At 43.1% G+C, this 57,671-nt stretch carries 49 protein-coding genes; 16 read left to right on the forward strand and 33 right to left on the reverse strand.

The genetic code is table 11. The features are described from left to right. Positions 1-174: 174 nt before the first annotated feature. From QYT14_RS02090 to QYT14_RS02130, 9 genes are all read right to left on the reverse strand, one after another. Positions 175-1,848 carry a S41 family peptidase gene (locus tag QYT14_RS02090; RefSeq protein WP_288324297.1) on the reverse strand — a complete coding sequence of 558 codons (1,674 nt, stop codon included), beginning with the start codon at positions 1,846-1,848 and terminating at the stop codon, positions 175-177. Between the two features lie 179 nt (positions 1,849-2,027). Next, complete coding sequence (locus QYT14_RS02095; protein ID WP_237038924.1) at positions 2,028-2,636, reverse strand: epoxyqueuosine reductase QueH; 609 nt, start codon at positions 2,634-2,636, stop codon at positions 2,028-2,030. 9 nt (positions 2,637-2,645) lie between these two features. Then, entirely contained in the window at positions 2,646-4,244 is a 1,599-nt protein-coding gene (locus QYT14_RS02100) for a ClC family H(+)/Cl(-) exchange transporter (RefSeq protein WP_288324296.1), read from the reverse strand. A 51-nt stretch (positions 4,245-4,295) separates the two neighbouring features. After that, positions 4,296-5,168 carry a histidine kinase gene (locus QYT14_RS02105; RefSeq protein ID WP_288324295.1) on the reverse strand — a complete coding sequence of 291 codons (873 nt, stop codon included), beginning with the start codon at positions 5,166-5,168 and terminating at the stop codon, positions 4,296-4,298. Between the two features lie 252 nt (positions 5,169-5,420). Continuing rightward, the gene (locus tag QYT14_RS02110; RefSeq protein WP_288324294.1) at positions 5,421-6,728 is read right to left on the reverse strand and encodes a thioredoxin family protein; all 1,308 of its coding nucleotides are present in this window, start codon (positions 6,726-6,728) and stop codon (positions 5,421-5,423) included. A gap of 228 nt (positions 6,729-6,956) precedes the next feature. After that, on the reverse strand, positions 6,957-7,727 hold the full coding sequence (locus QYT14_RS02115; RefSeq protein ID WP_237039009.1) for a LytTR family DNA-binding domain-containing protein: 771 nt from the start codon (positions 7,725-7,727) through the stop codon (positions 6,957-6,959). A 14-nt stretch (positions 7,728-7,741) separates the two neighbouring features. Continuing rightward, on the reverse strand, positions 7,742-8,071 hold the full coding sequence (locus QYT14_RS02120; protein WP_237038920.1) for a MarR family transcriptional regulator: 330 nt from the start codon (positions 8,069-8,071) through the stop codon (positions 7,742-7,744). A gap of 33 nt (positions 8,072-8,104) precedes the next feature. Then, on the reverse strand, positions 8,105-10,558 hold the full coding sequence (locus QYT14_RS02125; protein WP_288324293.1) for an FAD-dependent oxidoreductase: 2,454 nt from the start codon (positions 10,556-10,558) through the stop codon (positions 8,105-8,107). 234 nt (positions 10,559-10,792) lie between these two features. After that, a complete protein-coding gene (locus tag QYT14_RS02130) occupies positions 10,793-11,116 on the reverse strand; it encodes a thioredoxin family protein (RefSeq protein WP_288324292.1) in 324 nt (107 codons plus the stop codon). A 175-nt stretch (positions 11,117-11,291) separates the two neighbouring features. On the opposite strand from QYT14_RS02130, the gene QYT14_RS02135 reads away from it, so the two are divergent. From QYT14_RS02135 to QYT14_RS02165, 7 genes are all read left to right on the forward strand, one after another. Then, complete coding sequence (locus QYT14_RS02135; RefSeq protein ID WP_288324291.1) at positions 11,292-12,635, forward strand: MATE family efflux transporter; 1,344 nt, start codon at positions 11,292-11,294, stop codon at positions 12,633-12,635. Between the two features lie 142 nt (positions 12,636-12,777). Then, positions 12,778-13,185 (forward strand): PaaI family thioesterase, encoded by a 408-nt coding sequence (locus tag QYT14_RS02140; RefSeq protein WP_237038915.1) that lies wholly within the window; start codon positions 12,778-12,780, stop codon positions 13,183-13,185. Further along, positions 13,182-14,324: an isochorismate synthase gene (locus QYT14_RS02145; RefSeq protein WP_237038914.1), complete on the forward strand. Its 1,143-nt coding sequence runs from the start codon at positions 13,182-13,184 to the stop codon at positions 14,322-14,324. The genes QYT14_RS02140 and QYT14_RS02145 overlap by 4 nt, the downstream gene beginning before the upstream one ends. 83 nt (positions 14,325-14,407) lie before the next feature. Continuing rightward, the gene (gene menD / locus QYT14_RS02150) at positions 14,408-16,075 is read left to right on the forward strand and encodes a 2-succinyl-5-enolpyruvyl-6-hydroxy-3-cyclohexene-1-carboxylic-acid synthase (protein WP_288324290.1); all 1,668 of its coding nucleotides are present in this window, start codon (positions 14,408-14,410) and stop codon (positions 16,073-16,075) included. Between the two features lie 50 nt (positions 16,076-16,125). Beyond that, positions 16,126-16,947, forward strand: a complete 822-nt coding sequence (gene menB, locus QYT14_RS02155; RefSeq protein WP_288324289.1) for a 1,4-dihydroxy-2-naphthoyl-CoA synthase — start codon at positions 16,126-16,128, stop codon at positions 16,945-16,947. A gap of 33 nt (positions 16,948-16,980) precedes the next feature. Then, positions 16,981-18,036 (forward strand): o-succinylbenzoate synthase, encoded by a 1,056-nt coding sequence (locus QYT14_RS02160; protein WP_288324288.1) that lies wholly within the window; start codon positions 16,981-16,983, stop codon positions 18,034-18,036. Beyond that, complete coding sequence (locus QYT14_RS02165) at positions 18,033-19,133, forward strand: AMP-binding protein (protein WP_288324287.1); 1,101 nt, start codon at positions 18,033-18,035, stop codon at positions 19,131-19,133. The genes QYT14_RS02160 and QYT14_RS02165 overlap by 4 nt, the downstream gene beginning before the upstream one ends. 25 nt (positions 19,134-19,158) lie before the next feature. Here the strand turns inward: QYT14_RS02165 and QYT14_RS02170 are convergent, their stop codons facing one another. The 5 genes from QYT14_RS02170 to QYT14_RS02190 form a co-directional block, all read right to left on the reverse strand. After that, on the reverse strand, positions 19,159-19,335 hold the full coding sequence (locus QYT14_RS02170; protein ID WP_005940265.1) for a DUF4250 domain-containing protein: 177 nt from the start codon (positions 19,333-19,335) through the stop codon (positions 19,159-19,161). Between the two features lie 215 nt (positions 19,336-19,550). Continuing rightward, positions 19,551-19,928, reverse strand: a complete 378-nt coding sequence (locus tag QYT14_RS02175) for a hypothetical protein (RefSeq protein WP_288324286.1) — start codon at positions 19,926-19,928, stop codon at positions 19,551-19,553. Positions 19,929-20,035: 107 nt separating this feature from the next. Next, complete coding sequence (locus tag QYT14_RS02180) at positions 20,036-21,655, reverse strand: RagB/SusD family nutrient uptake outer membrane protein (protein ID WP_288324285.1); 1,620 nt, start codon at positions 21,653-21,655, stop codon at positions 20,036-20,038. A gap of 20 nt (positions 21,656-21,675) precedes the next feature. Further along, complete coding sequence (locus QYT14_RS02185; protein ID WP_289307340.1) at positions 21,676-24,717, reverse strand: TonB-dependent receptor; 3,042 nt, start codon at positions 24,715-24,717, stop codon at positions 21,676-21,678. Between the two features lie 74 nt (positions 24,718-24,791). Next, complete coding sequence (locus QYT14_RS02190) at positions 24,792-25,568, reverse strand: glycoside hydrolase family 16 protein (protein ID WP_237038906.1); 777 nt, start codon at positions 25,566-25,568, stop codon at positions 24,792-24,794. A gap of 218 nt (positions 25,569-25,786) precedes the next feature. Here QYT14_RS02190 and QYT14_RS02195 point away from each other — a divergent pair, with 218 nt between their 5' ends. After that, a complete protein-coding gene (locus QYT14_RS02195; RefSeq protein WP_288324283.1) occupies positions 25,787-28,678 on the forward strand; it encodes an AraC family transcriptional regulator in 2,892 nt (963 codons plus the stop codon). Positions 28,679-28,728: 50 nt separating this feature from the next. On the opposite strand, the gene nadC is transcribed toward QYT14_RS02195, so the two are convergent. Then, entirely contained in the window at positions 28,729-29,580 is an 852-nt protein-coding gene (gene nadC / locus QYT14_RS02200) for a carboxylating nicotinate-nucleotide diphosphorylase (protein ID WP_288324282.1), read from the reverse strand. Between the two features lie 81 nt (positions 29,581-29,661). Here nadC and rlmH point away from each other — a divergent pair, with 81 nt between their 5' ends. Beyond that, a complete protein-coding gene (gene rlmH, locus QYT14_RS02205; protein WP_237038904.1) occupies positions 29,662-30,135 on the forward strand; it encodes a 23S rRNA (pseudouridine(1915)-N(3))-methyltransferase RlmH in 474 nt (157 codons plus the stop codon). A gap of 36 nt (positions 30,136-30,171) precedes the next feature. Next, on the forward strand, positions 30,172-34,068 hold the full coding sequence (locus tag QYT14_RS02210; RefSeq protein WP_288324281.1) for an ATP-binding protein: 3,897 nt from the start codon (positions 30,172-30,174) through the stop codon (positions 34,066-34,068). Between the two features lie 21 nt (positions 34,069-34,089). Here QYT14_RS02210 and QYT14_RS02215 read toward each other — a convergent pair whose 3' ends face one another. Together QYT14_RS02215 and QYT14_RS02220 are read right to left on the reverse strand one after the other, a co-directional pair. Continuing rightward, positions 34,090-35,100 (reverse strand): endonuclease, encoded by a 1,011-nt coding sequence (locus QYT14_RS02215; RefSeq protein WP_237038902.1) that lies wholly within the window; start codon positions 35,098-35,100, stop codon positions 34,090-34,092. 16 nt (positions 35,101-35,116) lie between these two features. After that, positions 35,117-36,571 (reverse strand): aminoacyl-histidine dipeptidase, encoded by a 1,455-nt coding sequence (locus QYT14_RS02220; RefSeq protein ID WP_288324280.1) that lies wholly within the window; start codon positions 36,569-36,571, stop codon positions 35,117-35,119. Between the two features lie 225 nt (positions 36,572-36,796). Between QYT14_RS02220 and QYT14_RS02225 the strand changes: the two genes are divergently transcribed. The 3 genes from QYT14_RS02225 (at position 36,797) to trxA (ending at position 38,105) form a co-directional block, all read left to right on the forward strand. Then, positions 36,797-37,021 carry a hypothetical protein gene (locus QYT14_RS02225; RefSeq protein ID WP_237038900.1) on the forward strand — a complete coding sequence of 75 codons (225 nt, stop codon included), beginning with the start codon at positions 36,797-36,799 and terminating at the stop codon, positions 37,019-37,021. A gap of 28 nt (positions 37,022-37,049) precedes the next feature. Beyond that, positions 37,050-37,667 (forward strand): OmpH family outer membrane protein, encoded by a 618-nt coding sequence (locus tag QYT14_RS02230; protein WP_237038899.1) that lies wholly within the window; start codon positions 37,050-37,052, stop codon positions 37,665-37,667. A gap of 141 nt (positions 37,668-37,808) precedes the next feature. Next, complete coding sequence (gene trxA / locus QYT14_RS02235) at positions 37,809-38,105, forward strand: thioredoxin (protein WP_237038898.1); 297 nt, start codon at positions 37,809-37,811, stop codon at positions 38,103-38,105. Positions 38,106-38,182: 77 nt separating this feature from the next. On the opposite strand, the gene QYT14_RS02240 is transcribed toward trxA, so the two are convergent. Both QYT14_RS02240 and QYT14_RS02245 read right to left on the reverse strand, forming a co-directional pair. Further along, complete coding sequence (locus QYT14_RS02240; protein WP_005940397.1) at positions 38,183-38,734, reverse strand: NADH peroxidase; 552 nt, start codon at positions 38,732-38,734, stop codon at positions 38,183-38,185. Positions 38,735-38,789: 55 nt separating this feature from the next. After that, entirely contained in the window at positions 38,790-39,218 is a 429-nt protein-coding gene (locus QYT14_RS02245) for a Fur family transcriptional regulator (protein WP_288324279.1), read from the reverse strand. A 170-nt stretch (positions 39,219-39,388) separates the two neighbouring features. Here QYT14_RS02245 and QYT14_RS02250 point away from each other — a divergent pair, with 170 nt between their 5' ends. After that, positions 39,389-41,314, forward strand: coding sequence for an NAD(+) synthase (locus QYT14_RS02250; protein WP_237038896.1), 1,926 nt, complete (start codon positions 39,389-39,391; stop codon positions 41,312-41,314). A gap of 187 nt (positions 41,315-41,501) precedes the next feature. On the opposite strand, the gene hisB is transcribed toward QYT14_RS02250, so the two are convergent. The 6 genes from hisB to QYT14_RS02280 all read right to left on the reverse strand — a co-directional run bounded on the left by hisB (position 41,502) and on the right by QYT14_RS02280 (position 46,899). Beyond that, positions 41,502-42,620: a bifunctional histidinol-phosphatase/imidazoleglycerol-phosphate dehydratase HisB gene (hisB, locus tag QYT14_RS02255; protein WP_288324278.1), complete on the reverse strand. Its 1,119-nt coding sequence runs from the start codon at positions 42,618-42,620 to the stop codon at positions 41,502-41,504. Between the two features lie 26 nt (positions 42,621-42,646). Beyond that, positions 42,647-43,687 (reverse strand): histidinol-phosphate transaminase, encoded by a 1,041-nt coding sequence (gene hisC, locus QYT14_RS02260; RefSeq protein ID WP_288324277.1) that lies wholly within the window; start codon positions 43,685-43,687, stop codon positions 42,647-42,649. A 12-nt stretch (positions 43,688-43,699) separates the two neighbouring features. Further along, positions 43,700-44,980: a histidinol dehydrogenase gene (gene hisD / locus QYT14_RS02265; protein ID WP_288324276.1), complete on the reverse strand. Its 1,281-nt coding sequence runs from the start codon at positions 44,978-44,980 to the stop codon at positions 43,700-43,702. Positions 44,981-45,015: 35 nt separating this feature from the next. Then, a complete protein-coding gene (gene hisG, locus QYT14_RS02270) occupies positions 45,016-45,867 on the reverse strand; it encodes an ATP phosphoribosyltransferase (RefSeq protein WP_288324275.1) in 852 nt (283 codons plus the stop codon). 231 nt (positions 45,868-46,098) lie between these two features. Next, positions 46,099-46,590: a PaaI family thioesterase gene (locus QYT14_RS02275; protein ID WP_237038891.1), complete on the reverse strand. Its 492-nt coding sequence runs from the start codon at positions 46,588-46,590 to the stop codon at positions 46,099-46,101. A gap of 9 nt (positions 46,591-46,599) precedes the next feature. Further along, positions 46,600-46,899, reverse strand: a complete 300-nt coding sequence (locus QYT14_RS02280; protein ID WP_237038890.1) for a Dabb family protein — start codon at positions 46,897-46,899, stop codon at positions 46,600-46,602. Positions 46,900-47,004: 105 nt separating this feature from the next. Between QYT14_RS02280 and udk the strand changes: the two genes are divergently transcribed. Beyond that, a complete protein-coding gene (gene udk / locus QYT14_RS02285) occupies positions 47,005-47,616 on the forward strand; it encodes a uridine kinase (RefSeq protein ID WP_237038889.1) in 612 nt (203 codons plus the stop codon). Next, positions 47,613-48,989 carry a transporter substrate-binding domain-containing protein gene (locus QYT14_RS02290; RefSeq protein WP_288324274.1) on the forward strand — a complete coding sequence of 459 codons (1,377 nt, stop codon included), beginning with the start codon at positions 47,613-47,615 and terminating at the stop codon, positions 48,987-48,989. The genes udk and QYT14_RS02290 overlap by 4 nt, the downstream gene beginning before the upstream one ends. On the opposite strand, the gene QYT14_RS02295 is transcribed toward QYT14_RS02290, so the two are convergent. From QYT14_RS02295 to QYT14_RS02330, 8 genes are all read right to left on the reverse strand, one after another. Further along, a complete protein-coding gene (locus tag QYT14_RS02295; RefSeq protein ID WP_288324273.1) occupies positions 48,979-50,280 on the reverse strand; it encodes an ATP-binding protein in 1,302 nt (433 codons plus the stop codon). The two genes, QYT14_RS02290 and QYT14_RS02295, sit on opposite strands and share 11 nt — an antisense overlap. A gap of 8 nt (positions 50,281-50,288) precedes the next feature. Beyond that, on the reverse strand, positions 50,289-51,644 hold the full coding sequence (locus tag QYT14_RS02300; protein ID WP_237038886.1) for a sigma-54 dependent transcriptional regulator: 1,356 nt from the start codon (positions 51,642-51,644) through the stop codon (positions 50,289-50,291). Positions 51,645-51,674: 30 nt separating this feature from the next. Beyond that, entirely contained in the window at positions 51,675-53,165 is a 1,491-nt protein-coding gene (locus QYT14_RS02305) for a TolC family protein (protein ID WP_237038885.1), read from the reverse strand. 160 nt (positions 53,166-53,325) lie between these two features. Further along, the gene (locus QYT14_RS02310; protein ID WP_289307041.1) at positions 53,326-53,817 is read right to left on the reverse strand and encodes a DUF2807 domain-containing protein; all 492 of its coding nucleotides are present in this window, start codon (positions 53,815-53,817) and stop codon (positions 53,326-53,328) included. Positions 53,818-54,143: 326 nt separating this feature from the next. After that, positions 54,144-55,424 (reverse strand): FtsX-like permease family protein, encoded by a 1,281-nt coding sequence (locus QYT14_RS02315; protein WP_288324271.1) that lies wholly within the window; start codon positions 55,422-55,424, stop codon positions 54,144-54,146. Positions 55,425-55,428: 4 nt separating this feature from the next. Continuing rightward, entirely contained in the window at positions 55,429-56,703 is a 1,275-nt protein-coding gene (locus QYT14_RS02320; protein WP_237038880.1) for an ABC transporter permease, read from the reverse strand. 41 nt (positions 56,704-56,744) lie between these two features. Then, on the reverse strand, positions 56,745-56,888 hold the full coding sequence (locus tag QYT14_RS02325; RefSeq protein WP_288324337.1) for a hypothetical protein: 144 nt from the start codon (positions 56,886-56,888) through the stop codon (positions 56,745-56,747). Between the two features lie 42 nt (positions 56,889-56,930). Then, positions 56,931-57,596 carry an ABC transporter ATP-binding protein gene (locus QYT14_RS02330; RefSeq protein ID WP_005940428.1) on the reverse strand — a complete coding sequence of 222 codons (666 nt, stop codon included), beginning with the start codon at positions 57,594-57,596 and terminating at the stop codon, positions 56,931-56,933. Positions 57,597-57,671: the final 75 nt, after the last annotated feature.

The raw sequence follows: 57,671 nt of genomic DNA on the forward strand, positions 1-57,671 counted from the left end.
CCGTACAGTCTGCTACAGTGGACTGTATAGTCCATTGCCGGAGTCTGTAATAATCTTCCGTTCAAAAGACCTTAACCGACCCTATGAAACGGCTTATTCGTCCCTTTGTTAGTGAATATGATATGTAAATCTCCAAAAACAAGTGACCTAGCCCGACAGCTACTTCTCTCCTTTTTATTTCTTAATCAGTTGGAAAGCTTTAGCCAAAGCATCTTCCTGTGGCACTGTATAATCAGGCAATGTACCATGTATTTTCTTTTCATCCGCACCATATTGCCAAAAACGTTTGAACGAAATAGTACATCTCAATCCCGACACCGGCAACTTATAATAGACGATATCACCGAAACTCACATTCATGCCACCGGATTCCTCCCCGATAACCGTCCCCATACCAAACTCCTTAAAAGCCCAGGCAAACGAACCGGCAGAAGAGAATGTATGATGACTTATCAACAGATATACATCACCTTCGTAATGGCCTTCTTCTTTGGTGAGCGGAGAGATAAGATTTTCTTTTGATTCATCATTATAAAAGGACCATCCGGGAACCATTTGAGTTCTTCCCGTCAAGCGTATGGTGGTGGGCGTAACACGTACCAAAGCCTTGCCCATTTGCTTAAAAGGCTTAGGAGAGATATAGCGGAAAAGAATATCTCCTACCAACGAATTACCTCCACCGTTATTGCGTAAATCAATGATTAAATTCTTAATGCCCTTGTCGCGCAGGACGACAAACATAGAATCAGCAAACATCTTCATTCGCTGTGGATTGTTAAAGCTTCTAAAATCCATAATGGCCACATTCTTCTTTTCATCCACTCTGAAAGAATAATCCTGCACCCGAGTCTGTTCTTTCTTCTTCGGCATACGGGGGAGAAGTTCCGCCCATACAGTAGGATACAAGGTAGCTTCAAGTTTCTTATCACTACCTTTCATACGATAAACTACATCGTATTTATCAGCAGCATACATCATTTCAAAAAGTGCCGAAAAATCAGTGTTAATACGTTCTATACGGAAGAAATCGCGTTCCCCGCTTGCATAATCCATCATCGATTCTATCAACTCCCTACTCCCCTTTCCGTTGATGGAAAGGACTTCAGCATCTTGGGGTATCAAGTTGTCAATGCATGCTCTTGCGCGCAGTGTATAGTCGGACATTACATTGACAAACAAAGGAAACCGGACAGTAGATGGAGTAAAATAATCATTAAAAGGGAAACGAAGCATAGTGTGTCCATCGCCTAACTTTGTAACCAACGGAGCCGCATACTTAAACAGTTCCACTGTTGTAACAGAATCGGGCAACTGCTGTTTCACCTTATTTACCGATTTAAACCATTCGCTTTGTCTGCATACGGAAAACATATCGGGATGAACTTCGCTGAGAGTATAAACTAAGGCGTCGATGTCGAACTGTGCTTGCTTCTTTGAAAGCAATCCACCGGCAGAGCGCTTCAACATATCCCGCGAAGGTTCTTCCAAAGGATTTGCCGATACCCATTTTATTCGAGTCATGGCGGAATCACCTTGATTAGTGACCACTACAAAATCATAACATCCTTCTCGGGCTACATTGAACCGGATGGTATCTATTTTGCTTCGAAATACAACTTCCTCTCCCGATGTTTCAAATATGTCGGGACGAAGAGAGGGATTAATCACCCATGGGCTTTGTTGTTCTTTACCATCAACTGTAATGCGCAGCACTTTGCCATCAGTTTTAAGTACTTGCATTTGTTCTACTTTCTTTGCTTTTTCTCCAACGACCTGTGCAGCCAATGGGCTTATCGCACCTGAAAGACATAGCAGCAACGCCCATCTGAAAAATTTTGTTTGTGTCATGTTATTTCTTATTATTTTATACATCAATCTCTCTACATTCACAGATGGCAAAAACGTCTGCAGTCCATTCCATACTTAGTCTGTGAATATAGTCAGTTTCAAAGTTATCTTTTTAAATCAATAAAACAAACGAGTCAACACTTTAATATGGGGATTTTACCATTTTTATAGCCAATGCCTCATTTATCTCTATCCACAACAGGAGCAGTCTCTTCTTTTCGCATACTAAACTCGCAACCGCAATATTTTTGGTTGTAAAAATCATATTCCTTAATAATGGCAATGCGACGCTCACTTAAACCGCCTTTACGCCAGTTCTGCTCCCAATAAGTAACGTCGGGATAACAGGCAGTAGCATAGCGTCCCGCCTCTTCTATCTGTTCCAGGCTTTTCCATCGGCTGGATGCCAGTGTGGTGGTTATCACCGAGAGACCATGCTCGTGAGCATAACGCGCCGTATCCAACAAACGCATCTTAAAACAACGGAGACAACGCCCTCCACGCTCAGGTTCCTGCTCCATTCCCGACATTTGACAGCGCCAAGCGTCATGGTCATAATCGGCATCTATAATCTCCAATCCCAAGGAGCGGGCATAACGGGTACATTCATCTTTCCTTATGTTATACTCTTCAAGCGGATAGATATTCGGATTACAATAATAGATGACAGGAGTAATGCTGTGTTGCATCAAACACTCAATGATGGCTGACGAACAAGGGGCACAGCAAGTATGGAGCAACACTTTGTCGGCTCCTCCCGGAACTTGAAGTTGGAATTTCTTTTTCATACGGCAAATTTAATAGATATTTGCCATACTGACCAGCGGTTCGTACAATTTTTCAATATCCCTGGCATCTATTTCTATCTCCACTTGGTCGCCGGGAACAAGTGTCTCACCTGCAGCAGGCAGAGTTTTGCGATCACGGCGAATGCTAAGAATAACACAGTTGTTGGGCAAAGTCAGTTTATCCACTTCTTTTCCATCAAAATAAGAGCCATCCATTATTTCTACGTACAGTTGATAACGTGCCCCCTCGACTTCGGGGAACTCCGGATTGTGGCTGCGAAACATCCTGTCATAAAGCAATACATTGTAAGGCTTAATCTGAAGAAGTTCCGTAAAATAATAAGTTAGTCCACCCACTACGATAGAAGGATAAAACACCTCAAAATGACCTGTTATTTCTGTTATCAGCACAATGGCGGTCAACGGAGTACGCACCACTGCTACTAAAAAAGCCACCATCCCGACAAGCATCATATAACTGACATTTTCATATCCTATCACTCCGTGCTGTACCAATATGAGTCCGAATAATTGTCCCAACAAACCTCCTGTCACCAGGGTCGGAATAAAACTTCCTCCCGGTAAGCCTGAAGACAATGAAAGCAAAGTGAATACAAAATGAATCAATATCATGAGGCCAAGCCACTGGATGTCATGCGTCCCATCCATTCCCTGCATCATCAAAAACTGTTCTCCACCTCCCGTCAAGTTTGTCTCGGTCAGAGAAATAGCGTATGCCACAATCAGCAAATACAACATTTTAGTGTAAACAGAGAGTTTCAACGCCGGCAACCACCGCTGAAAAAAGGGAACAATAAGCGAATAGAACTTTGCTATGGCGGCAACCACGGCAGCAAAAAGAATATAAAGCTCTGCCTGTTGCTGAAAGGACCAAGCGGGAGACACGGCATTTATCAGATGATAAGGCGTAGTGGGAAACATCCAACTCGCCACACCGCCCGCCACCACGCCTGCCAATAAAGTGGTAATGGCGGTTTTGGGAGCATCAAACCGTTCAATGGATTCAATGACCAACAAAGAGGAAGACAAGGGAGCGGCAAAAGCTGCAGAAAGTCCGGCACCAGCTCCGGCAGCCAGCAACTGCTTTCTTTCACCCCGCAGAATATGTCCCCAGCGAGATACCAACGTGCCGATATATGAACCAATCTGGACGGAAGGCCCTTCACGTCCCAACGACAACCCTGCACTCAAAGCTAATATTCCCCCAAAAAACTTTGCAATCAATTCCTTGAAAGGATGGTCATAATGAATACGTCCGTTAATGACAGCCCTCGTTTGAGGAATACCGCCTCCGGCTATTAAAGGCATCTTCTTTACCATCAGGGCAACTCCGACAAGAATGCCCCACAGGAAAAAGAATAAGACAACATGACAGTACCACGGATAATGGGCTGTGAAGAATGCTTTTCGGATATCAAAGAATTCCCATAACAAATAATGATAGGGCACAGCAATCAGCCCCGTAAGCAAACCTACAAATATACTTACGAAGTAAAGGCGGGCATCAATCAGCTTCAACCTCCAGACACGCCATTTCCGCAGATTGCTCAACTGCTTCCATTTCTGTTTCCACTTGTCCAGTTCCATTGCGAGGAATAAACAAATGAAAAAGAAGAAGGTTTGAAACTATTGATAACCTTAGTCTACCGGAGAGGAAAAATAGAGATAAATCCTGAAATCTTTTCCTGTATCCGTATCCAGTTCTACCTTATAACGTTGTGGATATAATAATTCCAGTTTTTCATATACGCTCTGTATTCCATATCCTGGAATAAAATTTTCCGGGAAAGGCTTTCCATCATCCTTTACAGACAAAAGAAGTGTTTCATTAAATATAGAACAAGATACGTTTATTGTTAAAGTTGTCATATCAGGTTTCATACCATGTTTCACACAATTCTCCACTATGGGTTGAAGCAACATTCTAGGTATCTTATAATGCTCTGCTTCAACCGGAAGCACAATCGTATAATTCAAAAGTTCACCAAAACGAATCTTTTCAATTTCCAAATATGTTTTCATCATTTCCACTTCCTCTTTCAAAGAAACCATAACTTGTTGCTCACGATTCATACTATACCGAAAAAAACACGAGAGTGCCAATGCCATTTGCCTGGTCTTTTCACCATCGACCGTAGCTAATCCGGCAATAGAATTGAGAGAATTATATAAAAAGTGAGGATTAACTTTGGCTTGCAATGCTTCAAACTGTGTTTTAATATTCTGCTTCTGATATTGAAGATCCTTATATTTACGATTTTGCCGTTCTTCCCATTTACTTAAAAGATAAATATACAGATACTTGTAATTCACTATAAGCAGTGATAAGATTATACTTAATACAATCATCTCATCCAAGTATCCCGGAGAGAAAGTATAACTACCGTCCGGAAATCGCTGATGAACAATTTGTTTAATGGGAATATCATCCAGTTCTGCCACAATACAAGCAGATAAGAACAATGTAAGCGAACACACTATAAAATCGATGACAGCATAATATACTTTCAAATGATTTCCTCTTTTATCCGTGTAAAACAAATAAAGATTGAAAATCAAAAAAATGAAGCTGACTGCCCACAAATAAGAAAGCATAAGTCTGTTGACAAACTGTAGGACCAAACCAACAGAAACTAAAAATAATAGATTTCTTTTATAAATGGCTTTCACCTTTAACATTCCCGGCAAATAAACCAAGGTATACCCCACAGCAAAAACAAGCATGAATGCGACCAAGAATTCAGTATACAGATTCATAAAGAATTATTTTAAGAGCGTTTGTAATTGTTTTCTTACTTCAATAGGATTTGAAGGCGAAGCTGCATTCATAAATGCAATTTTTCCATTCTTGTCAACGATAACATAACGTGGAATAGTCAATATCCCTTTAGAATCCTTAAAAGCAGAATATATGATTTGGGAGGTATTCTTATTCACCCGATAATGATATCCTTCTAAATTATAATAATTTATCATCCGGTTCCACTTCTCGTGCCTTTCATCTCTATCTATAGATAGATACAAAAGTACAATATCTTTTGAATCAGGAAAATGTTGTTTCATAGCTGCTACATTAGAAAATGACTGGATGCAAGGAGAACAGGTGGTTGCCCATATATCTATATAAACTATCTTTCCGGCAAATGGACGCATCATATCAGTAAAATCTTCGGGTTCTGTTTCATAACAAACTATCTGTATTTTATCATTACCGGTTTTCTGATGATAAAGAGCCGAAATCTTAGTCACTCCAGGAAGCAATATTTCGATATAGGGATTATCGGGAAATAAAGCAATATATTTATCGTATAACAAAGGAATATCCTTACTGTATCTTTTTTGAAAAATATCATCGTACAATAAATGGGCGGCTACATACTCCAGATTCTTATCTGAAAGCAGATGGCAATAATTTTCAAACAAAAAGGTATTCACAGATTCTTCGTCTACTGTTTTCGGATCTATTCCATCCAATACAAAACTCTTAATAAAAACATAATCCTTCAATATTTTAGGAAAGAATCCTGATTGTCTAGATATAGAATCTGAAAAACAAAAATCCATAGCTTTGAATTCATTCATCCAATCATCCGAAAAACTAGAAGACGCATACAAAGAAATGGCTTTTTTCAGAAACAATGCCTTATATCTTAAATCAATAAAATGCTGTTGTTGCAACATAAATCTTCCAGCCGGTATTGCTTTTTTAAGCAGGGCTTCCTCTTTGGCCTTTCGGTCGGCTATATTTTTTTTAAACATTGCCAATGATTGTACCTTTGCAAGAGGGTGGTTACGGGTATAGGAATAACTACGGCAATACTCATCTGCTCTTTCTGCCTCTTTCAGATATAAATTACAGGCCTGGTTATGACCACTAAAACAGATACTATCCCGATAGAAGAAAACTGTATCTACAGAGCCGGCAGTTGCGTAAACCAATGCTGTCTTACCCTTCCCTAATGAGAGTTTATATATAGTGTCACTACATGGGAGCTCAATCTCTGTCATCTGTCCGCAAACAGCAGTAACAGATGAATATAAACTATAAAAAGGTAGTTGTTTTCCGTCCAAAGGCCAATAACGCAATTCGGCAGATTCCTTGTCTGTTTTAATAACAAGTTTTTGTGACCGACCGTAGACAAGTGCGGTTACTGATAACAATAAAAAGAATGCAAAGTACTTTTTCATGATTATTTTGTTTTAATTATTTCAGATACAAAGATATGCTTCGGCAACCGCCATGAGAAGCTATTTTCCTTGTACCTGAACAATACTACAATAAACCTGAAAAAAGAAAGATTATCCCAGCATAAGTTCCTCTCTAATCTTATCAATATAACTTGTACCAGACGTTATTTTCGTATGATTATAATCCCTCATTTTTAGTATAAGCCGATTATTAAAGTATTTCTGTATCTCTTCTATTTTTTCTTTGTGGACTATATAAGACTTTTGTACACGAATAAAGTCGTCAGATAACCGTTCTTCTAATTGCTTCAAAGTAAGATTACAAACATACTCTTTTCCTTCATCGGTGATTAAAGAAACATATCCATCTTTTGCCACGCAATAAGTAATTATGCTGCACTGAACAAATACTATTTTTGAACCGATATTCACAGGTATTGCAAATGCTTTTTTAGGGGGATTAAGAAGTTTACCGAGTTCTTGCAGTTGACAAATATCCATTTTCCGCTCTTTGGGAAATAACCTTTCTATTTTCGCCATACATTGGGCAAAACGTTTTTCATCAACCGGTTTAAGTAAATAGTCAATAGAGTTTTGATTAAAAGCATCTATTGCATATTGTTCGTATGCCGTACAAAAAACAATGTAAGGCTGATAATCTAAATGATGCAATACATCAAAACCATTCATATCAGGCATTTGAATATCCAAAAACAATAAATCAGGACGCAACCTGTTTATCATTTCAATAGCTTGTTTGCCATTATAAGCCTGTCCGACAAGACTTATGTTGTCATACTCCTTTAGTAAAACTTGAATGGCATAATGGGCAGCTTGTTCATCATCTACCAATATTGCAGAATAAGCAGATATACTCTTCATCACCAAATATAACTCTATTTAAATAACGGTTTCAACATCTTGGGAACTTCTATTTCGTTCTCCTTCAACTGATTCAGACAAATCTTTCCCTTATCCGATAAAGTAAAATACATCTGCCGCTTGTCTTTATCGCCCAAACTGCGAACTATCAACTCTTTATCTTCTATCGAGCGAATCACCTTCGAAGCATGTGAAGCCGATAAACCCGTATTCTCTGATATAGCACTCGCCGTCAATCTGTCACCACCGATACAGCAAAGTGCCATTGCTTCATTCAATGACACCCCATGTTGCTCTATCAAATTTGTTTCCAATTCAGAGAGAGCTTTAAAAAGCTCTCTCATGACACATATTGATTTTATTTTCTCCATACATTCTTAAATAAACAAATTCACGTTTGCCTGCTCTGCGCGATTCATATAAGTAGCCACACCGCCAATGGTCACATTATCCAACAACTCCTCGCGCTTTACGCCCATCACATCCATCGACATCTGACAGGCTATGAACTCAACACCATTCTGAATGGCCTGTTCGCGTAACGATTCCAATGACTCAATATTCTTCTTATTCATTATATAACGCATCATTTTACTACCCATACCACCCATATTCATCTTTGAAAGTTTCAGTTTTAATGAACTGGAAGGAAGCATCATACCAAACATTTTGCCAAAGAAATCTTTCTTCACTGCAGGTTTATTCATCTTTTTGATGGCATTCAGTCCCCAGAATGTGAAAAAGATAGTCACCTTCTCCCCTGTTGCCACCGCACCGTTTGCAAGTACAAAAGTAGCCAAAACTTTATCCAAATCATCACTGAACAGAATAAAAGTTTTCCCTTTGTCTGCTTTACAAGTCTCTGTAGTACACATTTGAGGAGTATTCTTTTCCACTATTACCTGATATTTTCCTCCTCCTGAATGAACAGAGACAAAACGATTGCCGGTGGTCTGACACCATGCCTCAGCATCGCGAGGGAAGCCGGCATCTGTCGCCACAATCTCAAGACGTTCCCCGTCTGCCAGTTCTTCCATACTCTTCTTTAGCTTCATGATAGGGCCGGGACAAGATATGCCACAAGCATCTACTTTTATTGCTTTTATAGAAGGAATAACGGTGGATGGCACAACTTGTTTCCCTCCATCCGAGAGAGTTGCTGTAAAAATCTTCGGTTCCGGCAGAGGAGCTGTTGCTGCTTTATAAAGTTTCAGACCACCTATTAAATTCTTTACTTCCTTATATCCGTTCATCAGCAATATATTGGAAGCCAGATAACCTCTCAAACCTACTCCGCAATACAAATAAATCGGCTTATCCTGAGGAATCTCTTGCATCCGCTCACGCATATCATCCAAAGGAATATTGACAGCTCCCTTCAAAGAGCCAAGCGCAAATTCATCAGGAGTACGAACGTCAACCAATGTAATCTTACTCAAGTCGGCAACCTGTAACTCACGCCAATAAAGAGGATGCATCTTTCCATTCAATATATTCCCGGCTACATATCCGGCTACTGCCACAGGGTCCTTGGCCGAAGAGAAAGGAGGAGCGTATGCCTGCTCCAAAGCCATCAAATCATAAACAGTCCCGTTATGCTTAATCACTTGCGAAAATTCATCTATGCGCTTATCCACTCCGTTATAGCCCACAATCTGTGCCCCCAGCAGCTTGCCGTCGGTAGGAGAGAATGTTATTTTGATGGACATTTGTAAAGCATCAGGATAATATCCGGCATGTGAACCTGAATGGATGGTTGCCGACAGGTAATCAATGCCCGCTTGCTTCAACCGCTTGGCCGGAAGGCCTGAAGCAGCGACAGTCATATCAAAAACTTTGGCTATAGAAGTACCAATGGCTCCTTCATACGTAACTTCATTCCCAAAGACCATGTTATCTGCAACAATGCGCGCCTGACGGTTGGCCGGCCCTGCCAGATAGTTCAACCAGGGTTTATCGGTCAGCGGATGGCGGAACTCAATAGCATCGCCCACCGCATAAATATGTTCATCGGAAGTCTGCAAGTAATCGTTCACCTTGATGCCGCGCATCTCCCCTATCTCTAGTCCGGCCTCTGTTGCCAATGAGGTATTGGGACGCACACCGATAGACAACAATACCATATCCGCCGACAGTCTTTCGCCCGATTTAAAAATAACCTCCAGTCCATTGGCTGTACGCTCGAAAGCGTCTACCGCCTTTTCCAAATAAAGGCGCACTCCTTTCTGCAACAAATGCTCGTGCACCAACGATGCCATAGAGAAATCAATCGGTGCCATGACTTGATTTGCCATCTCGACCACCGCTACTTCTGCACCGGCTTCCTGCAAATTCTCCGCCATTTCCAGTCCGATAAATCCGGCACCGATTATCACTGCCCGTTTTACCTTATGCTGCTGCAGATAACCTTTGATGGCATCAGTATCATTTACATTACGAAGTGTAAAGATACCTTCATTGTCAATGCCCGGCAAGGGAGGACGGACAGGTGACGCACCCGGAGAAAGCAATAACTTGTCATAATGTTCCGTATAAGTTTTTCCGTCTGAAGTACGAATATCCACTGTCTTTTCAGCAGGATGAACGGCCACAACTTCAGACTGTGTACGCACGTCGATGTTGAACCGCTTGCCGAAAGCCTGCGGAGTCTGCACAAACAATTTCTCACGCTCTGCAATCACACCACCTATATAATAAGGTAAACCACAATTGGCATACGAGATATATTCTCCTTTTTCAAACAGAATGATTTCGGCATCTTCTGTATTTCTCCTGATACGTGCGGCAGCGGTTGCACCTCCTGCTACGCCTCCTACTATTACATACTTCATAAGCTTAACTATTTTAATTCAATTAATATTTTCCCCTGGAAACTTTATGCAAACATACATGATATTTTTCACAAACAAAAGTTTCTTATGGAAAATATTATCCGGTTAACTCTTTTTAAAAGAAAGGGCGTGTAGAAACTCTCATAAACTAAAAATCACCCTCGTCACAGTAGTTGTAGCGAGGGCGATTTCGATAAAAGGGAAGTTTTGATACATCCCCCTCTTTTACATGATTCAGACCATAAATTCCTTCACTGCTTTTTCCAGTCTGTCCAACCCCAACTCGCCGGTCTGCCGCCATAACTGCTCTCCTTTCCTTAAGAATATATAAGTAGGAATATGCACGATGGTATAAAATTCGGCAAGCGGTTTCTCTTCGTCCACATTCACCTGTACGACTTCTACCTTCCCTTCCATCTGTTTTTTAAACTCCTCAATCACGGAATGCATACGGCTACTCTTCAATGAATTGATAGAATAAAATTCAGCCATCACCCAGTCTCCTGTAGTCAGTTTCTCTTTGTTCCGTTCTTTACGGGCTACTTTCTTTTCTTTCATCTTGATTCGTTTTTAAAAGTTATGTTTTGCCTATCAACAAGATTACCGGAAGAAAGTTTGCCGTAACAGGAATCGTTAGCAAAGGTTTATCCTCTAATTCTTCTACAAAGAAGCGAACATTCAGAAAAGTGTTTATTACCTTTGGGGCAAAATTCAAATTGAACAAACACGTATCATGTTATCCAAAGTAGACTTGACACAAGGAAACATCACAGGCACCCTGCTACGTTTCACCTTACCTATGATTATAGGCTCACTGCTGCAACAGTGTTACAATATAGCCGATACACTGATTGTGGGACAATATATCGGCTCCGGCGCATTGGCTGCTGTCGGATCTGCTTACACACTAATGGTTTTTCTTATTTCCATCCTGCTGGGATTGTCCATGGGAAGCGGTACTGTTTTTTCCCTGCAATATGGTGCAGGACAGATGAAGGCTTTACGACGAAGCATTTATGTATCGGCCGTGCTCATCGGAACAGTGACAATCGCACTAAACATAGTAGCTCTGTCTTTCATTCATCCTATTCTCAAACTATTACAGATTCCCAATGATATTTATCAGATGATGTATGATTATTTGTGGATTATCTTTTGGGGAATCGGCTTTACTTTTATCTATAATTTCTATGCCGCACTTCTGCGTGCCATCGGTGATGCGGTCACCCCTCTTTGGTTTCTGGCAGTTTCTGTTGTGCTGAATATAAGCTTGGATTTGTTTTTTATCTTACAGTTGGATTGGGGAATCAAGGGAGCCGCCATTGCTACGATTGTTGCACAAGGAGTATCTGCACTGGGAATTATGGGATATACCTATATTAAATGTCCTGAGCTGAGATTGCACCGCAGCGACCTGCATTTTGACCGCCGCTGCCTGAAAGAAATCACTTCGTTCTCTGCACTGACCTGTGTGCAACAGTCAGTGATGAACTTGGGGATTCTGATGGTACAAGGGCTGGTCAACAGCTTTGGCACTATGGTTATGGCGGCTTTTGCGGCAGCAATAAAAATTGACTCTTTTGCTTATATGCCGGTACAGGAGTTCGGAAATGCTTTTTCCACCTTTATCGCTCAAAACTTCGGAGCAAAGAAATATGAACGAATCCGCAAAGGAGTAAAGAGTGCACTGATTACGACAGTCGTTTTCTCTCTGTTCATCTCGGTTCTGGTCTTTTTATTTGCCAAACCATTGATGTTGATTTTTGTACGTCCACATGAAATAGAGATTCTGAATGTAGGTATCGGTTATCTGCGCATCGAGGGCGCATTCTATTGCGGCATCGGGATTCTATTCCTTTTATACGGATATTATCGGGCTATCCGTATGCCGGGAATGTCTGTAGTACTGACCGTTGTATCGCTGGGAACCCGAGTCGCTCTTTCGTATGGGCTTGCCGCCATCCCCTCTATTGGAGTAACCGGAATTTGGTGGTCTATCCCCATCGGATGGTTTATAGCGGATATGATTGGAATTATTTATTATAAATATAAGAAAAGGCTATTGTATTTTGTATAAGTACCGTTTGCAAAATTAAAAATATCTTCCAAAAACAGAAACAAAAAATAAAATGTTTTTGTTGCTAAAAGACATCCTTTCCAAGCAGTTGCATCCAAATTTTATGTATTTTTGTAGCCCTATAGAAAGAACAGACATGCAAATGAAAGAAGAAACAACTTGCAAACCCGATTATTCAAACTCAATGGCAGAACACTTGGGTATCCGGTTCCTGCCGTCTGCCACCAATGAGGTACGTGCCGAAATGCCTGTCGACCACCGTACCTCACAACCCTTTGGCATGCTGAACGGAGGTGCATCATTGGCACTTGCCGAAATTGCGGCCGGACATGGGTCAATGTCTTTATGCCACGAGAGAGAATATGCATGCGGTGTACAAGTAAGCGGAAATCATATATCATCGGTTCCTCTGGGTGGAAAAGTGATTGCCAACGGCCAATTAATTCATCGCGGCAATTCCTCACATATATGGAACATAGATATCACCACTCCAGAAGGAAAACTTGTTTCTACCGTTCGTGTCGTTAATTTCATACTTAAAAAGAAATGAATCTACCTAATAGACATACACAGAATTTATTGGATTGCCTTACACGCAGCCGACTCAGCTTCGCTCTCTACCGGTTGCCCTGGACAGACGAATGCTATTTTGTGCTACAAACATCGGACGATGTGGAACAGCTAGCCGAGATTCAGGAGTTAAATGGAAAGAAAGGGTTTGTCATGGCTCCTTTCCTTCAGTCCGACCACCATCCATTGGTAGTGGTCCGTCCTGATATCACAGCCTATGACTGGAATGAAATCAGCGAAGCTATTTCCTCTTTAGAGTGTGCCGATGCCTTGTTGACATGCAAAAACCAGGCCAATGAACTGTCTCCTTTTATTTCGGAAGAAACAGATAAGGAACGATACGCCCAAGCTTTTGAACGCTTCATTACTCCCCTTCGGGAGAAACGTTTCCAAAAGCTTGTCTTGTCACGTTCTTCCGCCAGGCATATCAATGATGACTTCTCGCCATTGGCCGCATTTGTACGTGCCTGCAACAATTATCCGCGTATGATGATTTATTTGTGTCATACTCCCGTTTCCGGCACATGGTTGGGCAGTACACCCGAAATCCTACTAAGCGGACATGGCAAAGAATGGCACACCGTAGCCTTGGCAGGCACCATGCCGATGCAAAATGAAGTAATGCCGACAGACTGGGACAAGAAGAATCAAGAAGAGCAAGGCTATGTGGCTGATTATATCCGCCGTATTGTCAAAAAGTTCGGTAATAAGATGAATGAAAAAGGTCCTTATACGGCTCGTGCCGGACAATTGGTACACCTCAAGACCGACTTTTATTTTTTATTAAAGAACACGGATAATATAGGAAATTTACTTCAGGAACTTCATCCTACCCCTGCCGTTTGCGGATTGCCGAAAGAAGATGCTTTCCGGTTTATTCTGGAAAATGAAGGATATGACCGCAGCTATTATTCCGGTTTTACTGGCTGGCTGGACACCGAAGGGCACACAGATTTATATGTCAACTTACGCTGCATGAAGATAGAGCCGGGAGAAACCACTTTATATGCAGGCGGAGGAATTCTTGCCTCTTCTGAAGTAGAGTCGGAATGGACAGAAACAGGAGACAAGATGAACACGATGAAGAGCATACTTCATCCTGAATTTATAAACAGATAGCCTGTTATCGTAGGGAATTCAATTCCTCCCTACAGAGCAAGAACAATAAAAGAGAAATACATTTATATTAAAGTAAAAGAATTATGTATTCAGACAAAAAGAACATACTTCAGCTGGCAGCACTTCTCAAGGCACACGGTGTGCGGAAAATAGTGCTTTGTCCCGGCAGTCGTAATGCTGCCATCGTACATACACTGGCCAATATAGAAGATTTCACCTGTTACTCCGTAACTGATGAACGCAGTGCAGGATTCTTTGCTATCGGGCTGTCGCTACAGGGAGGGGGACCTGCTGCCGTATGTTGCACTTCCGGTTCGGCACTGCTGAATCTGCATCCGGCCGTAGCCGAAGCCTTTTACCAACAAGTACCTTTAATCGTCATTTCCGCCGACCGTCCTGCTGCCTGGATAGGACAAATGGACGGACAGACTTTGCCTCAGCCCGGTGTGTTCGGTTCGTTGGTCAAGATGTCGGTCAACTTGCCCGAAGTACAAAGCGATGAAGACGAATGGTTCTGCAACCGTCTGATTAACGAAGCCATACTGGAGACAACCCACCACGGCAAAGGCCCGGTACATATCAATGTGCCCATCTCCGAACCCATCTATCGTTTCACCGCCAAAACGCTTCCCGAGGTGCGCGTCATCACCCGCTACCAAGGATTGAGTGTGTACGACCGCGACTACAAAGTACTGATTGAACGTCTGAATAAATATAACAAACGCATGATAGTGGTGGGGCAGATGAATCTGATTTATCTGTTCGAAAAGAAATATGTAAAACCCCTCTACAAGCATTTCCTTTGGCTGACGGAACACCTGGGCAATCAGACCATTCCCGGCATTCCCATCAGGAACTTCGATGCAGCCATCTATTCCATGAGTTCCGAACGTCAGGACGATATGGCCCCCGAACTATTGATTACTTACGGTGGCCACATTGTATCCAAGGAACTAAAGAAGTACCTTCGGAAGCATCCTCCGCGTGAACACTGGCATATTTCCACCGATGGAAAGATAGCCGACTTATACGGTTGCCTGACGACCGTCATCGAGATGGACCCGTTTGAGTTTCTGGAAAAGATTGCTTTCCTTTTGGACAACAAACCGACCAACTATCCATTGATGTGGGAGAACTACTGCAAGACTGTTCCGATGCCGGAACTGCCCTATTCGGAAATCTCAGCTATCGGAAAACTCATTCAGTCATTGCCGGAGCCCTGTGCGCTGCATCTGGCAAACAGCTCTACGATACGTTATGCCCAGTTATTCACCATACCGCCAAGAGTAGAAATTTGCTGTAACCGAGGTGTGAACGGCATAGAAGGTTCACTTTCCACCGCCATCGGATATGCCGCAGCGTCCAGTAAACTAAACTTCATCATCATAGGTGACTTGAGTTTCTTTTATGACATGAACGCACTGTGGAATCAAAATTACGGTGCAAACATCCGTATTCTGCTACTGAATAATGAAGGCGGAGAGATATTCCACACTCTGCCGGGCATGGACAAATCAAGCCGCTCACGAGAATTCATCACAGCCGAACATTACACCACCGCCAAAGGGTGGGCGGAAGAGCGCGGTTTCATCTATATAAAGGTGAGCGACGATGAGGAACTGGAAGAAGCGATGAAGCAATTCGCCACACCGGAAACACTCATGCAACCCATGCTAATGGAAGTCTTTACAGACAAAGAAAAAGATACAACCCTATTAAGAGAATATTATCACAAGCTTAAAAATAAATAATTCCCCTACGGTAGACCATAAGCCCTACAATAAATAAAAAATAAGAATATATGGAAACAAGAGAATGGAAAACCATCAAAGAGTATCAGGACATACTTTTCGATTTTTATAACGGCATAGCCAAAATCACTATCAATCGTCCGCGTTACCGCAACGCATTCACCCCCACCACCACTTCCGAAATCAGTGATGCCTTATATTACTGCCGCGAGTGTCAGGACATTAATGTAGTGGTACTGACCGGAGCAGGCGACAAAGCCTTCTGCAGCGGAGGAGACATGCACGTAAAAGGTCATGGCGGCTACATCGGAACAGACGGTGTTCCCCGACTGAATGTGCTGGACGTACAAAAACAAATCCGTTCCCTCCCGAAACCTGTCATCGCCATGGTCAATGGCTACGCTATCGGTGGCGGACACGTGCTCCATGTGGTTTGTGACTTGACCATCGCTTCCGACAATGCCATCTTCGGACAAACAGGTCCCAAAGTGGGCAGCTTTGACGCCGGCTTTGGTTCATCATATCTGGCACGAATCGTAGGACAAAAAAAGGCACGGGAAATATGGTTCCTTTGCCGCCAGTACTCGGCACAAGAAGCACTGGAAATGGGATTGGTAAATACCGTTGTTCCCTTTGAACGTCTGGAAGACGAGACAGTGGCATGGGCAGAGAAGATGATGGAGCACAGTCCGTTAGCCCTCCGTATGATTAAAGCCGGACTCAATGCCGAACTGGACGGACAAGCCGGAATCCAAGAGCTTGCCGGAGATGCCACCATGCTTTATTATATGACAGAGGAGGCACAGGAAGGAGGAAAGGCATTTCTGGAAAAGCGCAAGCCACGGTTCCAGGATTATCCCAAATTTCCGTAATCACCCAGCTTTCCATTTAAACCACCAACAGCCATGTTCCAAACCCGAATTATAAAGAAACAATTACACTTTAAACAACCTGCAGGCACATCGAGAGGAGTATATACCACCCGAAACGTGTCTTATATCGTTCTCACCGACACCAACAGCCGGCACTATGGTGTGGGCGAATGTGCTCCTCTCCCCGCCCTGAGTTGTGACGATGTTCCCAACTACGATGAACAGTTGGCTACCGCCTGCCAGAACTTCGAAAAGACCGGAGAAATAGACCGGGAAGCCTTGCTTCACTATCCGTCCATCCTGTTCGGTCTGGAAACTGCCCTGCTGCATTTCCGGGCACGCAGCCTTCAATTCTGGCACACTCCATTCAGTAAAGGAAAGGCAGGTATCCCTATTAACGGACTTATCTGGATGGGGAATTTTGACGAAATGTATCGGCGCATCGAAGAAAAGATGCAAAAAGGATTCCGCTGTATCAAACTCAAAATCGGTGCTATCGACTTTGAAAAGGAACTGGAACTATTGGCGCATATCCGCCGACACTTTACCCCCGAACAGATAGAGTTGCGTGTGGATGCCAACGGCGCTTTCACCCCCGCCGATGCTCTCGATAAATTACAACGCCTCTCCGAGTTCCACCTTCATTCCATCGAGCAGCCTGTCCGCGCCGGGCAATGGCAAGAGATGAGTGCACTTTGTGCCTCCTCACCTGTTCCCATCGCTCTGGATGAAGAACTAATCGGTATCAACCAACGTGAGCGCAAGATTGAGCTTCTTGAAACCATCCAGCCGCAATATATCATTCTGAAGCCCTCCCTTCACGGTGGAATCAGCGGTTCGGAAGAATGGATAGAACTGGCTGCAGAAAGAGGTATAGGCTCGTGGATTACCTCTGCCCTAGAGTCAAATATCGGACTAAATGCCATAGCCCAATGGTGCGCCACCCTGCACCCTACCCTCCCGCAAGGCCTTGGGACAGGATTGCTGTTTACAGACAACATAGACTATCCGCTACACATCGAAGGTGACTGTTTATGGTTTCATCCCGAAGAGCAAGAACCTGATTTATTACAATGGCTGTCACAATGAATACTTACTATACAGACATAACCACCCAGCGTATCCAAATAGAAGGAATCTTTTATACCCATTGGGAAATAGCGATGATACGCATGAATGTTCCTGCCAACAAGCAAAGCTTCCGGCAAGAACTTTTTACTTTCCTCGCCGAATGGTTCAACCATCAATCCACCGTCCTTGTCCACACCTCCGGTTCGACAGGCCAACCTAAACCGATGCGTGTAGAGAAAGAAAACATGATGGAAAGTGCCTGCCTCACCTGTTCATTCCTCGGTCTGAAAGAAAATGACACAGCACTACTGTGTATGCCTCTGCAATATATTGCGGGAAAGATGGTGGTGGTACGCTCACTGGTTGCAGGGCTGAACCTTCTCCCGGTCACCCCTTCAGGCCATCCATTGAAAGGACTGAAGGAAGCACCCGTATTTGTTGCCATGATTCCGATGCAGGTATATAATTCCCTCCAAGTTCCCGAAGAAAGAGAATTATTGAAACAAGTCAAACATCTTATCATCGGCGGAGGTGCGGTTGACAATGCATTGGCACACGCTCTAAAGGATTTTCCAAATCATGTATGGTCTACCTATGGTATGACAGAAACTCTTTCACACATTGCCTTGCGCCGAGTAAACGGAGCGGAAGCCTCCGAATGGTACACTCCCTTTGAAAGCGTCTCCATCCGGTTGAGTAAAGAAAATACACTGATTATCAATGCTCCCAAAGTGTGTGACAAGATATTACATACTAACGACATTGCAGAACTGAACGACAAAGGGCAATTCCGCATATTAGGAAGAAAAGACAATACGATAAACAGTGGTGGTGTGAAAATACAAATAGAACAGGTGGAAGCCGCACTGAAAGAACATTTCCACATCCCATTTATGATTACATCAGCTCCCGATGCGAAATTCGGTGAGATAGTGGTTCTACTCATTGAGAACAAGCTCGGAAATGAAGAAAGCTATGAAAGAATTCAAAAAATTTGTGAGGATGTATTGCCTGCCTACTGGTGTCCCAAACGTATCATACCAGTCGAGAACCTGCCTCTTACAGAAACAGGAAAGCCCAATAGGGCAACAGCTAAATTATTGGCACAAACATAATCAATAAAGAGAAAATGCAGATAAATCACCAAAACTTATTGTTCTCTTGGCTATATTCAAACCCCACGGAGTTCAGTTTTCGTATCAAAGAATCCTTATCTACATTCATATCTTCACAAAGCTCATCAAGCGAAGAATAACAATCGCGAAGTTTCATATTCACCATGCTGAACAGCATCATCGGGTCTTCCGGTAGTTCCATAACTTACAATCTTTTATTCATTTTCTAAAACCGGATGCAAAGGTACAAAACTTTTGCTTTCCGGTTATAGTTATGACTGAAAAAAAGATATAGAATCAAGTCAAAAAGTGTGTGGGCATCCTATTTTGAGAAAATTCGGGTCATTTATTATTCTTGGGGGGAGTAGATATCATATTCACTAACAAAGGGAAGAATAAGCCGTTTCATAGGGTCGGTTAAGGTCTTTTGAATGGAAGATTATTACAGACTTCGGCAATGGACTGTACAGTCCACTGTAGCAGACTGTACGGTCCACTGTAACGGACTATACAGTCCGCTGCCGGAGACTGTAGTAATCCGACGGACACACAGGCATAACCGAAAGGACGAAAACGCTTAGGCTGCCTAATGAAACGACTTAGGGAGTTCAAAAACGTATGCAGGGGTTGAAAACCGGAGGAGACGACATCAGGAGACAGGTGTTTGATTAATATGTTAAATCCCCCAAGAATAATGACTGCCCCCTTATCACCTACAGGGTTTTCGGATGAATCTGTTACTTTCTCTTTATTGAAATCGGGATAAGGCTGCTGTGCGGTCATGGTGTGCCCCATGCCGATGCATAAAAAAATAGAAGAAGAAAGCGAACTTTCCTCTTCTATTTATCAATAAACATTCACAGATATTATACTTGCTCACAAGTATACCTCATCAATCACCGCTATTTCCACTCAGGATGCTGTTCCAACATCGGATTGGTATCAATTTCACTTTGCGGAATAGGCCATACCAAGTCTTGTCCACCACGTAAGTTGCCACGTGTCACAGCGCCGAAGCCATAGAATGACAAATCATGCTGCATACGTTTCTGAGCATTCTCAAACTCATTCCAACGATACAAATCGGCAAAGCGCAAGTCTTCAAAAGCCAGTTCTACGCGACGTTCGTGACGCACGATGGCACGCAACTCTTCCTGTGTCAGATTGGTTCCTTCCACATCTTCCACTGCAGGCATACCTACACGTGCACGCACCTCATTGATATATCGTGTAACTTCGGACTGCGGGTAACCGCCTTTCTCAATCATTGCCTCAGAAAGAGACAACAACACTTCCGCATAACGAATAATGTAGAAGTCAAGGCTTCCGTCATATTCGTTGGCCGTATCTTCAGGAGTATACCATTTGCGGATGCAGGCAGTAGAACTAGCCGGCAAATTATTGGTATAAAGTTTGCCGTTCCATTCCATACCGGGCAACATCAATGTGCCTTTCATACGAGGGTCACGGTTCTCATAACGTCCCATATCAGGATTTTCCTTTGTATGTGCACCTGCCTCCAAGCTGCCTTTAAACAGAGGCGACTTATCTATCGGCAGTCCGTCTATGCAATAAAAGTCATCACAAAGATTCATTGTACCTTCAATGGCATTCATCGGACCCGACCAGCAAACACCGAAGCAGCTACCCTCGCCCAGTCCGGGACCTTTATAGTGAACACTCAACAAGACTTCCGCTGCTGTCTCATTTTTCTCTTTAAACAAATCGGCAAAATTGGCAGCATAATCAGAACCATCTCCCGACTTAAATAACTGTACCTTACCTATCACATTCTGATAAGCAGCTATCGCATCATCCCAGCGCTGGTTAAAGAGAGCGATACGTCCCATAATGGCATACGCCGCTTCTTGAGTCATACGTCCTGTTTTGGCTTTGCCAATCACCGGAATTTTAGGAATCCATGTTTTCAAATCTTCCAATACAGACGAAACAATCTGTGCACGTTCCGTTTTCGGAGCCTGAGCCTCGGCCAGAGTAAGCGGTTTTGTCAAATAAGGAACATCGCGGAACACTGAGGTCAAGTTGCAGTACATCAATGCCCGCAGAGCAATGGCTTCTGCTTTATAAGCATCTATCTTGTCCTCTTCCATCGGAACACGGTCTATGTTATCAATCAACATATTGCAACGCTTAATCACTTCATAATTAGCATTCCAGTACATTGAAAAGCATTCGTCTGTTGTAGATGACGTACATTTGGAAATAGTACTTCCCAACATCCAGTCTCCCCACGTATGGTCTCCATTATCCGTACAAGTCTCACGACAGAGGAAACCATAATTCCAACCGTCGATATTATCGTCATACAGATTTCTGCTCTGCATGGCATCATAGCAGGCAGTCAGAGCCATCAAAGCGTCGGACTCAGTTTGCCAATAGGTACTCTGTGAAGGTTGGTTCGGAGAATCCGTCTGCAAAAAACTGTCCGAACAGGCACCGGTAGCCAATAAAGTACCGGACAATAATAAAATCTTGAATATATTTTTTGTATTCTTTACCATAATCTGTGTCCTCCCTATTATTAGAATTGAACATTTAAACCAAATGAATAAGTGCGCATATTGGGGTGCACGTCATTTCGAGCATCACCTGATGTCTTTTCAGGGTCCCAGTTCTTCAATGAAGTAAACGTCAGAAGATTAGTTCCTGCAAAATAAACACGGATACTGGAAACACCAAGTTTTGTCAGTCCGGGCTGGCGGAAAGTATAGCCGAACTCAAGATTCTTCAAGCGTAAATAACTGGAGTTCTCCAACCAGAATGATGAGTATTGGTCATTGATTGTATTACCCAGAGCAGGCATTGAACCATTTATATTGTCGGCTGAGTAACGATCCAACCAACGGTCGGTGAAGTTACCGCGAATATCCGTGGTTGTCTCCCAACTATAACGATAGATTCCTGCAACTCCCTGCCAGAAAGTAGATAAATCAAAGTTCTTCCAAGAAGCGCCCAGATTGAAACTGTAAGAGTACTTGGGGAATGGGTTACCGATAATGTCACGGTCTTCGGCTGTTATATTACCGTCGTCGTTCAGGTCAGCATACATGATATCGCCCAGTTTTGGAGCTACACCGTTTTGCTTTATCACTTCACCTTTTGAATTAGTGCGCTGCAAGTCAGCTTCCGTACGGTAGATGCCGATAGATTTATATCCAAAATAAGCTCCGATAGGCTCACCTACCCGATTGATTGAATTACCGCTGATGGTTTCTTTCAAACCGCCCATTTCAAGAATTTCATTGTTTACATGAGAGATATTAAAACCTGCATTCCAAGCCCAGTCACCTTTACTGTCCGAGTAGTTCAGGTTCCATTCCCAACCACGGTTACGTACGGCTCCTACATTCTGATAAGGAGCAGAAAGAGAACCGAGGAAAATGCCCGGCATGGACAAACGCATCAAGATATCGGATGTCTTTTTATCGAACCATTCGAACGTGGTCTGCACTCTGTTATTAAAGAAACCGAGGTCAATGGCAACATTGACTGAACGGGTTGTTTCCCATTTGATATTTTCATTGGGAACAGAGGTCTGCACCATACCCGCCTGCTTGTCTGCATTCTGATCGAAAAAGTAATTGCCACTGGCACCCAATGTAGCTGCATACGCATAGTTACCTATTTCCTGATTTCCCAATTTACCCCAAGACAAGCGCAACTTTCCGAGTGACAACTCTCTGAAGTCTTCCATAAATTTTTCGTTTGAGAATACCCAACCTGCCGATACAGACGGGAATGTGGCATAACGATTGGCTTTAGGCATACGTGAGGAACCATCGTGACGGATATTGAATTCAAACAAGTAACGTTCTCCGTAGCTGTAATTCAAACGGCCGAAGAAAGATTGCAGTTTATATTCTTCCGAATTTCCTTTGGCACTCGGATTAATTGTACCACCATTTAGTTCATAGATGTTTTCGGTGGGGAATCCTTGGATAGCTGCTGTTGTCGTATAATAACGTGAACCGATAATTGAATGTCCCAGTAATACACTGATATTATGTTCATTGAATTGCTTATTATAAGTAAGCAGGTTTTCATTTGTCCACGTTGCATTTCTATACCAATAGTCGCTTGATTGATTAGTGGCGCCTTCCACCTTCTTCACATTGCCTTCGGCATCATAACGGGCTGGAGACTTGGGATTGTATGATTTCGTTGCATTCAGGTCGAACGCATAAGCGAAATTTGTCTGGAACTTTAATCCGTCTATCAAATCAATTCCTGCAAATGCCTTACCGTTAAAACGCCAATATTCGTTAGAACGATACCCCAAAGACATCAGTTCCACCGGGTTTTTCACATCCTCTGCATTAGTCATCGAACCGTCTACATATCCATAATGTCCGTTAGAGTACATCACCGGAACCGTGGGACGGGTAAACCACGAAACAAAGCGCATGATACCACCTTCACCCGATGGAGCCACGGCAGGAGCAGTCACATCGTTCTTATTACCAGACAGGTTCAAACCAAAAGTAAAACGTTTGTAACGAGTATCCACGTTTGAACGGAAAGATACACGTTCCACGCCCGTCTTCATCATAATACCATCTTGATTAGAGTAAGATACAGAAGTCATGAAATGTGTATTCTCACTACCGCCCGATACCGACAGATGGTGTTGATGCATACTGGCATTGCGCAATACGGCATCCAGCCAGTTGGTGTTTGCATAATGGTCAGGGTCAGAGCAGTCCCGCAATTTTTGCAAAGCCTCTTCCGAAAAAGTTCCCGCTTTTACTTCATTTCTCATCAAGGCCCAATTATAGCTGTCAATATAGTCGGGAACGATACCCGGAGTCTGCAAGGTATAACTACCTGAATAAGAAACCTTCACCTTACTTGATGCTTGTCCGCGTTTAGTAGTTATCAAAATAACACCATTGGCTGCACGAACACCGTAAATAGCAGCCGAAGCCGCATCCTTCAACACAGAAATACTTTCGATATCAGCAGATGGAATTTCCGCGATTTGAGAAATAGAACCTTCTATTCCGTCTATCAATACCATCGGATTGTTATTGCCGAATGTACCGATACCACGAATACGTATTTCGGGATTGTCATTACCGGCCTGTGCACCGTTCTGGGTCAATACCAATCCAGGCAAGCGGCCCTGCAACAAAGTGGTGGTATTGGCCACCGGAATATCCTGAATATCCTTGGCTGATACAGAAGAAACAGAACCCGTCAGATTGACTTTCTTCTGGGTAGCATAACCGACCACCACTACTTCGTCTAGTTTTTCCGAATCTTCTTCTAGTACGACTTTAAAGTTTGTCTTATTGCCAATGGAAAGAATCATATCCTTATAGCCCAAAAAGCTGATAACCAAAGACTGAGAAGGGTCAGCCTTTAGCTGAAACGCACCTTCCATATCAGTTATCACACCTTGTGTTGTGCCTTGTATGAGCACACTAGCACCTATGATAGGTTCACCTGCCACATCATACACCTTACCTGTTATTGTCCGTTCCTGTGCATTTACTGTAAATGTGAACAGCATTAGAACGCCCGCCAAAAACATACGGAATAATTTTTGCATTTGTCCATTCATAATATTAAAATTAATGATTATAGGTTTTTATATTAGATTTTGAGAGATTCAAATAGATTGAGTTTCAGACGGTTTTACTCCCACTGATAGTGCCGCACCCAGTCAACTTCCATTTCTACCGGTAAGTCAGCCGGTTCTACCGCTCCTACCCAAGTACCGCCCAACTGCATGTCAATCAACAGATATTGTGCAATATCGAAAGGGAACTGGCCTTCTTGTTCCGTTTCTATTCTCGGATAAGCAAAATGACGTTTGCCATTGATATGAAAAACCAGACTGTCCGGCCAGAAGTCCACACCGTACACATTGAAGTCGTCACGGTTAATGGGAGCAATACCTCCATGAGGCGGATTATTCTCAATGCCCAATGTATATGTATAATGTGAATGCACCGTCTGATAGGCAATAGAATCATTGTTCAGACGTTCCATTATATCCACCTCGCCCCCTGTAGGCCAATGATACTTATCCGTCTCATAAGGCAAAGTCCAAATAGCGGGCCATGCTCCACGCGCTCCATGCAGCTTGGCACATACCTCAATGCGTCCGCGATGAAAGGCATGTTTGCCTTTCGTCCATACACCTCCGGTCAGATAAGCGGCTGTATCCGCCTCCCGGTTATCATTTACAATACCTTTTAGGATGAGAAGTCCGTTACGCATTTCATAGCAACGGTCATCAAAAGATTGTGTGTTCTGCCAGTCTGCCCTGCCCCGAGGGATACGGCTCCATACTGTGGTATCCAGTTCCGTACCGTCAAAGTTCTCTTCCCACACCAATTTCCATCCGGGCTTATGGCTGCAAGAGAGCATAACGAAGACTGTAAACAATAAAAGCATAATTTTTTTCATAATACTTTAATTTAGATTCACAAATTATCACTTCATAAATTATGGAGCAAACGTAGCTGTTTTGTATCAAAAAGGACTCAAAAATCGTATTAAACGAGTCAAATCTTGTCCAAACCTTCCATTATTCACCTCTAAGACACCCTTTTTTGTAAAAAATCAGAAGAGGATGATTGCACAACTGAAAGAAAAATGTATTTTTGCCTAAAAATACAGTGACCATGTATCGGACCTTAATTATTATACTATTCCTGTTTTTGGGAAAAACCGTTTCTGCAACCAACCACAACACCGGTTATTCATTTACCCAACTTTCCATACAGCAAGGACTCTCCCAACCGACCGTGCAATCAATCTTATTGGATGAAAGGGGAACGTTATGGATAGGAACTAAAAATGGATTGAACATTTATACTCAAGAAGGATTAAAAACGTATCTTCACCATTCAGAAAACCCATATTCTCTGCCCGGCAACTATATCAATCATATTGCCGAAGACTCTATCGGCAACATTTGGGTAGCTACCCAAAAAGGATTGAGTATGTATAATTATGAACAGGACAATTTCACAACTGTTACCCCCGACGCAATGTATTCTTCCATTTGTGTAAAAGGGGGCATCTGGTTTGGCGGCGATAACACCATCTGCTATTACGATTATAAAGACAAAACGCTGAAAAATATCCCGATAAAGAAAGAGGATAAAGACGCCAACCCGGTAGACTACAGAGTGCAAAAAATGCTCTACCTCGAAAAAGACAAGATACTGATAGGCACACGGAAAAAAGGAATGTACCTATACGATTGCCGCACACAACAGCTAACCGGCTTCATTTCGGACAAGCAGTATCTGCTTACGTCACTCTACATCACTGCAGACAAACACATCTATGCCGCCTTTTACGGACACGGTTTATACTATTATGACTCCAATGGAAATATGCAGGGGCATTACGATCAAAGCAATTCACAGTTACAAAACAATTATATCCTCGACATAACGGAACATAACGGATACTTATGGTTGGCAACAGACGGAAGCGGAATATTCATGCTTGACCCCCAATCCCGCCAATTTTCCCAATTATATCACATTGTCGGTGACTACTCCTCTCTGCCTGTCAATTCCATTACTGTATTATATAAGGATAAAGAAGACGAACTATGGGCAGGAAGCGTACGCGGAGGCATATTCAGTATCAAAGAAACTTATATAAAGACTTATAAAGATGTAGCTTTGGGAAATACCAATGGACTGAGTGAAAAATCGGTCATCAGCCTCTATGAAGAAAAAAACGGTAATCTATGGATAGGAACCGACGGAGGAGGAATCAATCTGTATGATGCGCGAACCGACAAGTTTACCCATTTTCCATCTACCTATGGAGATAAGGTCGTTTCCATTTCAGGATTTTCCGAAAACGAACTATTAGTGTCCCTCTACACGAAAGGAGTATTTACATTCAATAAACAGACAGGAACCTACCGTCCTTTCATTATTGTAGATCAAGCTACAAACTATAAAGAATGCTTTTACGGTTATCTTCCCCTGGCCAATCAGGTGGCAAACGACAAAATCTATATCATCAGCAATAACGCTTATGCTTATCACACCCCTACCCGCACATTTACCCGAATGTGGATGGATAAGGAATACGACTTGTCAAATGACGCTCTGTGCCTCTCCTACTCCAACGACAAATTCTCGCTGTTGAAGTGCGCCAACCAAGCTTTCATCGTCAACCAGAAAAACGACAGTATCAAACTCCTGTTTGAATTGGACAAAAAAGAAACAATCACGTCAATGTCTTATGACGGTGACCGCATGATATGGACGGGCACAGACAAGGGGCTAGGCTGTTTCGACATGGAAAGAAAAGAGTACCACATTATCCATACCAAATTATTCAATAACATATCTTTTCTGACGGCCGATGGCAAAGGACGTTTATGGATTTGCGCCCAGAACATGCTGTTTTCATACATCATCAAAGAAAACAAGTTCACCTTGTGGAACGCTTCCGACGGTTTTCCGTCCAATGAAATTCTATTTGCCTATCAAAAGCCTTTCAACCGTGATTTCATCTATCTGGGAGGAGCTGAAGGATTAGTCAAAATCAATACAAATATCCCTTATTCCGAAGTAAAGACACCGGAAATATATCTATCCGATATTCTCTTCAATGGCAGCCCTTATATAAAAGAGCTCCAAAACAATACAATCGAGATTCCCTGGAATTACAATTCACTCTCGGTCCATTTTCGAATAAAAAAGAAAGATATTTTCCAAAAGAATCTGTTGCGATATACGATTTCAGGCCGGGGAAATCAAGAAATAGAATCATACAACCCATTCTTGAATCTGTCTTCCCTATCGCCAGGGAAATATGCGATATGGGTGTCATGCAATATGAAAAACGGAAACTATACCACTCCTAAACGCCTGGTTGACATCATCGTTACACCTCCATGGTATAAGACCGGATGGTTTATAAGTATAATTATCCTCATTTTCATATCTGTAACCGCAAGTATAGGATATATCATATTCCGATGGAGAGAGCAAAGCATGAAAGGCAGCATGAACCATTTTCTACAAGCTGTCCTAAATGATATTCTAAAAAATAAAGAAGAAAAGTTTCAAGCAACAGTAGTAGAAGAAGAAGAAGAACTTCAAAACACTACTGTTCCATTAAATGTCTTATCGGAAAAAGTAAAAGAAGATAATAACGAACCGATGCAACAGAAGCAGACTTTTACCAAAGAGGATGAAGATTTTATTGAGAAACTAAACAAACTCATCAATGACAATATGGCGGGCGAAGAACTCTCCATTAAATTCCTGACCGATACTATGGCTATGAGTCGGGCTTCTCTTTATCATAAGGTGAAAACACTGACCGGACTGGGTGTGAATGACTACATAAACCGATTACGTATCGAGAAATCAGTATACCTACTCACAAATACCAATCTCAATATCAATGAAATATCCTATGAAGTCGGTTTTACCTATCCCCGTTATTTCAGTACCTCTTTCAAGCAAATAAAAGGGATGACTCCCACCCAGTTTAAGGAAGAAAAGAAAAAGAACAATGCTGACTCAAAATAAAAAAGAGCGATTTCCGGTCGCTCTTTACATATATTATATACAATCGTTGATTAACAAGCCTTGAAACTCATATCCAATCCTTTTACAGAATGTGTCAATGCTCCGAATGATATAAAGTCTACCCCTGCCTGTGCATAAGGTAGCATCGTATCATAAGTGATGCCGCCGGAAGACTCAGTTTCACAACGTCCACCCACAATCTCTACTGCCTTACGTGTATCTTCAGGAGTAAAGTTGTCAAACATAATACGGTCTACCCCTTCTGCCAATGCCTGATTCAGTTCATCAAAATTGCGAACTTCCAATTCTATCTTCAAATTCTTGCCTTTGGCTTTACAATATTCTTTAGCACGGGTAACCGCATTGTGTATGCCTCCTGCAAAATCCACATGATTGTCTTTCAACAGAATCATATCGAACAGACCGATACGATGATTACATCCTCCACCTATCTTTACAGCCATTTTCTCCATGATACGCATCCCCGGAGTAGTCTTACGAGTATCAAGAACCCGAGTTTTGGTACCTTCCAACTTCTTCACATATTTATGGGTCATAGTAGCAATACCACTCATACGCTGCATGATATTCAGCATCAAACGTTCTGTCTGAAGCAGAGACTGGACTTTACCTTCAACCACCATCGCCACATCACCCGGCTTCACATGACTGCCATCCTGAATAAATACCTCCACTTTCATGGTAGGGTCAAAACGGTGGAATACTTCCTTAGCCACATCAATACCTGCCAATATACCTTCTTCCTTAATCAATAATTTTGATTTACCCATAGCATCCGCAGGGATACATGACAAGGTAGTATGATCTCCATCACCTATATCTTCGGCGAAAGACAAATCTATCAGTCTGTCTATCAAATCTTTTACTACTAATTCATCCATTGTGTTATTGTTTTTTTATGAATTGATAGGCAAAGGTACAGATTTTCCGTACTTTTGCAAAGTAAACAAGAGAAAGAACGTATGAAATTTACATTATTAGTCGTAGGACGCACGGTTGAAAAACACTATATCGCTGCCATCAATGATTATGTGGAACGTACCAAACATTTTATTTCCTTTGATATGGAGGTCATTCCCGAACTAAAAAACACGAAGAGTCTGAGCATGGAACAGCAAAAGGAGAAAGAAGGAGAACTTATCTTGAAAGCATTGCAACCGGGTGATGTAGTGGTTCTGCTGGACGAACACGGCAAAGAATTCCGTTCTGTCGAGTTTGCCGAGTGGGTAGAAAGGAAAATGCATACGGTGAATAAAAGGCTGGTCTTTATCATAGGGGGCCCTTATGGGTTCGCTCCGAAAGTATATGATATAGCACAAGAAAAAATTTCACTGTCCAAGATGACTTTCTCTCACCAGATGATACGACTCATTTTTGTGGAACAGCTCTATCGAGCTATGACCATTCTGAATAACGGCCCTTATCATCATGAATAAAAACATTAATGTGTCACACCTTAAAATATAATATCTATGACTGAAAGTAACACCCCATTAAATATAGAAAAAGTTATTTCTTTTATAAAAGAAGACATTTTCTCCAAAGATTACCATTGCCCTTATGCAGAAGCAGAAAGCATTTTGAAAAATCTCAAGAAGTTACATGAAGAACATGATTTAAAATGGATTGAGCAAGCGGCCCGATATTATGCTTTATACAGCCACCATCTCCTTCAAGACGAAGCAGAAGACCCCGGATATCATCAAACAGCCTATCGGCTATACACTTGGATAAGTGAAGGGTCACGCTACCTGCAAACAGTCTATCCCGAACAGTTGACCGCCAAACGGGAGGAGATGGAACAGTATATAGAAAGTTTACGCGCCAGACGCAATGCATTGAACCTTATCGGAGACCAGCAGTCAGACTCTTTTATCCGTACGATGCTTTATAAATTGCAGGCAAGTGATTATCTGCTATACGCTTCTCATAAAATAGAAATGTTTCTCTATTTTATGGCCTATGACAAATCCTTGTTGAGAAAGCAATTGCCCATGATTGCCGAAACGATTTATCTGATGAAAAAGAATGGGATGATAAACGACTATCACAACGCTACCCTGCAAAACATATTAAAGCTGGAAATAGAACAATATGAAATCATTATTTCGGAACTTTGGTACACAAATGCACAATGTGTATTGCAAACAAAGATAGAAGAAGCAATCCATCTCATTGTTTTGTCATTGCTCAGCAATAAGGTGCCTTTCGAAGAAACCGATAACACCAGAATCCTGTCTGCACGCATATACAGATACTTGTCAAGACTGGACACTCCCTTTAGTTCTCAGCTGAAAAACAAAGCATACACGATGCTCACCGGTGAAAGTTCTTTGGAAAAAAGACTTGACTGGGAACATCTGTTGAACTTCGAACTGAACCGATTTATAGCTCAAATAGTAAACATACGCATTGACGAGCTTAATATGACTGCCGAACCTCAAGATAACAGATGGCAACAATATAGCAACGGACATAATACACTGACGCTCGATAAGGATGGATTTACGCTCAGTACCCTATTTCCACATACCGCACATACATGGAAAGGCAGAAAAGAAAGAGCGGCACTGATGGAGAACAGGGTTTTTATTGCCTTATTCAGTAAACCTACTTACCTATTCAATAATTGTAAAAGCATTGCTGAGCTGCAACTTTATTGGCATCAGTTGACGGAAGACTATCCTTTATATGAACGCAACCAGTCGGAATGCCCTCAAAACAGTTCTATTTCGGGAACTTCTTCCATCGAGACCAAAGCTATCGATACAAAATATCCTTCCGCAAATGAAGAAATCACCATTGGAATTATCGGGCCGGACCGTACCCGGCAATATATAGAAGGAGTCATACTCGATGAACAATACCGAGGTCTGAAAGCTATTCTTCCATTGACACAAATCAATGCCTGTTACTTTTGCATCGAGAACTTTGAAAACTACTTCTCGAGTAATGATACTTATAAAGTAAAGGTATTAAGCAGCAGTAATGAAGGGGTCAGGGTCTCATTGGCATCGTGCTACAATGAATTTGTATATGCAGAAAATGTAAAAAGGAAAAAGATGCCGGCTATGATTGCCGACAGTGAAGGGAATAAAATAAAATGGCTTCTTATTACAGGAGCTACTGCCACCACCTCTGTCAATAGATGGATTAAGCCCCAGACTGGAGATATATACCAAGTAGAATTTCCGGATAACAACACTTCTCTAAACAATAACATCAACATAGGAAAAGTAAAAGCAGATATCTCTGTGGAAGCGTTCTACCAAGAAGTACACGCTCACTTACAGGAGTTTTTCACCCATCTGCGCGAATATCAAAACAACAATCTTGAACGGCAAATAAAAGAGCAGACACTGAAACTAAAAAACAACCCTTTTGTTAATGCTCTGCAAAAAATAGATATACAGTCTTTCCTCGGTTCGGACGTACCGGAAACCCATACAATGGAAGAGGCGGGAGAAATGGAAGAAAAAACAGAGAAGTCTGGAAAAGCAGAAAATAAAACATGGCTGATAAACGAAAAAGTTGCCACAGAGTTGATTTTCTGTCTTGACCAACTATCCAAAGACTTGAATGAGCCCGATGAGCAATTTAATGCTTATAACTTTCTGCGACTGCTGTGTCTCTTCTCCGGTGAAAAAGAAAAAGCCACTTATTATGAACTGTGTGCCGAATATATTTATGATATCAACCAAATCGCCGTCCTGCCATCCGGTGAACGTTTTTCGCATGACAACATTCAGCGATTCAATATTCTCTTGGCACGCATGGAGCAATTAGGCATCAAACAGTACGGAATTACGTTTGAATTCTGTCAAAAGATTACCCATATCCTCTCTCTAATGGCAGACAATAACACCGACCGTCTGAAACAGCTTATGCAAAGTGAAGACCTGACCATTGCCGAGCTAGCCCGCTATTTTTGCATGAGCACACTCCTTTCCAAAGAAGATGCCGAGCTGCAACATATCATCTACAAAAACATTAACTCCCTGCTTGGCATCAAAGAACAGAAAAAAGAAGAAGCCCCTTCCATCCCTGTTTATTTCGGACACGAAGGAGTAGAACGCGAATTTAAATCATCAGCATTCAGTCACGCCAAAAAAGACGCTCACGAAGATCAAAGTATGGTGTTGGCCCGTGTCATCGCTTCATTTATGAACACCGACGGAGGTACTCTTTATATCGGTGTGAACGATAAAGGATATCTGACAGGAATCCAAGAAGACATGAAGTTGGTACACAACGACTGTGATATTTATCTGCGCACTGTGAATCATAATATAATCTGCCTGCTGGGTGAAGGAAAAGAAGATTATAACCGCTATCAGGAATACATACGTTGCAACTTTCAAGAATACGGCAAAGGACGCATCGTACTGGCTTTCCGCGTAGCCCCCATCAATGAGGCAGTAAAAGTGAACGGTAAGATTTATACTCGTTCGGGAAGTTCGTGTATCTGCAAGCCGGAACAAAATATCCAGGAGTTCATAGCAACACGACGTAATCTGAAATTAGACTCTGTGCCTCGAAAACCGGAATTTCCAACCTTGTTCTCTGTCGAAAGAAACGAATATATCTTTGATGAGTCCACTCCGGTAGCAGCCACTCCCGATGCCCCCGAAAGCAATTCTCATGAGAGTATTTCACTTTCTCTTTTTGACAATCCGCAAGAAGAGGATGTAAATGCGCCTGCCCCAGTCCTTGCAGCACCCACTCCAAAAAAGAAAAAAGCTACTTTCAATATTCAAACATCTGCATTACGCCCCAATCCCCTACAAAAGAAAGCGGAACTGGGCTATAACAGTAATTTCCAATTCATATCATTTTTCAACAATGGTAAAATAGCCGGCTCCGCCAGTCCCAAAATCGGAATATGGGGAGAAGATAGTGGAAAAGTAATCTGTTCGTATGATACAGAAGGAGATGAAGAACTGCTGGTCAGCGTTTTTAAAACAGGAGAAATCGGTATTTCCAACTTGAAAAAAGGTTTTTCACAGCTTAATTCTCCTATTGCCTTTATCGATAATATCAATGAATTGTTCTTTTGCAGTCCGGCGTCAAAAGACAAGTTCTTGCTTTTGATAGCCGAAAAAGACGGAGTCAAACGCTATCGCATTATCCGCCTAAGTGATTTTGACAAGCCTTTGGGGATACAACCCAAACTGTATACCCTTTTGGTTCCGGATAAAGGAGAATACATATTTGCTGAGATATTGGACAAAAATATAATGGAAAAAATAGAAGATGACAAAATAGCACTTAATAGTTTTGACCAATACAATGCCGGACACTACTGGGAACATACCTCTTATAAAAATGGCTTAGACACCATTAGCAAATTATGCAACCTTCCCTACTAAAAGGGAAAGGTTGCATAACCTTTATTTTCCTATTTCAAAATCTACACTTACCGGCAAGTGGTCGCTAAAACCGCCATGATATTTCCTTCCCCAATAAGTACGGAAAGGAATATCACCGCCATATTTTTCGTCTTCTTCCAACAAGAATGGGAATCTCACTATCTGTGCTTTGTCGTAAGAAGTCCGAATGCCGTCATGTCCCTGCAACAGGAAACCGGACACAATCAACTGGTCAAGTACTCCCCACTCGCCACGGTAACGGTAAGTTCCGTCTTTACGGCCGTCCATCAGGTTGTATAACTGTGTAGCTTGCACCTCTCCTTTCGGAGCAACGGCCCCCAAGACTTTGGCTATCGAATTATTGGTAGGATAATCATTGAAATCACCCATAATCAAAATATTGGGATGCCGACGGACGTTCATCAAAGAATCGACCGAAGCATGCAGTATCTGTGCAGTAAACAAACGATAAGGCTCGCTCTTTTCCTCGCCTCCGGAACGTGAAGGCATGTGACAGACAAACACATCCAACGTATCGCCCGACAATACCTGCCCTGCCACATGAAGAATATCACGGGTAGGAGTTCTGTCAATTTCTTCGTGCGGAATACGAATGGAGTTCTTATCCAACAATTTAAAGCTTCCGCGCTGATAAAGCAATGCCACATCAATGCCGCGCTGATCAGGAGAGTCAGTCATGACATATCGGTAACCGGCTTCACGTAACAGTGAATGCTCGGTCAGGTCTTTCATGCAACGGTCGTTTTCCACTTCACACAGACCAACCAAATCCGGTACATCCTTCACGCCTGTCGCCACAATTACTTTGGCTATCTTTTTCAGTTTATCATAGTATCTTGCCTGAGTCCATCCTTTGGCAGCATCAGGCAAGAACTCATAGTCGTTTTTCAATGTATCATGCTGACAGTCGAACAAGTTTTCCACATTATAAAACATGACTCTGAAAGGTTCTTGAGCATAAGCAACCCCGACCCAACAACATACACATAGAAATAGGATGATTTTCCTCATGTCTTATTTATTAGAGTTATTTTTCGGGTACATGCACCAGTACATCCAACAAATGACGCCAGAATTTGTCTACCGTAGGTATCAGCATACGTTCATCCGGCGAATGGACGCCACGCAAAGTCGGTCCAAAAGAAACCATATCCAACGAAGGGTATTTCTCAAGGAACAAACCACATTCCAGTCCGGCATGAATAGCTTTTACTTTCGGCTCCACACCAAATAATTTCTTATAGCTGTTTACGGCAACTTTCAGAATGGGTGAAGACGGATTCGGTTTCCAACCCGGATAACCTTCACCGGTAGTTACTTCAGCACCACCCAGCATAAAAGCAGAACGAATCATTTCGGACATATCCTTGCGGGAAGACAAAATAGAACTACGCTGACTTGTCACAATCTTTATCTTTCCGTCTGCCTGTTTGATAGAAGCCAGATTGGAAGATGTTTCCACCAGTCCGGGGATATCCTGACTCATCGCATACACACCGTTATGAACAGCATAAACCGCTTTCAGCAGACGACCGACGGTTACCATATCAATAGCCTCCTTACAGGGAGCTTCGGAAGACAGCTCGGTTTTCAGATTAGGTTCGGTCACTGCAAATTCATTCTCTATCTCAGCCGTATAGATGTTTAAATCCACACGCACCGACTCTTTATCCTTCATCGGAACCGCACAAAGTGCGCGTGCTTCACGCGGAATGGCATTGTGAAGATTTCCTCCGTCTATTTCACACAAATACATCGGATACTTAGCAGCCAACTGAGTCAGGAAGCGAACCAATAATTTATTGGCATTAGCTCTTCCTTTATTTATATCATCACCGGAATGCCCACCGGTCAAGCCCTTTACTGATACACTAAAATAAAAATAATCCTGTGGTGCAGGAACCGGCTGATAAACAAATTCAGCCGTCGTATTAGCTCCTCCGGCACAACCGATAAACAGTTCACCTTCGTCTTCCGAATCAAGATTAATGAGAATATCTCCACTCATAAAGCCTCCCTTTAATGCAAATGCACCTGTCAATCCGGTTTCTTCGTCTACAGTGAAAAGACATTCCAACGGCCCATGTTCAATATCGGCAGATGCCAATATAGCCAACTCGGTAGCCACGCCTATTCCGTTATCAGCACCCAAAGTTGTACCTTTCGCCTTCAACCATTCTCCATCAATCACAGTCTCGATTGGATCAGTCAGAAAGTCGTGCTCCACATCGCTGTTCTTTTCACAGACCATATCTATATGTGATTGCAGAATCACCGTCTTCAGATTCTCCCTACCCGGAGTTGCCGGCTTCTTAATCAATACGTTTCCGGCTTCATCTGTCTTAGTTTCCAAGCCGTGTTTCTCACCAAATGCTTTTAGATAAGCAATTATTTTCTCTTCCCTTTTTGAGGGACGGGGTACCTGGCATATTTCTTCAAAATAATGAAAAACAGAGGCCGGTTTCAAATCCTTTTTATCCATGTCTATAATTGGTATTAGTGCAAAATCCAATTGTGTTTTTGCAAAAATTAGTTAAATCAGTATCTTTAACTGACTCCTTCCTCTTTTTTAATGGAAAAAGAGAAAGCTAAGTCACTGCAAAAGTCTATATTTGCTCCGCGAATTTAGAGTACGGTTCGGAAATGCTCAAATAAATTTGGCATTTAGCTCACCTTACACTAACTTTGCACCACAAAAATAATAGAAATGCTTGATACTCTCTTTATAACAGTGTTAATAGTTGCTATATGCATAGCATTATTATGTATAGGAATCTTCATAAAAGGAAAATTCCCCAATACACATGTCAGTGGTAACAAAGCACTTCGGAAGAAAGGAATCGGATGTGTGCAGTCGCAGGACCGTGAGGCACAGAAAATAAACAAAAGAGCGATTCCCGAAGTAGAGAAACAAGACAAAGAAGAAGAATAACTAATAAAAAACATACGTAAAAAAGATTATGAAAAGAACAAATTTCATCCTGAATGGATTTTTAGCGTTGGCTACCGTGCTGGTATTTGCACAATGTACCGACAAAAACAACAATGCTTCCACTACTTCTACTGTTGCTCCCGTTGCGGGTGTTGCCGGTTCTTCCAACATGAAGATTGCTTACGTAGAAATCGATTCATTGCTCACCAAATATAGCTTTTGGAACGACTTGAATGAAGCCATGATAAGCAAGGAAGAAAACATCCGTACCACCTTGAATGAAAAAGGCAAAAAACTGGAAGTTGAATTCAGAGAATTTGAACGCAAACTTCAGAACGGAGGTTTCGCAAGCCGTGAACGTGCAGAACAAGAACAGATGCGTTTAATGAAACAACAGCAAGATTTGCAGGCTTTGCAACAGAAGTTAAGTGCAGAACTTGCCGACGAGAACCAAAAGAACAGTTTACAATTGCGTGACTCTATCAACTCATTCCTGAAAATCTATAATCAAAACAAAGGTTATGATTTGATTATCAGCAATACCGGTTTCGACAACTTGTTATATGCAAACCCTGCATACAACATCACTCAGGAAATCATCGACGGACTGAACGCACGTTACACCTCGCCTACAACAAAAAAATAAATCGGGAGTATCCCTATTAAAATAATAAGAATCCGAAATGGCCAAGCTGTTTCGGATTCTTGTTTTTTAGCCTGTCGCTCAACAAAAAGCTTTCTACAGGCGTTTATTATAAAGAATGAATTAATAATGAAAGGAGATAATATGGAAAAATTCGACGATTTAATCACTTCAAATATTCCTGTGCTGGTAGATTTTTATGCAGAATGGTGCGGCCCGTGCAAAATGATGAAACCAATCTTGGAAGATGTAAAAGCAATGAAAGGCGAAAAAGTAAGAGTAGTTAAAGTAGATGTAGATAAACACCAAGAGTTGGCTGCCTACTACCAAATACAATCAGTTCCCACACTCATGATTTTTAAAGATGGCAAGCAGTTGTGGAGACAAAGTGGTGTGCTACAAGCCAGAGAGCTAAGTGAACTGTTAGCACAATACGAATAACCTATGAAGAAGAACAAATAAAAAAGCCGTGCAAAACAAATCTGCACGGCCTTCTTTATTTATAATATAACAACTTGTTATTTCTTGAAATATCTGTTGTACAAGCCTTCGAAACCTTTGCCATGACGAGCTTCGTCTTTAGCCATTTCGTGAACAGTATCGTGGATAGCATCCAAGTTCAGAGCTTTTGCACGAGTAGCAATACGCTTCTTGTCAGCGCAAGCACCTGACTCTGCATTCATTCTCTTTTCCAGGTTAGTCTTAGTATCCCATACACAGTCACCCAGCAATTCAGCAAATTTAGAAGCGTGTTCTGCTTCTTCCCAAGCATATCTCTTGAAAGCTTCAGCAATTTCAGGATAACCTTCGCGGTCAGCCTGGCGACTCATTGCCAAGTACATACCAACTTCTGTACATTCACCCATAAAGTGGTTGTTCAAGTCTTTAATCATTTCTTCATCACAACCTTTAGCAACACCGATTACGTGTTGGTCAGCAAATTCCAAACCACCTTCAGTTTCTACCATTTCGTTAAACTTAGAAGCGGGTGCTTTACACAATGGGCACTTTTCGGGAGCTGCATCACCTTCATGGATATAACCACAAACTGTACAAATAAACTTTTTCATAATTTCTTTTTTATTAGTTAGTCAATATTTTATTTATTAGTCAATCTCAATGTTGTCAACTTACTTCTTTTCCCTGCTCTTTTGCAGCACAAGCCGGACATATTCCTTTGTAGTATTGATGTATTTCTTCAATAAAGAAACCATTCATATCAATACGTTCCACCTGTTTCATTTCGCCACTAAAAGGCAAATCATATATTTTGCCACATTTCTTACATAAAAAGTGAGCGTGCAAAGAGGTTTCCGCATCAAAACACGCATTCTTTTCATCAATTGTAAGCATTAAAGCTGCGCCATGTTCCACAAAGAGCTTCAACGTATTATAAACCGTAGTTTTCGATAAGGTAGGGATATCGTCACACAAAGCCATGTAAATTTCATCGATACACGGATGAGTTTTATGAGTTAGCAAATAGTCCATAATAGCTATTCTCTGCACAGACGGCTTTATATTATAACTGAGTAAATAATCATAAGTCTTCATAGGAGCTTTCTTTCATATTTGTAATTGTTACAACTTTATTTCACGTGCAAAGATATGTACTTTCTAGTAACTAACAAATAATTTCCTTACTTTTTTTTATTTTTTTTCTTTCATGCAATAAATCAATCAGGAATGATTATTTTTGCACCTATATATAATAAGGTATAATTATGAAATATGGTTTTGTAAGAGTAGCGGCGGCTGTTCCGACAGTGAAAGTAGCCGACTGTAAGTTTAACGCACAACAAATTGAAACCCAAATTGCTATTGCTGATGGAAAAGGTGTCCAAATCATTATTTTTCCCGAACTTAGCATTACCGGATATACTTGTGCCGACCTGTTTGGCCAAACATTGTTATTGGAAGAAGCAGAAATAGCTTTAATGCAGATTATGAATAATACCCGACAAATGGATATTATTTCTATCATAGGTATGCCGGTCATCATGAACTCCACATTGCTTAATTGTGCCGTAGTCTGCCAAAAAGGAAAGATTCTGGGTATCGTTCCCAAGACTTATTTACCTAATTATAAAGAATTCTATGAACAACGCTGGTTTACCTCCGCATTGAATCATCCTGATACCAACATACGCCTTTGCGGACAAAACGTACCGGTCAGCGCCAATCTGCTTTTCGATACTCCCGACACTTGTTTCGGCATTGAAATATGCGAAGACATGTGGGCACCTATTCCGCCTAGCTCTTCATTGGCGTTGAAAGGAGCGGAAATCATTTTCAATATGTCGGCCGACAATGAAGGGATAGGAAAACATGCTTATGTACGTTCACTTATCAGCCAGCAATCTGCACGCTGTCTGGCAGGATATGTATTCAGTTCCAGCGGGTTTGGGGAATCTACCACCGATGTGGTTTTTGCCGGCAATGGACTTATCTACGAAAACGGTACCCTATTGGCTGAGTCTGAACGTTTCTCATTCAAAGAGCAACTGGTAATCAGCGAAATAGATGTAGAACGTATTCGTGGCGAACGCTTGACCAATACCACTTTTGCAGCCAACATCGGCAACTGTCCCGGGCGTCCTGCCATCCATATCGGTACCGAATTTGTCAATGCACGCGATTTAACGCTGACACGCGCCATCGAGCCGCATCCATTCGTACCTCAAGGAAGTGAATTAGACCAGCGATGCGAAGAAATATTCGCTATCCAAATAGCAGGTTTGGCCAAACGGCTTGTACATACCAACTGCAAAACCGTAGTAGTGGGTATCTCGGGAGGGCTGGATTCCACTTTGGCATTACTGGTATGTGTCAAGACTTTTGACAAGCTGGAACTTCCGCGCAAAGATATCATCGGCATCACGATGCCCGGTTTCGGCACAACCGACCGCACCTATAATAATGCGCTTCACCTAATGGCTTCATTGGGCGTCACCATCAAAGAAATAAGTATAAAGGAAGCCTGCATCCAGCACTTTAAAGATATCGACCACGATATGACTGTTCATGACGTGACTTACGAAAACGGACAGGCACGCGAACGTACACAAATTCTGATGGATGTGGCAAACCAGCTGGGCGGTTTGGTTATCGGCACAGGCGACCTTTCCGAACTTGCTTTGGGATGGGCTACTTATAATGGTGACCACATGTCCATGTATGGCGTCAATGCCAGCATCCCCAAGACATTGGTGAAATATTTAGTGAATTGGATTGCCTTGAATGGTGTGGACAATGAATCACGCATTACACTGCTGGACATTGTAGACACCCCCATCAGTCCCGAATTGATTCCGGCAGACGAACAAGGCAATATCAAGCAAAAGACAGAAGATTTAGTCGGTCCCTACGAACTGCATGATTTCTTCCTTTACCAATTTCTGCGTTTCGGCTTCCGCCCCGGCAAGATATTCTATCTGGCAAGCCTCGCCTTCCGCGACACATACAACGAAGAAGTCATCAAAAAATGGCTGACCACCTTTTGCCGCCGCTTCTTCCAGCAACAGTTCAAGCGTTCTTGCCTGCCCGATGGTCCGAAAGTAGGTTCCGTCTCTCTCAGTCCACGGGGAGATTGGCGTATGCCCAGCGATGCCAGTGCTGCCATGTGGTTGAAAGAATGCGAGGAGTTATAACTTTTTATCCTTCTACCGACTCATTCGCCAAGCTCTGTCGATGCGTATATCCGCGCAGGCTCACACATACGTTCACGCAGGGCCACACATATATACGCGTAGGCTTACACGAACGTACGTGTAAGCCTATACGTATATACGTGTGGACGCCTGCATATTATCAGTATTTCCGGTACACTCGTCATCGTTAAATGCACCCTTTGCTGGACGGTACCTCAAAATGATAGATATCTCTTCGGACCGCCATCTTCATGGCACGCGCCAGAGCCTTAAAGATGCCTTCTATCTTATGATGTTCATTCTGACCTTCCGCCTTGATATTCAGGTTCATACGCGCTGCATCGCTCAGTGACTTAAAGAAATGGAGAAACATCTCGGTAGGCATCTCTCCTATCTTTTCACGATGAAACTCGGCATCCCATACCAGCCACGCCCGACCGCCGAAGTCCAAAGCCACCTGACAAAGACAATCGTCCATGGGCAGACAATAGCCATAACGTTCAATTCCCCGCTTACTGCCCAATGCCTGATAAATACACTCTCCCAATGCAATGGCCGTATCTTCGATGGTATGATGTTCATCCACCTCCAAATCACCCTTCACGCGGACAGTAAGGTCAATGCCGCCGTGCTTACCAATCTGCTCCAACATGTGGTCAAAGAAACCGAGCCCGGTAGAGATATCGCATTGGCCGCTACCATCCAGATTAAGACGAACCCATATATCTGTTTCTTTCGTTGTACGGCGGACTTCGGCAATACGCTCTCCGGCAAACAGAAATTCTGCTATCTTGTCCCAATCCGTCGTGGCCAACACACAATATGCTTCCAGATTCTTTTCCTTCAGAATCTCTTTATCGTCTTGAAGCAAAATAGCCTTGCAGCCCAAATTCTTGGCCAGTTCCACATCTGTAGCACGGTCGCCGATAACAAAACTGTTCGCAAGGTCATATTCTCCCATCATGTATTTGCCCATCATCCCGGTACGCGGTTTGCGGGTTGGAGCATTGTCTTCGGGAAAGCTGCGGTCTATCAGGATATCATCGAATGTGATACCCTCCCCTTCCAATGTCTTCAGCACCAGATTATGCACCGGCCAGAAGGTGTCTTCCGGGAAAGAATCTGTTCCCAACCCATCTTGGTTGGTAACCATAACAAACTCATAATCCAACTTACTCCGAATGAAGCCCAGATTGCGGAATACTTTAGGACAAAACTCCAGTTTCTCGAACGAATCGAGCTGATAGTCTACCGGCGGTTCCACCACCAATGTACCATCACGGTCTATAAATAATGCTTTCTTCATCTGTTACAATCTTTTTGTTTACCAAGCTACACGGCAAAGGCATTCAGTGCTTCCAGCAACGTATCATTTTCGGGACGAGTACCGATAGTAATGCGTAGGCAGTCACGGCACAAAGAAACGTTGGTGCGGTTGCGTACAATGATTCCTTTGCTTACCAAGTAAGCATATATTTTCTTTGCATCCGTTACTTTTGCCAAGAAGAAATTGGCATCCGTCGGATAAATCTTCTCACAGCACGGCAATTGAATAAACTCATTGATGAGGCGTGCACGCTCTTCCAACAGTGATTTCACCCAACGGTCTACCTCATAATGGCGGTGCATCATGGCAATAGCTTCTTTTTGTGTCAGCAGGTTCACATTATAAGGATACTTTATCTTGCTGAAAATCGAGATAATTTCGGGAGAAGCAAACGCCATGCCCAACCGGATAGCAGCACAGCCCCATGCTTTGGAGAAGGTCTGAAAAACGATAAGATTGGGATACTTCTCCAAAGCAGGCAGGAAAGAAGGTACATCCGAAAAATCGGAATAAGCTTCGTCAATGATAACCAAACCCTGAAAAGCGGATAATGTTTTTTCAATTTCTTCACGGTCCAATGCATTCCCGGTCGGGTTATTGGGCGAACAGAGAAATATTAATTTAGTATCATCATCCGTCGCCGCCAACAGTTTGTCTGCGCTGAACTGATAATTCTCGTCCAGCAAGACTTTACGATACTCCACATCATTCACTTCGGCACACACCTGATACATGCCGTAGGTAGGGTCGATAGCCACCACATTATCCACTCCCGGGCGACAGAAAGCACGATACACCAAATCAATCGCCTCATCGCTGCCATTCCCTAAAAAGATATTCTCCGGTTTGACTTTCTTGACAGGTGCTATCATATTCTTCAGTTCACGCTGCATCGGGTCAGGGTAGCGATTGTTCGGAGTATTGTAGGGATTTTCGTTCGCATCCAAAAAGACAGACGCTTCCGCCCCATTATATTCGTCACGTGCCGATGAATAAGGTTTTAAAGCCCGGATATTGGGGCGCGTCAATTCATTCAACTCTTTCATATAGTCTCTTTTTTACTTTGCTTTTAATCTGACAGTAACAGCATTTTTATGCGCATCCAGCTGCTCGTTGGCCGCCATAACTTCGATGGCGGGACCGATAATCTGAATACCTTCAGGAGTAATTTCCTGAAACGTTATCTTCCGTATAAAACTATCCAGACTCACTCCGCTGTAAGCCTTGGCATAACCGTTTGTGGGGAGCGTATGATTAGTGCCCGACGCATAATCGCCCGCACTCTCGGGAGACAGAGCTCCCAGAAACACAGAACCGGCATTGACGATGCGTTCGGCTTGCTCCGCATAATCCTTGGTTTCGATTATCAGGTGTTCGGGAGCATATTCATTGGTCAAAGCAATTGCCTCATCCATATCTCTGACTAATATCAGTTTGCTGTTGGCCAAAGATTTCTCCGCGATTTCCCAACGGGAAAGCAAAGCCAACTGCCGTTGTACTTCGTATTCCACTTCTTTCATCAGTTTTTCGGAAGTAGTCACCAGTATCGCCTGACTATCCACTCCGTGTTCTGCTTGCGAAAGCAAATCAGCGGCAACAAAGGTGGGATTGGCCGTCTCGTCTGCCAGTACTTCCACTTCTGAAGGACCGGCAGGCATATCGATGGCCACATCACGCAGAGAAACCTGCTGTTTGGCAGCCATCACGTATTGATTGCCGGGGCCAAATATTTTATAGACTTTCGGCACACTCTCCGTCCCGTATGCCATTGCACCGATAGCCTGCACTCCGCCTGCCTTGAATATCTTATTGACTCCCGCCAACTTTGCCGCATAGAGGATGGCAGGATGAATCTTGCTCGCTTTATCGGGAGGAGTACAAAGAACTATTTCTTTGCAACCGGCTATTTGTGCAGGAGTAGCCAACATCAACACGGTAGAGAACAACGGAGCCGTGCCACCGGGAATGTACAACCCGACTTTCTGAATGGCAACCGCCTTTTGCCAGCAAGTGACTCCCGGAACAGTCTGTACTTTCTTTCCTTCAAAACGCTGCGCAGCGTGGAAGGCATGAATATTCTTCTGTGCAAGCATGATAGCAGCTTTCAGTTCGATAGGAACTTCTTTTTCCGCCTCCGCCATCTCCGCTTCAGTCACAGCCAACGAGTCAAGTTTCACTTTGTCAAATCGTTCCTCGTATTCAATGACGGCTTTATCTCCTTCTGCTTTTACGCGGTCCAGCACTTCCTTCACGGTGTCGCGAAGCGTTTCGGTATTGAGGGCAGGACGGCGGAGTATGTCCGCCCATTCTGCTTTATCGGGATATATAATTTTCTTCATAGTCTTTCTTTTTAAAGATGGAATACCTTCTCGTTCTACACTATCATCTTCTCTATGGGCAATACCAGGATACCTTCCGCTCCCAATGCTTTCAGTTTTCCGATAATCTCCCAAAAACGTTTCTCATCCAACACCGTATGTACAGAGCACCAACCTTCTTGTGCCAAAGGCATCACCGTGGGGCTCTTCATGCCGGGCAATACTGCAATAATCTCTTTCAGCCGGTCGGCAGGCGCATTCATCAATACATACTTCTTATCTTCCGCCGCTTTCACCGCTTCAATGCGGAACAATAATTCATTCAATATCTCCTTCTTATCTTCGGACATATTCTTGTTTCCAATCAGTAATGCCTCGCTCTTCATCACCACTTCCACTTCCTTCAGACTGTTGCTGACCAATGTAGAACCCGAACTCACAATATCAAAGATAGCATCTGCCAAACTGATTCCCGGAGCAATCTCCACCGAACCGGTGATGACATGAATATCTGCATTGATGCCATTCTTCTGCATAAATTCCTTCAAGATACCCGGATAGGAAGTGGCAATCTTACGGCCTTCAAACCAAGACAAGCCCTGATAATCCACATCCTTGGGGATGGCCAAAGACAAACGGCACTTACTGAACCCCAGCCGTTTAATAACGGCTGCATCTTCTTTGCGTTCCAAAAACTCATTCTCCCCCACAATGCCCAAGTCGGCCACACCGCTAGCCACGGATTGGGGAATATCATCATCACGAAGAAAAAGCACCTCGATGGGAAAATTAGAGGATTGTACCAATAAGATTCTTTTGGAAGAGGAAATCTTGATATCCGCTTCCTGTAGCAATGCCATTGTCTCTTCAAACAAACGGCCTTTGGATTGTACTGCAATTCTAAGCATATTTTCTATCTTTTGATTATTATTGTTCAAGTGAATAAAAAAGGGCTTACCGCATCGGCAAGCCCTTATATCATCATACTACAATATCATCACAGCCCACCGCGTTATTCGTTAGGAAAATGATGATGATGTGTAGCTGTTCTAACCATAGTTTTTCTTTTTATTTGCGACAAAAATAAAGTATTAAAATGAATACAGCAAATAATTATCATAAAAACTTCGGTTTTTCTTTCAAATTAAAGGAAGCTGTTCGTCGTTCTCCACATCGCAATGCAAGAAGTGCATCTCTTCTTTTGCCTTCTCCTGCGAGAAAGTAAAGTAAGTGCAAAGCGCTTTGGTACACAATTCCTCCTTATTGTTATAGATAGCCGCATCCACCAAAATGATATTGCGCTTCACTTCCCTGATAGAAGCACGCAGCACGATATGTGAATCATTCGTACTGATAGGTTTCATATAGCGGGTTTCCATCTTCGAAGTCACACCGGTGGTCTGCATCTTGCGCAGAATCACCCACGCACAAATCTCGTCCAGCAACACAGCCTGTATGCCGCCATGCAGCGTGTCAATCCATCCCTGGAACTGTGGCTGAGGTTTCCAAATGCTGATTACCTCGTCGCCATCTTCATAAAATTCCATCTTCACTCCGGCTTCGTTATTGGGTGCGCAGCCAAAGCAATTATATCCTTCCATCCCCTTCCAGGGATTGATTATCTTTTTCATAAGCTACATTTAGAATTCGTAATCCACGCATGCGCGTCCTTCTTTCGCATCTTTCAGGATGCCGGCAGCCGCCACATGATTGGGATGAGTTGCATACGCATTGACGTCTGCCAATGTATCAAACTCACTCTCCAAACAAATATCCCACGCTTCGGCAGAATTGATATTCAGACCGACAAATATCTTGCGAATGAAATTAATCTTTGCGGGCAATGCTTCGATAGCAACCTTAAAATCATTCATCACTTTCTGTTTTTCTTCCTGCGGAAGTGTTTCTTTCAATTTAAATAAAACTATATGCTTTACCATACTTGATATTTTAATTAATTATTCTACTTTTGTAACTAAACACCGGCTAACGCAAGTAGCCTGATGCAAAAATAACAGTTTTGTTTTAAAATACATCCTATTATTATGATAATTATTGGTATAGCCGGAGGAACCGGTTCAGGAAAGACCACCGTAGTCAAGAAAATAATAGAGAGCCTGCCCGAAGGTTCCGTTGCTGTTATTCCACAAGATTCTTACTACAACGACCAATCTTCCCTTCCTTTGGAAAGGCGTAAACAGACTAACTTCGACCATCCCGACGCTTTTGACTGGCCGCTTTTTGAGCAACAGATAGCCGAGCTGCGCAAAGGACACTCCATCGAGCAGCCCACCTATTCCTATATTGTATGTACACGTCTTTCCGAAACCATTCATATAGAGCCAAAGGAAGTCATTATCGTAGAAGGGATTATGAGTTTGTACGACAAGGAATTGCGTGACCTGATGGACTTGAAGATTTTTGTAGATGCAGAACCCGACGAACGTCTGTTGCGTGTCATTACCCGTGACATGGTGGAAAGAGGGCATCCTCTGGAAATGCTGATAGACAAATACCGCAATGTCCTGAAGCCGATGCATGATGAATTCATCGAGCCGACCAAGCAGTATGCCGACATTATTATCCCCAATGGAGGCAACAATCAGAAGGCGATTGAAATCCTTAAGTTATATATCGAAAAGATTCTGGGCAAATGAAACAAGTCTGGCTACTTCTTCTCGCCTGTATCTGCATGATGGCGTGCCGCCCGAAGCCGCAGAGCAATGAAGTGACAAATTATGATTTGCCGCAAATAAAAGACAGCGGGGAATTAGTAGTGCTGACCCTCAACAGTTCGACTTCTTATTTCAACTACCGGGGCGAACCGATGGGGTTTCAATATGAACTGGCCGAACAGTTCGCCCGTTCACTCGGTGTGAAACTAAAGGTGGAAGTTGCCAAGAATACACACGACCTGGTACATAAATTACTGGCCGGCGAAGGCGATTTAATAGCTTATAACCTTCCCATCACGAAGGAGTTTAAAGACAGCGTAGAGTTTTGCGGTGAAGACATCATCACCCACCAAGTGCTGGTGCAACGAAACGGCAACAAGGTGCCCCCCCTGAAGAATGTGACCGAACTGATAGGTAAAGAAGTGTATGTGAAACCCGGCAAGTACCTCGACCGCCTGATAAACCTGGACAAGGAACTGGGCGGCGGCATCCTGATTCATAAAGTAGAGAACGACAGTGTTACCACCGAAGACCTCATCATGCAGGTGTCCAACGGCAGCATCGATTATGCCGTCTGCGACAACGACCTGGCCAAACTCAACAAAACATATTATCCGAATCTGAACATTTCCCTTGCCATCAGTTTCGACCAACGTGCTTCGTGGGCGGTAAGAAAAACCTCTCCCCTGCTGGCAGCTGCAGCTACCCGATGGCATCAGGAGAACATGACTTCTCCGTCTTACCGGGCAAGCAGTAAACGTTACTTTGAAATCAGCAAGCGGATGCCTCACGGCTCTATCCTATCCGTACAGAAAGGAAAGATATCCCACTATGACCCGTTATTCAAGAAATATGCCAAAGAGATTGACTGGGACTGGCGGTTGCTGGCTTCGCTGGCCTATACGGAATCGAACTTCGACACTACCGCTGTCTCATGGGCAGGTGCCAAAGGATTAATGCAACTGATGCCCCGCACCGCACGGGCCATGGGTGTTCCCGCCGGAATGGAACAGAACCCGGAAGAAAGCATTAAAGCAGCCGTGAAATATATTGCCGCCACTGCCAACTCTTTCAGCCGTATTCCCGACCCCGACGAACGGATTAAGTTTATTCTGGCAGCCTACAATGCCGGTATCGGACATGTCACAGACGCCATGGCACTGGCCGAGAAATACGGAAAGAACAAGTACATTTGGGACAACAATGTGGCCGACTATATCCTTCTGAAAAGCAATGAAGAATACTTCAACGATCCTGTTTGCAAGAATGGCTATTTCCGTGGAGTGGAAACTTTCAATTTTGTAAAGGAAGTAATAGGACGGGGTGAAGTCTACAAGAGCAAGATTAAGCATTGAAACGGATACGGAAGCGGGTCAATCCGTCAGAATAAGTGCGCAAAGAGAACGTACATCCATGCTTCATCAGCACTTCACGAATAAATATCAAGCCGATACCCTGTCCATTGGGCTTGGTGGAAAAGAAAGGACTGAACAATTTCGCCTCCACCTCTTTACTGATGCCGGCCCCTGTATCGGCAATTTCAAGCATGGTGGGAAAGACAGAGGTGCGGATAAAGATATTGCCTTCTCCACCGATACTCTCGGCGGCATTCTTTATAATATTCACCAGCACCTGTTCAAATAGGGATGTATCCATATTGACACGCGGATTTTCATCACATAAAGTCATGTGCAGCGTAATATTACGATTGCGGCAAACAGTCTCCATAAACATTTTACAGGCTGCCACACGCTCATTCAGACAAACCGATTGTAACTGTGGTTCGGGGATTTTCACCACATTGGCAAAGTTTGTGATGAAACGGCTCATACTATAACAACGATCCACACATACCTTCATCACTTCGCGCAAATCTTCGGTATCGTCCATACATTCCAAAGCACCATCCACCGTATCAAGGGTAGAAGTAATGCCCGCCACCGTATTGTTGACTTCGTGCGCAATCATGCGGATTACCTTCTCATAAGCCTTCTTCTCCGCCTTTACCACCTCGGAAGTCAGGCTCTCTATCAAGATAAACGGATGGGCAAATCCCCTGTCGACAAACGAAAGCCGCGAACAACGGTAAATCATGGAGTCACTCAGGCGAACCGTCTCACTGGCATCTTTCGGTATGCGTTCTATCTCTTCCGCCAAAGGTGAGGTAAGCTCACAAAGCAAACGCCCCTTCACTTCATCACCTGCCGCATAGTCCAAATAACGGAGCGCAGCAGCATTAATCATTGAAATATGTCCGTCAAGAGTGAGGATAATCAGTCCCATTGGAGATACGCTGACCAGCAAATCAAGAAAATGATTCTGCTCGCGCAAGCGCAGTCGTTCATCTTTCAATTGCTCCATCATGCGGTTGAAGACGAGAACAATGCGATCCGCCTCTTTCTGTCCCACCAGAGTGAGCCGGCTACTGAAATCCTGTTCGCGAAGCAAATCCATACCATTGCCGATAGTATCCAACGGTTTAACCACCTTACGGTAAAAAAAGACAAGAAAGATGAGGCTGAAAGTAATAAGTCCCTCCACCATATAAAAAAGCATGCCACGTTCCTTAAGGGAAAGCACCAGCAAGACTCCCCAGACAGCCAGCAACAGTAATGAAAGTATGAAGAAAAAGAACTTCAGCTTCATGTTCCAATTTAATCGTTTACCACAATATTATACTTCTCCAATCTACGATAAAGGGCAGCGCGGCTGATACCGAGTGCCGTTGCTACCTGAGACATATTGTTACCATACTTCTCCAATGTCTGCAAAATGGTTTGCTTTTCAATCTCTTCCAGCGTCATACCCTGTAAGTTGGCAGTCACTTTCGGCTCCAACGGACATTGGTATTGCGCTTTAAAGTCTTCGGACATCAGCACCTGTTTACCGCTCACCAGCAACGTGCGCTCCACCAGATTCTTCAATTCGCGGATATTCCCCGGATAAGGCAATCGGCTGAGGTAGTCCATCGCTTCTACCGTAAAGTCCACTTTAGGCAAGCCGTTTGCCTCACATTGCTTATCGGCAAAATGACGCACCAACAAGGGAATGTCTTCACGGCGTTCGCGCAAGGCAGGAAGATGTACCGTTATCAGATTAATGCGATAGAACAAATCTTCACGGAAAGTATGCTCCTGAACCATTTGGGCGAGGTCGGCATTGGTAGCGCTCACCACACGGATATCCACCTTACGGGGACGACTGTCACCCAAAACCTCAAAGGTCTGCTCCTGCAACACCCGAAGCAATTTCACTTGGCAACTCAAGTCCAAGTCTCCTATCTCATCCAAAAAGATAGTTCCTTTGTCTGCCAGTTCAAAACGTCCCATACGGTCGGAAGTGGCATCCGTAAACGCTCCTTTCTTATGGCCGAACATCTCACTCTCAAACAATGTATGCGAAATGCCTCCCAAATTTACTTTTACGAACGGTTTCTTGCCACGGGGACTATTGATATGCACCGCTTCGGCTATCAACTCCTTGCCGGTTCCACTTTCGCCCGTAATCAGCACAGACGCATTGGTGCGGGCTATCCTCTTGATGGTAGCCAGCACATCCATCAACGGCTTACTCTTTCCGATGATATGGCTACGGTCAAAACCGTCATTGTCCACTACCGGCACTTCAGGCTTCTGCTTATCGGCAGTCAGTTCGAGAGCCGTTTCTATACGTTGCATCAAAGCGACATTGTTCCACGGCTTCGTGATAAAATCGAAAGCTCCTGCCTGCATACCCTGCACGGCCAACTGAATACTTCCCCATGCGGTCATCAATATCACAGGAACATCGGGTTGGAATATCTTTACTTGCCTTAAAAGCGTCAATCCTTCTTCTCCGGTGGTGGACAAAGTAAAATTCATATCCATCAAAATCAATTGAGGAGCCACAGAACGGACAATTTCTATCGCTTCCCGCGGACCTGCAACCGCCTGAACCTCATACTTTGCTCTCTTCAGCATAAAGCTGAGAGAAGAACGGATGGCACTATCATCGTCTATAATCAATATCATAATGATGCAAAAATAGAAATTATTATTCAATTACTGCTTGATAATCTTCTCAAAATCCGCATCAATGCCTGTATTGTCCGTAAAGTCCCATAAAGTAAGGCTGCGAATCTGATAGTAATAAGACCAATAGGCATACAATTCATTGATATGCTTTTGCCGCGCCTCGTCCTTCTTCAACTGAGAATCGTTCAGGTCGAGTGTGGAAATCTTTCCAATCATAAAAGTCTCCACATTGGTATTATAACGCTTCTCGGCAATCTTATCCGCTTCATTGGCTATCTGAAGCTGCATCTGCTGATTGTTAAACTGCTCTACAAGGATGAAAAGATCCTGGTTGAAGTTCATTGTTTCCTGACGTAATCTGCTTTCCACCACATCGCGGTTGCTCTTTGCAATCTTTACTTTCCCCCTGCGCTTGCCCCAGTCCAGAATAGGAATCTTGAAGCCGACTTCCACTATCTGATTATCTTTCAGATTACGGTATGCGGTGTTCAGCTCATTATTCGTTCCCGTAAAACCGACCTGAGCGTAAAGAGTAATCTCGCGAAGGTCGCCCTTTGCCTTTGCCACTTCATAATCAGCCTCCAACTGACGGCGACGGATATTCTGAGCAAAAGAGTTATTAGTCAGTGCCTTGTCGAGCACATCATCGTAATTAAGCAAAACCGAAGGGATACTTCCCGGAACGACCGGTTCCAAGTCTTCATCCTCGCTCAACGCCAAAAAAGAGCGAAGTTGGAACATACGGCTTTTCAAGGTACTCTCGTTATCGGTCAAGGTAGAACGGGCATCCAGCACATTCAATTCCAATTGCAATAAATCATTTTCACTAATTTGCCCCATACTGCGCTTAGCCTTTGCCACTTCGTGCAACTTCTTGGCATTCTCCAAGTTCTGTCGGGCTATATTTACATTTTCTTTTGCCAACAAAAGATTGAAGAAATAATTGATGGTCGTTCTTGTCACATTCTCGGTAGCACTGAGGAATGAGGCTTTTGCTTCGGCATATCTCACAGGCTCTATACGGCGATCCCATTTGATGTTATTAACGCCGAAGATAGGCTGGTTCAGCGTCAAGGCGATAGGCACGGACATGTAGCGTTTAGACTTGTCACCATCCAATTGTTTCAGGAAATCAAGAGAAGAGTTCAACGAAAGCGTACCGCCTGTGAACCAAATATTTTGGTCAATGGACAATTCGCCACTCATCTGCAAGTTATTATTACGGACATAGGTATAAGTACCGTCCTCCTGCTGATATGAATTATATTTTTTGTTATAGCTGGGCAGTGTAGCCTTCAGATTCATTTCCGGCAACAGATTGGCACGAAAAGTACGATATTCCCAATAAGCGGTTTTCAATTCATTCAATGCCACGGCTGCATCCACACTCTGAGTGCGGGCTATCACAATTGCCTCGTCAAGCGTAATGGGACGTTGATGTTCTTCAGTCTGTGTCTGCGCTCCGACGGTCATTGAAAGGCCGATGGACATAAACAGAGATATTACTTTTTTCTTCATTGTCTTATGATTCTTTTTTGCAAGAGAACAGACAAATGGCATGCCAAAAGTTTATATCATTGAATAATAAGGAGTTAATATAAAAATAGAGTGTCCGAAATCGAACACTCTATTCATATACGAACAGCTGATTATTTATCTTTGTCATTGCCTCTTAACACTACTCTCTTGATTCGACAAGAAAGGAATCCAAGTTAAGCGCATTACCTTTACCATTAGTCCGGGTTCTTAATTTCTTGCATTTTCCCGCTACAACCAAATTACTTGCGGCATTCAAGCTGATATTTAAAAAATTGGCATCGACTGCAATTGCTCCATGCGAAGAACCCAAAGTTATATTCAGTGAATCAACCGTGAATGCCTTCTCCATGGCCAACACCGAATAGTCCATCCTTATCTCTCGAATAGCATTGGTATACACGATGACAGTATCCTTGGGCATTTTTCCTTCCGCATCTATCAACTTCAGACTCAATGTATTTCCCTTTATCTTCTTTTCTCCCAATTCCGGGTGTTTGATATCGATACGGAATTCTTCAGATGGTATAACCACAACCCTATAGCCGGCAAAATAAAATCTAGTAATATCTTGAGCCATACCTACGATACACACTAAAGATAGGAGACAAATAAAAAATAGTTTTCTTTTCATTACATATTTATATAAAATGATTAATAATATACCATCAGTACATCATTGTGTTTGTCTTTTAGAAAAAAGACCTAGGCCTTTTTAAAAAAGACCTTGAAGCTTTCAAAAAAGACCTTGAAGTTTTTCGAAAAGAACAAGGTCTTTTTAGGAAAGAGAAACTGATGAAATCTCCTTTCACACATAACGGTGCTCAAACCTCCTATTCATGGGGATTCCCGTGTGAAAGCAACCTTCACCGCTTCCTTTCACATCAAACACCGATAAACAAAGGGATTCAATGGGTGCAATGCGTGAAAGCAACTTTTATCAACTTTCCTTTCATACTCTTATTCCCCATGCAACGCCTCGGCCGGCTGAATCTGCATAGCCTGACGAGCCGGGAACCAAATACTGAACACCACTACCAACAACAAAAGCAGATAAGTGAGTATTCCTCCGATAACAAAACGCCCGATACTCCATTCCACCGGCCACGTGTTTACCAAATCGGAAACACCCAGATTATAGGCAACGAACAATGCCGGAATATAAGCAAAGGTAACCAACAAGATGCCCTCTCCCATCAATAGCCCCATAAGACTACGAGGTGTAGCTCCCGAAGTGAGTCGGATGGCAAGTTCCTCCCGACGGTGTTGGGTACGGAACCAGAAAGTGCCAAGTACCGCCAAGAATGCATTAATCAAGAAGAAACCGGCAATAGCCAGATAAGTATAAAGTTCGCTGCGGTAATCCGACAATTGTTCATTGCGGAACTGGCTCATCGGACGCATATCCGCCAAATAGAGATTGCCCACCCGAAGCTGCTTCTTCATCTCCTTGCGGAAAGACTCTACAAAGCCGGGGCGGTCGGCATCCGCCTTTACGCGAATGAACAAGTCCTGATAAGGAATACTGGCATACGTACATTTAAATCCATCATTACGGACATAATAAAATGCCGCTTGTTGCGAAGTATATTCGTTGTATTTCTGATTTTCGCAAACAGCAGATACCCGGACAGAATCGCTTCCATCCTTATTGAAGCTCACGAGCTTGCCTACCATTTCCACACCTTTGCGGGGCGTATATTCCTTTCTTCCTTTTCCACTTATCAGGTAACGTGCAAGATTGTCCGTCATCACCATTTCTTCGGGGCGGGCACGTTTCGAAAGTTCTTCGGGAGAGCATCCGTCTGCCCCCTTCACCCCGAACACGGCGAAATAACCGGGACTGACCATGCGCGTATAAGCACTTGCCTGCAAAGTATCACGAAAGACAGTCTGAGTCCCATTCTTCCACACATAATGGAAATGCATACGGGTATAGCACAAATCCTTCATTGCAGGATGGCGCCGCAAGCGACTGCAGAATTCCAGATATTCACCGGTCATCGTCTCGGGAGAACGGCTGGCCGTATCACGTTCCAAACTTTCTTGAGGCAACACACCCACTTGTATATAATAAACATTCTCCCATTCAAAGCCGAGAGATTTCTGTCCGTTGACCGCCACAGCATATACATAGTCTACGGCATACCACAAAGAAGTGGCAATCACAAATATTCCAGCCACCAAAAGCAAATTGGCGCGAAGGTTGTTCTTTATAATCTTTAATATATGTATCAGCATGGTTTCAGAGTTTTTCGTTCAACGAATCTACAATTGGAGTATGCGCCACTCTCCATGCAGGCACATAGGCCGAAAACATATTGAGTATCAAGCAAAAGCCAAATGCAACAAGAAATATCAGGGGGCTTATCATGGAAACGTTCATCGTAGCGGTGGCTCCCCATACCGTCTGTAGCAACCAGTCACTCATCAGCCACAAGAACAGATAGGATAATGCCAATCCTAACAGTCCGCCCATAACGGTCAGTACCAGATTTTCGTTCAATACTTGCCATACCAGTTCATTGCGAGTCGCACCAAAAGCCTTGCGGATGCCCAGTTCTTCCAAACGGCGACGCATACGGGTATTGGTCAGCCCACTCAAATTGATGGCAGGAACCAAAAGAATAATCAGTATCATAATACCATACTTCCAGAAATTGGCATTCAGGTTCTCGTATTGATTGGCAAACTTACGATTGAGCTGCATACGGAAATTATCGGGCTGCCCCATCAATTGCAATTCCATATCACCCAAGGTCGTGTTTATCTGCGCCACGCTACGAGCCACTTCATTGCGGATAGCATCAAAGTCGTCGGTGGAACGGGCAAGGATGGTAATGACATTATTGCCGCTGGTCTGCCCCGCCTCCGCCTCGTTAGCCACAGCATTAGAGGTGTAGGGCGCATATACTTCGCTCCAGGTAAACTCACAAAAACGATTCACGTCATCCACCACACCACATACTGTATAGGTGGCAAAGTTAACCAGAATATCTTTTCCTATGGCATTCTCCACCCCTCCGAAAAGCCGGCGTGCCACACTCTTGGCAATGACTGCCTGCTTCAATCCCGATTGGAAATCGGCTTCGGTAAAAGGCTTGCCCGCCAAGAAACGGAATTGATATACTTTCCAGAAAGCGGCATCGGTCAACATAAGCGGAGTATTCATTTCTTCATCGGAACCGATGGTACCCACAAGAACCTCTCCTCCCTCGTAAGTGGCGGTAACCGCTTCCGGAGTAGTCAAGGGATAGAATATCTCCTTTACCAGCCACAATGAAGGACGGGAGTGCCCCGCACTGTTGGGGTCTTTTTTATCATAGACAGTACGTTCCCACTTGACGTAAAGCGAACGGGAACGGTTCACTTCAGGGGCATAATCTGCCGTCTTTGCCTGATATACTATCAGTATCACCATAATCAAGGCGATGGCAAGTGCGGTACCCAAAATGGTTATCACACTAAGCAAGGGCTGATTACGCAACTGAAAAAAGGCTTGTTGTATTATCTTCTTCATTTACACTAAAATTTATTTCATCATTGTATCTATATATATTCTTATTCCTCATGCAACGCTTCGGCAGGCTGAATCTTCATAGCTTGTGTAGCAGGCATCCAAATGCCGAAAACAATCATTAGCGCCATCAATAACCAGGTAACGCTAATGGCAAAGAACAGACCCGGTATGCCGATAATACTCATCAATATATCATAGCGCAACAATCCTATCTACCAAAACAGGTTTTACATCACCTGACGTCCGTCAAAGAAGCGAATCGTGCGTGAAGTCTGTTTGGCTTGTTCTTCATTGTGAGTTACCATTACAATGGTGCGTCCGTCTTCTTTATTCAGTTTATGCAATAGTTCCATCACTTCCGCACCCATCTTTGAATCCAAGTTACCGGTGGGCTCATCGGCAAGGATTATTTCAGGATTACCGACAATGGCACGCGCAATGGCTACACGCTGGCATTGACCACCCGACAATTGAGTGGGCATGTGGCGCATACGATGGCTCAGCCCTACACGCTCCAACACTTCCTTTGCCAAACGTGTACGTTCTTTGGCCGGCATTTTTCTATAGAGCAAAGGAAGTTCCACGTTGTCAATCACATTCAATGAGTTAATCAGATGGAAAGACTGGAAAACAAAACCAAGCGTCTTGTTACGGAAAGCCGCCAGTTCTTTGTCTTTCATGTTTTCCACCGACGTACCGTTTATCTCAATCTTACCGCTACTGGGCGCATCCAGCAGGCCCATGATATTCAGAAGGGTAGATTTTCCACATCCTGAGGGCCCCATGATACTTACAAACTCACCTTTTTCCACGTCCAGATTTACATTCTCAAGTGCCAAGGTCTCAATTTCATTTGTACGGTAAATCTTGTTGATACCGGTTAATTTAATCATTGCCATAATCGTTTTTATTTTTAATTGTTATTATTATCTTTATCTAATCCATTATCTTTTAATGTTCAAAAGCTA

Source organism: uncultured Phocaeicola sp. (genome assembly GCF_948499155.1).
Lineage (GTDB): Bacteria > Bacteroidota > Bacteroidia > Bacteroidales > Bacteroidaceae > Phocaeicola > Phocaeicola faecalis.

Bases quoted from the DNA above. Each gene is read 5' to 3' on its own strand.
- QYT14_RS02090 (WP_288324297.1), bottom strand. From the start codon at position 1,848: ATGACACAAACAAAATTTTTCAGATGGGCGTTGCTGCTATGTCTTTCA.
- QYT14_RS02095 (WP_237038924.1), bottom strand. From the start codon at position 2,636: ATGAAAAAGAAATTCCAACTTCAAGTTCCGGGAGGAGCCGACAAAGTG.
- QYT14_RS02100 (WP_288324296.1), bottom strand. From the start codon at position 4,244: ATGGAACTGGACAAGTGGAAACAGAAATGGAAGCAGTTGAGCAATCTG.
- QYT14_RS02115 (WP_237039009.1), bottom strand. From the start codon at position 7,727: ATGAAGAGTATATCTGCTTATTCTGCAATATTGGTAGATGATGAACAA.
- QYT14_RS02120 (WP_237038920.1), bottom strand. From the start codon at position 8,071: ATGAGAGAGCTTTTTAAAGCTCTCTCTGAATTGGAAACAAATTTGATA.
- QYT14_RS02125 (WP_288324293.1), bottom strand. From the start codon at position 10,558: ATGAAGTATGTAATAGTAGGAGGCGTAGCAGGAGGTGCAACCGCTGCC.
- QYT14_RS02130 (WP_288324292.1), bottom strand. From the start codon at position 11,116: ATGAAAGAAAAGAAAGTAGCCCGTAAAGAACGGAACAAAGAGAAACTG.
- QYT14_RS02135 (WP_288324291.1), top strand. From the start codon at position 11,292: ATGTTATCCAAAGTAGACTTGACACAAGGAAACATCACAGGCACCCTG.
- QYT14_RS02140 (WP_237038915.1), top strand. From the start codon at position 12,778: ATGAAAGAAGAAACAACTTGCAAACCCGATTATTCAAACTCAATGGCA.
- QYT14_RS02145 (WP_237038914.1), top strand. From the start codon at position 13,182: ATGAATCTACCTAATAGACATACACAGAATTTATTGGATTGCCTTACA.
- menD (WP_288324290.1), top strand. From the start codon at position 14,408: ATGTATTCAGACAAAAAGAACATACTTCAGCTGGCAGCACTTCTCAAG.
- menB (WP_288324289.1), top strand. From the start codon at position 16,126: ATGGAAACAAGAGAATGGAAAACCATCAAAGAGTATCAGGACATACTT.
- QYT14_RS02160 (WP_288324288.1), top strand. From the start codon at position 16,981: ATGTTCCAAACCCGAATTATAAAGAAACAATTACACTTTAAACAACCT.
- QYT14_RS02165 (WP_288324287.1), top strand. From the start codon at position 18,033: ATGAATACTTACTATACAGACATAACCACCCAGCGTATCCAAATAGAA.
- QYT14_RS02170 (WP_005940265.1), bottom strand. From the start codon at position 19,335: ATGGAACTACCGGAAGACCCGATGATGCTGTTCAGCATGGTGAATATG.
- QYT14_RS02175 (WP_288324286.1), bottom strand. From the start codon at position 19,928: ATGGGGCACACCATGACCGCACAGCAGCCTTATCCCGATTTCAATAAA.
- QYT14_RS02180 (WP_288324285.1), bottom strand. From the start codon at position 21,655: ATGGTAAAGAATACAAAAAATATATTCAAGATTTTATTATTGTCCGGT.
- QYT14_RS02185 (WP_289307340.1), bottom strand. From the start codon at position 24,717: ATGAATGGACAAATGCAAAAATTATTCCGTATGTTTTTGGCGGGCGTT.
- QYT14_RS02190 (WP_237038906.1), bottom strand. From the start codon at position 25,568: ATGAAAAAAATTATGCTTTTATTGTTTACAGTCTTCGTTATGCTCTCT.
- QYT14_RS02195 (WP_288324283.1), top strand. From the start codon at position 25,787: ATGTATCGGACCTTAATTATTATACTATTCCTGTTTTTGGGAAAAACC.
- nadC (WP_288324282.1), bottom strand. From the start codon at position 29,580: ATGGATGAATTAGTAGTAAAAGATTTGATAGACAGACTGATAGATTTG.
- rlmH (WP_237038904.1), top strand. From the start codon at position 29,662: ATGAAATTTACATTATTAGTCGTAGGACGCACGGTTGAAAAACACTAT.
- QYT14_RS02210 (WP_288324281.1), top strand. From the start codon at position 30,172: ATGACTGAAAGTAACACCCCATTAAATATAGAAAAAGTTATTTCTTTT.
- QYT14_RS02215 (WP_237038902.1), bottom strand. From the start codon at position 35,100: ATGAGGAAAATCATCCTATTTCTATGTGTATGTTGTTGGGTCGGGGTT.
- QYT14_RS02220 (WP_288324280.1), bottom strand. From the start codon at position 36,571: ATGGATAAAAAGGATTTGAAACCGGCCTCTGTTTTTCATTATTTTGAA.
- QYT14_RS02225 (WP_237038900.1), top strand. From the start codon at position 36,797: ATGCTTGATACTCTCTTTATAACAGTGTTAATAGTTGCTATATGCATA.
- QYT14_RS02230 (WP_237038899.1), top strand. From the start codon at position 37,050: ATGAAAAGAACAAATTTCATCCTGAATGGATTTTTAGCGTTGGCTACC.
- trxA (WP_237038898.1), top strand. From the start codon at position 37,809: ATGGAAAAATTCGACGATTTAATCACTTCAAATATTCCTGTGCTGGTA.
- QYT14_RS02240 (WP_005940397.1), bottom strand. From the start codon at position 38,734: ATGAAAAAGTTTATTTGTACAGTTTGTGGTTATATCCATGAAGGTGAT.
- QYT14_RS02245 (WP_288324279.1), bottom strand. From the start codon at position 39,218: ATGAAGACTTATGATTATTTACTCAGTTATAATATAAAGCCGTCTGTG.
- QYT14_RS02250 (WP_237038896.1), top strand. From the start codon at position 39,389: ATGAAATATGGTTTTGTAAGAGTAGCGGCGGCTGTTCCGACAGTGAAA.
- hisB (WP_288324278.1), bottom strand. From the start codon at position 42,620: ATGAAGAAAGCATTATTTATAGACCGTGATGGTACATTGGTGGTGGAA.
- hisC (WP_288324277.1), bottom strand. From the start codon at position 43,687: ATGAAAGAGTTGAATGAATTGACGCGCCCCAATATCCGGGCTTTAAAA.
- hisD (WP_288324276.1), bottom strand. From the start codon at position 44,980: ATGAAGAAAATTATATATCCCGATAAAGCAGAATGGGCGGACATACTC.
- hisG (WP_288324275.1), bottom strand. From the start codon at position 45,867: ATGCTTAGAATTGCAGTACAATCCAAAGGCCGTTTGTTTGAAGAGACA.
- QYT14_RS02275 (WP_237038891.1), bottom strand. From the start codon at position 46,590: ATGAAAAAGATAATCAATCCCTGGAAGGGGATGGAAGGATATAATTGC.
- QYT14_RS02280 (WP_237038890.1), bottom strand. From the start codon at position 46,899: ATGGTAAAGCATATAGTTTTATTTAAATTGAAAGAAACACTTCCGCAG.
- udk (WP_237038889.1), top strand. From the start codon at position 47,005: ATGATAATTATTGGTATAGCCGGAGGAACCGGTTCAGGAAAGACCACC.
- QYT14_RS02290 (WP_288324274.1), top strand. From the start codon at position 47,613: ATGAAACAAGTCTGGCTACTTCTTCTCGCCTGTATCTGCATGATGGCG.
- QYT14_RS02295 (WP_288324273.1), bottom strand. From the start codon at position 50,280: ATGAAGCTGAAGTTCTTTTTCTTCATACTTTCATTACTGTTGCTGGCT.
- QYT14_RS02300 (WP_237038886.1), bottom strand. From the start codon at position 51,644: ATGATATTGATTATAGACGATGATAGTGCCATCCGTTCTTCTCTCAGC.
- QYT14_RS02305 (WP_237038885.1), bottom strand. From the start codon at position 53,165: ATGAAGAAAAAAGTAATATCTCTGTTTATGTCCATCGGCCTTTCAATG.
- QYT14_RS02310 (WP_289307041.1), bottom strand. From the start codon at position 53,817: ATGAAAAGAAAACTATTTTTTATTTGTCTCCTATCTTTAGTGTGTATC.
- QYT14_RS02315 (WP_288324271.1), bottom strand. From the start codon at position 55,424: ATGCTGATACATATATTAAAGATTATAAAGAACAACCTTCGCGCCAAT.
- QYT14_RS02320 (WP_237038880.1), bottom strand. From the start codon at position 56,703: ATGAAGAAGATAATACAACAAGCCTTTTTTCAGTTGCGTAATCAGCCC.
- QYT14_RS02325 (WP_288324337.1), bottom strand. From the start codon at position 56,888: ATGAGTATTATCGGCATACCGGGTCTGTTCTTTGCCATTAGCGTTACC.
- QYT14_RS02330 (WP_005940428.1), bottom strand. From the start codon at position 57,596: ATGATTAAATTAACCGGTATCAACAAGATTTACCGTACAAATGAAATT.